This window comes from Psychrobacillus sp. FSL K6-2836 (genome assembly GCF_038003085.1).
Taxonomy (GTDB): domain Bacteria; phylum Bacillota; class Bacilli; order Bacillales_A; family Planococcaceae; genus Psychrobacillus.
The window spans coordinates 980,413-1,038,083 of sequence record NZ_JBBOOM010000001.1 but is presented as its reverse complement, the minus strand read 5'-3'; the positions used below and the strand labels follow the sequence as shown (position 1 = coordinate 1,038,083).

Genomic DNA, 57,671 nt, shown 5'->3' with positions numbered 1-57,671 from the left:
TCACGAGTGATCATCCTGCTTATAAGGATATAGCCACACTAACAAAAGCAGGAATTTTTAATGATGGACTGAATTTCAACCCCAATGATACGTTAACAAGAGCACAACTATCCAAAATTATTGTTTTAATGAATGATTTTCAAGTTGAAAAAAAAGTCAAAGTCCCTTTCACAGATGTACGAGAAGGCCATTGGGCAGCACCTTACATAGCATTTTTAGCTAAAACTGGAATTACAACGGGTAAAACAAAAACTTCCTTTGCACCTAGTAGTGCAGTGACCCGAATTCAAGCTCTAGTTATATTAGACAGAAGTATGGAATATAAGAAAAACCCAGAAAAAAATGAAACTATCTATGATCCTTATGAAAAGGAATATAAAAGTATCGAACAAGCAAATGTGAGTTTTGTCTCAGAAACTATTAAACTAGTAAATGCAGAGCGCAAAAAACAAGGGTTGACTGCTTTAGTTGAAGACAAAACGCTATCCCAAATAGCATTTATAAAAGCAGAGGATATGGTTGAACATAATTATTTTGAACATACTTCGCCAATATATGGAGCTCCTTGGGATATGGCAGATGGATTCGGATACTTCTATAAAACCTTTGGGGAAAATATTGCACATGGCTACGAAGGATCTGATGAGGTAGTCACCGCTTGGATGAATTCTCCTGGTCATCGAGCTAATATACTAAACAATAAGTATACGAAAATTGGCGTAGGAATAGCTTTAAACGATAATAACCAATATTATTACGTCCATATGTTCTCCAGTAAATAATTTGTAAGCTGAATCAAGTCAAATTGGACATTGATTCAGCTTTTTTCAAAAGAAGATTAGAAAGTATATTAAAATGTCCCCGTGAACACTGGATTCTTGGGACTTTAATGAAGGGGAAATACTGCTGATTTCCGTTTCAGATGGACGCGTTCCGCAGGGTGAGCGATGAACCATCACCGACGCTTGCGCGTTCGCCTGTGATGTTTCATCTGTCTCACTCATCCTGCCGGAGTCGCCACCTTCCACTACAATCAATATACTGTGTAGTACTAAGGATATAGGTTATAGTAAAACCTATAGCTAAGACGATAAGATTAGTTAAATTTTAGATAGTGAATAAATAATCTGTAATCGCAGTTGAATTAGAAATGCTATTATCCAATAATAGATGGAGAAAGTAGATTTTCTTTTATTCTAGTGGAAATAAAAAGAGGTAGTAAGTGTTTGACCCATAAAGAAGCGAAATAGCGAACGAAATTGCATCTTCGAGAGCTTCCTAAATGAATAGGATAGTATCTTTTCTCTAGTTACCAAAAAATGCACTAACCTGTTTCTAAGAGTTGTAGAGGGGCGACGGACAGCCAAATTCCATAAGATTACCAAGAAAAGAGATGCTGGTCGTGACGTCAGTCACGACCAGCATCTCCCCCAAAAAAATGGTTATAGTACAGCACCAAGTCTGTTCATAGCCCCTTCAGAAACGATAGAAACAGGTTTTGAACTTAAAGGACCGGGCGGCTGTACCTGGTTTTTCTTATAGAAAAGTAAGTGAATTCTCCCTATTTTATCAATAAAGCGATTAATTTGTAGGAAAATTTAAAAATTGAGTAAAAATGAGGATATTAATGGAAGTAGTTTTTTGATATTATCGTATAAGGATAAGGAGAGGAGCTCAAAAGTGTTAGGTAAAATTAAACAAATTGTTACTATCAGTCTTATGCTAGTTTTAGCTTTTTCGCTATCAATCCAAGCGAATGCTGCCAATACCTTTTCAGATGTATCGAATTCGGATGAAGGTTATCAGGAAATTGAATATATATATAATAAAGGAATTATAAAAGGCTATGAAAGTGGTGGAGTTCAGAAATTCAAACCTACTGATGTATTAACTCGCTATCAAGCAGCTAAGATGCTAGTTCTTGCAGGTGGACATGGACCGTTAAAGGTTAGTAAATCGAGTTTTAAAGACGTAAAATTAAAAGAATCTGAGTATATTGAACAAGCTGTAAAACTTGGGTACATGAAAGGTACAGGAAACGGAAACTTTAGTCCTTTCAAACCATTTACTAGAGACGATATGAGTATTGCTCTAGTTAAGACGTTTAATCTGAGTTTAACTGAAAATGCAAACAAGCCTATTGTCTTTTCCGATATAAATAATAACGATGAACTAGCTAAGTATGTAAAGGCTATTTATTATAATGGTATTACACAGGGCTCCAATAATAAATATATGCCAAATAGTGGTGTGACTCGTAGACAATTTAGTCTTTTTGTAGCTCGTGGAATGGAAGACGAATTTAAAGTATATAAAGAAGTTGATGGAGCAACACTACCTGATCCAAGTAAATCGATTGGACAAGTCATTATTCAAGTTAGTAATGATACGCTAAATGTTCGAACAGAGCCAAATAATTCTGGAACAGTTGTCGGTAAATTAGTCGATAAAGAAAAGGTATTTGTTTATGAAGTCACAGGTGATTGGTTAAAGATAGATTATAAAGGTGAATTACAATACATTAGCAGTGCTTATACAAGTTTCTTAGATATTAATGGCAAGGAAATTGGTGCTTCCACTGGAAAAGTATTAACAACCTCTCCTGATTTAAATATTAGAAGTAAACCAACAACAAGCGGGGCTATTATTAGTACTGTAAGTAAAAATACAGAATTACAAACGTACGGATTATATGATGGCTGGTATTTAGTAAAAGTGGATAATATCCCAGGTTACATCAGTGCAAGCTATACAAAGGATGCTACAATACCTGAAGACACTGGATCAGATAATTTAGGAGACGTTATTGGTAAAGTAACAGCAACCTCACTAAATGTTCGTAGTGGTCCAGGAGCAACTTATGCGAGTGTAGGTAGCTTAACAAAAGGTAAAATAGTAACAGTAGAAAGTCTTAATGGCTCTTGGGCTAAAGTTAAATACAGTGGTGGACAAGGTTACGTAAGTAAAACTTATTTGAAACTGTTGAATCAAACCGGAAGTGTACTAAAAAATAGGATTATATTAATGGACGCTGGTCATGGTGGAAAAGATCCAGGTGCCTCTAGTCAAGGTGTTACAGAAAAGAGTATCGTCATTAAAGTGGCGAAACTTGTGGAACAAAAGCTTAAAAGTGCTGGAGCAACGGTTATTATGTCAAGAACTGGCGATACATATCCATCGCTTCAAGACCGAGTGGCATTATCCAAGTCTACAAACACAGAACTTTTTGTTAGTATACATGTAAATGCTGCAGCGAATAAAAGTGTTACCGGAACAGAAACATTCTATAATTTATCAGCGAATGATAATGGCGCAGAAAGTAAAGTTCTTGCCACGAAAATTCAACAAGAAATTATAAAAAATGCAAGTATGAATAATCGTGGGACAAAAGAAGGAGAATTTTACGTCATTAAACAAATGGAGATTCCATCTGTTTTGGTAGAACTAGGTTTTATTACTAATCAGCAAGATTTAAACAAACTTGTGAATGATAAATATATAGAGATTTATGCTCAATCCATATTTAATGGAATAAGAGATTACTATTCAATTCAATAATATTCAGAGGCAGTGCCTAGTCAAATAATGACTATGTGCTGTCTTTTTTTGTTTGTAATCTTTTTGTTATATTTTTGTTATTTATATGAGACGAAACTGTAATGTTTAACACCGATAAATGATGTTATGCTTACTACAGATTTTGCTATAGAGAGAGGTTTTACAACATAATGTTTAAGAAAGTTATTAAAGTATGTCTACTTAGTTCAGCATTACTAATGATGAATGTCTCAGCAGCGAATGCTGCATCGCCAAGTGAAATTAAAACGAAAGCTTATAATTATATAGGAACACCATATGCATACGGTGGCACTACATCTAGAGGCTTTGACTGTTCAGGATTTATCCAACAAGTATTTCAGGATGTAAATATAGCTTTACCAAGAACGACTTCAGAACAATATAAAGATGGTACAAGCGTAAGTAAAAGCAATTTAGAAGTTGGAGATTTAGTATTCTTTAATACTTCAGGCAAGGGAGTTTCTCATGCTGGAATATATATTGGATCAAACCAGTTCATTCATTCATCTACCTCCAATGGAGTTAGTGTTTCATCTATCAATGACCCGTACTATTGGGGCGACAAATACATAGGTGCAAAAAGAGTTTTGGATCAATCACAAACGACAGAAAAAGTTGAAGTAAAATCCGCAAGTATTGATATGAGTATTTTTGCTAGTAGAGCGGAAGTAGCAAAAAGTGTTGCTAGTAAGTTGAATCTTCCATTAGCTGATAACAAAGCAGATTACTCAGATGTTAAAACAACTTCGGAATATTATGAAGCGATAAATTCAGTTACAGCAGCTGGAATATTTAGCGGTAATGAAGAAGGTAAATTTAACCCTTCGAAACCTATTACCAGAGCACATGTTGCAAAGGTTTTAGTTGAAGCATTTAATCTGCAGCCAGCAGCTGGTACTCATAACTTTACTGATGTAAATACTACTCATTGGGCAAGTGAATATGTTCAAATTTTAGCTCAAAATGGAGTCACAATAGGAAAGCCTGATGGAACTTTTGGGATAAACGATAATGTAACATATACACAAATGGACACATTTATAGATAGACTTAAATAAGATTAGTAAATATATACCCTTTAAGCAGTGAGTGTAAACCATGAACAATCATGGAAATTATACTACTTCTTAAAGGGTTTCTATTTTGTAGTTAAGTTAAAATTAGTCGTTATAACGTCTTGTAGAAAAAGGACATAAACTTTTCTGTGCGAAAATGTATTTCATAAGTAAATATGATATAATAAAAAAATGCAATCTAGGGACTAGTAAGTTCCAAATGAAAGGAAGAACAAGATGAAGAGTGTTTTTGTCCTTAGGCTCTGCAACAATATAACATCATTGAGAATTATTTCACTCTTGCAGATTATGCTTAGAAGAAGCGTAAAACTTGTATATAAAGTAGCCTCATTTATTTATCAACAATTGCATTCGAAAATAAATTATGACGTTCTAATACTTCCTCGCAATATGGGTGGGATTAGTTATGAATAAATTAAAGTTCGCATCTATATTTTTACTATTATCTACAATTATTTTAAAATTCTCAAGTATGATTCGTGATCTTGTTATTGCAGCTTATTTTGCCGACTCCTTTGAAGCTGATGTATATTTTGCCGCTATGACGATTCCAAATGCAATCATTTTGTTCTTATTAACTGGTATGAAGGATGCTTTTTTACCAAGTTATTATAAGTTTGAAGGGATAGGTAGAGGAGATTCTCATTTAACCAATATTATTAAAGGAACATTTTGGATAGCATTAGGAATAGCCATAATTGGAATGTTACTTAGCTCTCCGATTATACATATATTTTATCCGAGCTTTTCCGCATTTGAAGGCGGAATGGAAATTGCTATTTGGGTAAGTGTCATTTATTTTGGTTCAGTTGTATTGGTTGGAGTAAATGCTGTTTATGAAGGTTACTTTGATGCACAAAAGAAATTTTCATTTTCAGTCTTTTCTCAGACAAGTGTAGTTTTAGTTACAATTATCTTTACACTCCTATTTCACGATTTAATAGGAATACTATCTGTACCAGTTGGTTATTTAGTTGGAACTATATTGAGTTTACTTATTAAATTTGTTTATCGTACGCCGAAGAAATTTGTTAACTGGAAACAGAAAATGGATAAAAAAGAAGTATTCGATTTTTATGGAATTTTCCTTCCTGTTGGCTTAACTATAGCAGTCGGTCAAATAAACTTAACGGTAAATTCTTTTTTTGCAGCTAGAATAGGTGTAGAGGGTACAGTCTCCAATCTAAACTATGCATTTAGACTAGTTAATATTCCACAAGCAATCTTTGCTGTAACAATAGCAACAATTGTATTTCCTATTATCGCCAGTGCAAGGTCAGAGAATAATATGTTAAAATTCCGTAATGGTATAGAAAAAGGAATACTATATTTACTTGTTTTCCTAACACCTGCTTTAACTGGAATGGTCTTTCTAATGCAAGAATTAGTAAGTGTTGTATACGAACGTGGTGCATTTACTTCTGCTTCCACTGAAGTAACAGCATCCTATGCAGTTTTATACATAGGCTCTACGTTCTTTTATTCGATCCAGGCGATCATTGCAAAAGGGTTCTATACATTGGAAAAAGGTCATTATATGATGAGAATCGGTATAATTTCAATTTTCCTTAACATTGCATCGAACTGGATATTTTCGAATTATTTCGGTGCCGAGGGTATAGCGTTTTCTACCTCAATCGTTGCAGTTCTATATTCGACAATAACGTTTGTAACATTATGGAAATTAATCGGTGGTATGAACAAAGTCTTCTTGTTGAAAAATACTTTACAAGTAGTGATAGCAACAGCTACAATGTTTGTGACTATAAACATGGTAGATAAATTTACCGAAATAGCTGATTTACCGCCACTATTACACATTCTAACAATTGCTTTACCTGGTGCAGTAGTTTACTTTTTAGTTCTCATGTTATTCAACAACGAATTCGTGAAAACTATTTTATCTAAGGGAGGAAATTCATCATCTATCTAATGATGGTTACTAAATTATGAAAAATAACATAAAAAAGCAAATTAAGAATTTAAATAAAATCGATACATTTTCACCTTATTTCTTTTTACCATTTATATTAGTTTTGTATTTCTTTATAAGTCTTTTTGATTTTCATCGATTTGAGTTATTTAATGTAAATACATCTATCTGGCCATCCGTAATCTTAGCGTTAATCTGTTACTATATAGGAGTTTACTTTGTAGATAAAAAAGAATGGACATTCCCTACACTTGGACTTTCGTTTCTTCGAGGTTACGTAATTTGGATGATTTGGGCACTTGTAATAATAGGCGGACTTGCGTATTTTACAATGATGACAGGTGGAGATGTTGGGATTTCGGATGAATCCGTGCGTCGTAATCTGGATCCTAAGTTAAACTTTTTAAGTCAGTTACTTTGGTTCGGTGCTATTCTCATCTTATCTTTAAAAATTATTAAAGAAAAAAATATGACTAAAGGCAAATTGCTTCTATACGCTGTTATCTATGGTGTAATAATGGTAATGTTCCTAATGATGGGATATAGAACACCAATAATATTGATGCTATTTACAGGTCTTATTATTTTCCACTATGCTGTTAAACGTATCAAATTAACTTGGTTTTTAACTACTTTGTTAGTAATAGGGGTCTTCTTCTCGCTATTCGGTTTCTTTAGAGTACTGTCTGAAGATACATCTAAGGATTTTAACTCAAGAGAGCAACCAGATGTTGAACTAACGGAGACTGAGGCAGAAAAGTTAATAACGGTTGAAAGAAAAGTTAACCTTGTTCCGAAATGGATACGTTCACTGAACGGAGAAGCTGTTACGGGACATATCGTATTAAGTAAAATTATTGAGTATACAAAAGAAGAAGAATATCTAAATGGCGAAATTCACGGTGGAATCTTCTCTACAATTCTACCTGGTGAGCAAATTTCACCTCGTATGAAGGTCACAGAAATCGTTAACTCATTGAGTGTTGAAGAAGGAAAATATATAACTCGACCAACTAGAACTACGACTCCAACCTATATTGGACAGCTCTTCTTAGATGGAGGATACTTGTTAGTTGCAATTGGTTTCCTTCTATATGGTGTTATTATTTCTATGCTATATAATCAGGTGAAACAAAATGGATATGATAGTTATCAAGCAGTCGCATTCGCTTTTGTTTTAACTATTTTTACAGTTTCCATGCATACCGGATTGCTGGATTTAATATTCCTGCTAATGATCGGATTTGTTGTATTAACCGCAGCACTGAGTAAGGCTAAAAATTCTAAGGTAAATACAAATATATAATAAAAAGTCTCACACTAGAAAGTTGGTGTGAGACTTTTTTATGGAAAATGATATGCGCCATCAAACAGAATGAGAGTTCGTAAAGGATGAAGGTCGCTTTTGCTGCGACGAACGCACGGCGGTGTAGAAATTCCCTCTATAGATTGATGCTTTGTCCCGGCAACCATTTACTTAATCTGTTAGGCCATTTACTTGCGCTCATCGGGCTGGTACTTGCTCTACTAGTTGAGTAACTTTCTCATGATTATCGTTTACTTGCTCTTGATGACTATTTACTTGCGGAACGGGAAATTTATCCATTTAGATAGCATGCGGCCAGTGCTACATGAATGTAGAAATTCTCTCCACGAACTGATGCTTTGGGCTGGAAGCCATTTACTTGCTCTGTTACGCCATTTACTTGCGCTCATCGGGCTGTTACTTGCTCTACTAGTTGAGTAACTTGCTCATGAATATCGTTTACTTGCTATTGAGGACCATTTACTTGCGAAACGGCATTTTTATCCATATTTAGGGTGGTGCAGCGCGCCTAAGTGTAGAAATTCTCTACATGGATCGAGGAAACCATCTACTTGCTCTAGTAAGTCATTTACTGCGCTCATCGGGCTGTTACTTGCTCTACTAGTTGAGTAACTTGCTCATGATTATCGTTTACTTGCTATTGATGACTATTTACTTGCGAATAGGAATTTTTATCCACGGTTTTGAATTAGAAATACTATAAATTATCCAAAGAAGGATCAACAGAGTAGATTTTCTTTTATACTAGTGGATATATATATAAATAATAAGTATTTACTAAATAAAGTAGCGAAATAGCTCACGAAATTGCATCTTCGTGAGCTTGCTATATGAATAGGATAGTATCTTTTCTCTAGTTACCAAAAAATGCACTAATCTGTTTCTAAGAGTTGTAGAATGGCGACGGACAGTCAAACGCCATAAGATTACCGAAAAAAGGTTGCTGGTTGGTTGTGACATCCGTCACAACCAACCAGCAACCCTAAAAATTCACTCGGTAATCATATAGCAAAACGTCTGTCCAAAGCACTTCGAAAACGATAGAAACAGGTTTTGACCTTAAAGTACTGGGCATCTTTTATATCCCGGTTTTCTGTTTGAAAAAAAGAAAGAGCAGAATTCTGCTCTTTCAATACAAATTATTTTATAATATTAAGCTCGCGAACTAAGTCTTTATGAATATATAGGTTTTGGTAGCTAGGTGAATCTGAAAGAACTTCAACAAAACCATTAATGTCTGGATTCATAATAATGACTGGCATATTAGAAAGCTTATAGGTGAATGCTGCTGCGAAATTTAGTGATGCATCCTTACGAACATTGACACCAGAAGTTGTTGTCATTCCAATTTTATACGTTCCAGCATCTTTAAATCCTAGGAATTTATCTATTTTATAGTATTGTCCAGCAGCTTTTGCACCCCAGTATGGATCTGATGCATATCGAACATTAAAGCCGATTGTTTTGTTTCCAAACACTGCACCATTTGCATACCCTGCAGTAGGTGGAATATAATTTAAATTCCAAAATTTTTCCATTAACTCTGTAATGTTAGATTCAACTGATGTGAACTTTTTGTTTAATGGATTTGTATCTGTCACATATAATCCGAATAGATTATTGTTCGTTAAAGCTTGATTACTCAATCCGTAAGCACTTTCGTTTTGAGCAAGCGCTAGAATCATGAGAGCGTTAACCTGATACTTTTCTTCTGTTAGTTTTAAAACTTCTCCTAATCCTACTAGCTTACTATTTACCGTTGCATCTTTGTAATTTGGATAGCTTGTCGGATAAAGAGTATAAAGATTTTCAAGTCGTGTTAATTCACTCATAATATACGAGTCTATTTCCTCGACAGTATAATTTGTTTTAGAACGGGCAGGGAGGAATTGATAGTAGTTAAAGTATTCCCCAGTTATTGCTGTATTATTTTCATTATAAAAAGTATATCCATTCCAGCTATAATACTTTTTTCCTTCCTGTAGTACGGATGGTGCTTTTCCGATAATATAAGATGCTTCTCTATTGGTTGAGTTGTAGTAAATAGTATGTTTTAGTTCTCCGTTTGAGACGCTGTAATAAGATCTATTTGTTAATAATACATACGGTTTCAACGTCGCTTTATCTAGTTTTACATACCCGATACGATCAGCATATTGTACCTTTGCCCAGAATATTTTCTTTCCTGAATAATCCTCTTCAACTTCAGTCCCAAGGTATTCCATTTCGGTGTCAATAGTTGCTGAAGTTGTGACATATCTCGTTTCTTCTTTAGGGTGGCTATACACTACTGTGTATCCGTTTGTAATTACAAGACCAGAAGGCATCTTAATAATCTTTCCATTGCGTTCAATGACTTGATTGTTTTTGGTAACACCCTTTTGTGCATCTTCAAATGTCTTATATTGCTTACTATTAACTAATTGCTTGTTTACTATTTCTTTGACTTCGAAGGAGAAGAAATCTGGAAAGTCTGTATATCCATATTCTTTAGCAACTTCAACTAATCTGTATATAAAGGTTGCAGATTGAGCTATCGTTGTACTTTTTTGTGGATAAAAGAATACTTTATTTCCTTCGGTGCTACCTTTTATAATACCTAGGTTTGCCCCTATAGAAACGTCAGTTATGTACTCTTCCAAAATATCTTTAGAGTCTGTGAAGGTTAAAGTACCAGTATTTTTAGGTATTACTAAATAATCTAGAACCCGAGAGATCATAACTGCCATATGTTGGCGTGTAATAATATTATTCGGTTTAAAGCTTCCATCAGGATAGCCTGTTATGATGCCTACTTCTGCGGCACTTAGGATATCTTTTGCAAATGGATTCGTAGAATATACATCCGTAAATGTACTTTCGCTGCTTGCGGGTAACTGTAAAATTTTTGCTAGGTAACTAGCAAATTCTCCCCTAGTAACAGAACGATATGGATAGTACTTTCCATCCTTATCGGGAAGTAAAATGTTATTCTCCGCCAAATATGTTAGTGACTTTTCATGTGAGTTGCCTGTAAAAGCACTAGCTGACGCATTTGGACTAGTAAATATACTAAAAGAGAGAAGTAACGAAACAGCTAAAATGATTATTTTTTTCATAATATAGCACCTTTCTAATTATAGCTTGTCTCATATTTTAACAGAATAGATGGATTTCTTTAAGAGTAAAAGGTCTCTAGTTTTATTAAAAGTAAGAAAGTTTATGTTTTTTACCCAGTATCTGTCAAGCTCTAGCGCGTATCCTGCCTAAGTCTTCCAGCGCTTTTAAGGCTAACATAGGCACTTGCGCTTTTCTAAATATGGTAAAAAGACTATATAAATGAAACAAATGGAACATAGAATTCAACCCTTTACTTTGTTATGATTCTATTAGAATGAAAGGATGGTGTAAGCTCTTAATAAAATTGGAGCGTGTTAATTATGAAAATAAAAGGTTTTAAGATTATTTTAATGTTACTAGTACTTATGATTATGGTGCCTCTACAAGGATTAGCAGCTCAAACAGTAGACAAAGATATGAAGTTATCCTCTGGAGTTCAGTACAAACAATATACAAATACGGGGGCTAGAGTAAACTCTATTAACCATTTAGCTATTAATCTAAATGATGCTTATACAAAGGTCAACATTGGATTGCCAATAGATTTTAATAGTAAGGAAACGACAACTAGTATCGCAACAGGAGACTCCGTCGAAGGTAATCGAGTTGTTGGTGCAGTAAATGCTGCATTTTTCGACATGAGTGAGGGGTACCCTCTGTTTTTAATCTCTCAGGAAAATGAAATATTAAATGGAGGAGTTCTATTAGACTCAACTACAGAATATTTCAACCAACCGATTGCTTTTGGTGTAACCGCTGATGGGAATGCTGAAATAGATCTTTATGATTTCGATATTAAGATGAGTTATGATAATTTGACCTATGATTTATCTGGATTGAATAGAGAAAGACGTGCAGATGAGGCAATTATTTTTACTCCACAAAATGTAAAAACAACGACAGATTCAAATCAATATGGTATAGAAGTAGTTTTTGAATCGGATACACCTATCACTTCTACATATTATGGACAGACAATAACTGGGAAAGTAATAAGTACTCATATGGGCTCTACCGCAAAAGTGACCATACCAAAGAATGGCTTTGTTCTATCTTTCCATGGCTCAGAATGGCGTGCAATTGGGGATAAGATGAAGATAGGAGAAGAAGTATCAGTTGAATTTGATATTGACTCCAAGTGGAAAGATTCTCAGTTTATGCTAGCAAGTGGACCGATGCTAGTGAAGGATGGAAAGAAACATGTTACGATGAATCTATCCAGTGCTAGAGCAACACAGGTCACTTCTCGTAGTGCAATTGCAATTAGTAAAGACAAAAAGACAGTTCATCTTGTAACAGTAGATGGAGCAAATAAGAAGGGGATGAATATGTCCCAATTTGCAGATTATCTAGTTAGTCTTGGAGTTGACCGTGCGCTTAATCTTGATGGTGGTGGTTCGACAACTATGGGTATAAGAAACTATGGAAGTAATGCAGTCGTTCTAGCAAATAAACCTTCCGCAGGATCTCAACGAAAAGTATCCGCAATCCTAGAGGCAATCAGTACGGCTCCGACAAGTAATCCAAGTAATATCAATTTGACTCGTTCTAATGTTGGAACTATGTTAGTAGGTGCGACTTCATCCTACAAAATTAACTATATATTAGATGAATTTTACAATCCTATTACAGTTAGTTCTAGCAAGATAGTAAATACTTCAGATAATAACTTAGTGTCATTTAATGGTACAAGCTTTACTGCATTAAAAGAAGGTTCGGATAGAGTTCGTGTAAATTATGATACTGCGTTCCAATCATTTCCACTAACAATCGTTTCAGCACCAACTAATTTGACGATTAATGCTAGTGCGAAATCGGCACATATTAATAGCAAGCTGACATTTAAAGCGAATGCTACGGATGCAGATAAGAAGTCATTGATCTATTCGCCGGAACAGCTGAAATGGTCAGTTGAAGGTGGTATTGGGACTATAACATCAGCCGGAGTATTCACCGCTGGCAACAAAGTTGGAAAAGGTAGAGTAGTTGCGCAGTTAGGTACAAAAAAAGCATCGGTCGAGATAGAAGTTACATCAAACGTAACTTCAAAGTTTAGTGATATCCTAAATACAAATCCGTATATTACAGAGATTAACTATTTAACTAGTAAAGGCATTATTACTGGATATAAGGATGGAACATTCAAACCAAATAATGATATCTCTAGAAAAAATGCAGCTGTAATAATTAGTAGAATAAAAGATTTGGATTTAGACAAAATTACTGATCCGAATTTCAAAGATGTGCCAAAAACACATCCTTATTATAAAGAAATAGCTGCAGTAGCAAATTTAGGTATTGTAAATGGGAAAGAAAATGGATATTTTGACCCGAATGGTAAACTAACAAGAGCTCAAATGGCGAAAATTTTAGTTAATGCATATAATCTTTCGGGAACAACAGATAAAAAATTTACAGATGTACCTAGTCAACACTGGGCAGCTAATGATATAAATACATTAACTGCAACCGGGGTGACCACTGGTTTCAATGATGGAACGTATAAGCCAGAAAACCCTATTTCAAGAATGCATTTCAGTGTATTTTTATATAGAATAACTCAATAGTTAATAAAAGCCTCTCCATCGTATGTGGCGAGGCTTTTATTATGTTATAATCAGATATTATAAAGACAAAAGGATGTTAAATAGATGAGAATAGGGATTGTGGGGAACTATGGAAATAATAATAATGGGGATGAAGCAATTCTTTCAGGTATTCTCCAACAATTATTACATACTTTCCCTATACAAATAGAAGATATTACGGTTTTCAGTAACAATCCTCAACAAACTGTAAACCGATATGGCGTTAAAAGTTATCCTCTATATTATAAAAAAGGGAAGAATTTTAATACTTTTATACATACGTACAAAAAAAATAGGAAATATATTCAATCGCTAGACTTGTTAGTCATTGGCGGTGGTGGAATCCTTATGGACTTTTATAAAAGAGAGGCACAATTGTTCGGAACTTATGCATTGATGGCCAAAAATATGAATGTACCATACGTTATTTATGGCTGTGGTGCCGGTCCTATTCATACCTCTATGGGAAAATGGAGCTTAAGATTTCTGTGTAGGTTTGCGGATAGTATATCTGTCAGAGATCCACAATCGAAGCAACTTTTAGAAAGTATTGGTGTCAAAAGACCGATCACTATTATAGGAGATCCAGCTTTTACATTAAAAACTTCTTCGAAAGTTTATAATTCAACTCCAACTAGAATAGGAGTTTCTGCAGTGCCATTTTTCAATTCGAATTATTGGCCACAGGGCAGTGAATCTAAATACAGGACCTATATAAACGGCATGGCAAAAAATTTAGATAAACTAGCAGAACAACATGATGTTAAGTTTACTTTTTTTGCAACTAAGTTTCCTCAAGATGTAGATGCGACAAAACATATTATGAACTCTATGAAACACAAAGACCAAGTGGAGATTATCGATAAAAATTTAATGCCGCATGAAATACTTGAAATAACGAATGTACAAGATATTGTAATTGGAACTAGATTACATTCACTTATACTTGCAACAGCAACAGCTACACCGATTATTGCAGTTTCCTACCATAACAAAGTAAATGATTTTATGCATTTAGCAGGCTTAGAGGAATTCTGTTTTAGTATGGATAGTATTGAACAGGATGAGTCTCTATTCAATAATGCTTATAGTAAGATGAAGAACGACTGGGATGAAACTGTAGAAAACACAAAAAAACTTTCAGCGCATTTTAATGAAGAAGCTCATAATGGGGTTTCACAATTTACGAAGGCAGTGATGAAATAGTATGAAGAAAATTTTTGTCATTAGTAATATGTATCCTACCTCCAATCATCTATCTTATGGAATCTTCGTGAAAAACCAGGTCGAAGCTTTAAGAAAAGCTGGTATGAACGTCGAAATTGGGGTAAATACGAACCCATCAACGGGGATGAAAAACGCACTGAAGAAGTACATTTTATGGGCCATGAAGGTAATGAAAAAAGGATTATTCCAAAGAGGTATTTCTATTACACATGCACATTATGTATTTCCGTCTGGAGTCTTCTCCTTATTATTAAAAAAAATCTTTAAAATTCCTTATATTGTAACTGCCCACGGCGGCGATATTGAAAAAATGGCAAAGAAAAACGCTAATATCCGAAAATGGACGACTCGGATTTTGAAAGAAAGCTCGCATGTCATTGCAGTTGGACCGATACTTGCAAAACAAATAGAAGCAGACTTTCACGTGCCTAAAGAAAAAATTACTATTATGAGCATGGGTGTTAACCGAGAAGTATTCAAAGAAGGCGATAAAGAGGACGCTAGAAAGCTTTTAAATTTATCACCAGATGATTTCATATTTTCTTTTGTAGGAAATGTTATTAAACAAAAAGGCGTGGAAGAATTACTTCAGGCTTTTGAACAGGTTAAATTGAGTACAAATAAGCGAGTAAAGCTAGCGATAATTGGCTCTCGTCGAGATGAGTCCTTTATGGAAAAAATTGCACCGCTGTTAAATGATGATGTGCTATTAATTGATCCTGTTAAACAACAAGACCTTGTAACATGGTTTCAAGCAAGTGATGTGTTTGTCCTTCCATCGCATATCGAAGGCTTTGGTTTAGTAGCATTAGAGGCTATTGCTTGTGGTACACCAGTGATCGCTTCGGATGTAGGCGGACTGTCTTCCTTACTGTCAAATGATGCAGGTCATTTAGTGGAATCGCAAAATGTAAGTTCCTTGAAAGAGGAAATGTTAAGATCGCTGGAAGCTGAAAACTATTATAATCATGATGCAACCAGGAAGGTATTATATACGCATGATGAAAAAAATATTATTAAAAATCTTATTTTAATCTATGAGTCTGCTGTACAAAATGGTATTAAACAGTGAATACATTTTTAAAAATTGTAGGAGCAGTAGCTGTTATTAATATAATTGCTAGATTGTTTGGCTTCCTAAGAGAAATGATTATCGGGTATCAGTACGGTACAAGCTATATAGCAGATAGTATTTTCACTGCATATACAATACCGAATTTCCTCTATTTAGTTATTGGTGGTGCCTTTACAACTGCGTTTATATCCATTTACAATCAAAACAAAACAAATCAAGGACTATTTGTAAAGCAAGCATTTACTACAGTTGTTATGACAATCCTGTTTATCACAATACTCATGTTAATAGCAACGGAACCTTTATTGAATTTATTCGGAGAAATGTCTGATGAGGAACATAGACTTGCCAAGAGCTTGTTTTATTGGATGATGCCATCGACTATTTTCTTAGTCTTATCTACTTGGTTTAGTGGAATGTTAAATGTAAACGGTAAGTTTCATTTATCTAGTTTCTCTATTCTTCTATATAATGCAGCATTTTTAATCATTTCAGTTGTCTGTTCTTACTGGATTGGACCAATCGCATATGGAATTGGTGCTTTAGTTAGTGCAATTATGATGGTTGGATTCCTTATAAAAGGGTATAAAAAGCTAGAGAAGTTCCCAATCGGCATATCATTTCAACAAACCTGGACGACAAAACAACTTTGGCAGCTTGCACTTCCAATTATGCTTGGCGGGGCAACCATTCAATTTTATGCACTCATACAACGTATATTTTCAGCAACACTCTCGGACGGGTTTGTTTCGGCAGTAAATTATGCGACGAAGCTTACTCAATTTCCACAAGCTATATTAATGACAGCAGTCACTACAGTCATATATCCAATGCTTAGTAAAAAAGTTGCGGAAAAAGATGATAATGCTATAAAAAGCATATATACAAATGGGCTTAGATATTTAGTTATGCTTTTAATCCCTGTGACGATCTTTTCATTTTTCTATGCTGAAAACCTGATTCAGGTCATCTTTGAATACGGAAAGTTCGGTGAAGCATCTACTAGTATTACAACGCCGATTTTAGAAATATTTTTATTAACGATGTTTTTCTTAGCGGCAAATACGTATGTAACGAGATTCTATTATGCAAAAGGGAACTCAGTTGGACCAGTTGTTTTTAGTATTATAAATGTTTTTGTCATTAACATTAGTGTGATTTATTTATTTATCGATTCTATTGGGGCAATGGCAATTGCATGGGGTACATTTATTTCCTCCGTTATTAATTTCATGATGTTATCTGTATATGCTAAAAGAAAATATGAATTATCATTTTTTAATAAATGGAATAGTGGTATAGGAAAGATATTCATAGCTATCTTCTTAATGGGAGTAGTAACATATTTATCAAGTGAATTTATTCTATTATCTTCTAAGTGGTTAACATTTTTGGCAGGATTGAGTATATTTGGAGTCAGTTATGTGTGTTTCTTCCTATTGCTTAAAGTTAATGAAGCAAATATAATTTGGATGAAACTAAATAGCAGTATAAAACGTTTAATAAATAGAAAAAATAAATGATACGAAGTTAATATCCATGATATAATGTATTGGATTTGATTTGAATATAACTATTACAGATTTAGATGAGGAGGAGAGACATGCTTGCCTTTACACTTGTGTTGGCGTTTGTCGCATCCGTACTATTTACACCACTTGTAAAAAAATTAGCGTTTCGAGTTGGCGCAGTAGATAAACCAAATTATAGAAAAGTCCATGCTAAAATTATGCCAAGACTTGGTGGGTTAGCTATCTTTTTATCCTTTGTCGTCGCTTTTGTCGTATATAGACCAGATGGTCAACATGACAAAGCAATGTTACTTGGAGCGTTAATCATTATCATTACAGGTGCTTTAGATGATATGTTTGAGATTACTGCAAAAGCAAAATTACTTGGGCAGCTTCTAGCAGCCTCAAGTGTTGCCATTTATGGTGGCCTTCAAATTGAGTTTATAAACATACCATTTATAGACTATCAATTACAATTTGGTTATTTTGCAATCCCACTTACTATTTTGTGGATTATTGCTATTACAAATGCAATAAATTTAATCGATGGGTTAGATGGTTTAGCAGCAGGTGTTTCTACGATAGCTCTTTTAACATTATCAGGAATGGCTATTATAATGGGAACTCCATTCGTTGCAGCAATGGCGGCTATATTAGCTGCTAGCACGTTAGGTTTCTTAGTATTTAACTTTTACCCAGCGAAGATATTCATGGGAGACACGGGCGCATTATTCCTTGGATACATGATATCAGTGCTTGCATTACTTGGATTTAAAGGGATAACAATGTTTGCCTTGATCATTCCTATTATCATGCTTGGTGTGCCTATTTCAGATACATTCTTTGCGATTGTTCGAAGATATCGTTCAAAACAGCCATTAATGGCTCCAGATAAATCTCATTTACATCATTGTTTATTGAATGCAGGATTTACGCATCGTCAAACAGTGCTAATTATTTATTCGATAGCAGCGATGTTTGGAATCGCAGCGTTGATATTCTCACAAGCAACGATGTGGGGGGCAATCCTACTACTAGTCATCATGCTTGTAGCAATAGAATTGTTTGTAGAAGCAATTGGTTTAGCAGGGAAGAATTATAGACCACTCATTAATTTAGTGAAAACAATAGGTAAATCATGAAAAAATAGCCTTTCATTCTAGTATATAGAATGAAAGGCTATTTTTGATTTTACCCCGTATTAATCTTCAAAAATTGGTCAAAGCAACAAAGCATAAGAAGTGGGAGTCAACTGCCCGTAAACGCCCGTTATAGAACATAGACGAAAAGCACCACATTGTGTGGCTTCGTCTATGTGACTCGCTTCTTGCGAGCCACGGGCCAACAGGATGATGGTCACTCAGGTATTGAACCAGGATGCGGCGTTATTTATCTGTGTTCATCTTTTCAATCAGTGGAGTTTCACTTTACCCCCACAATATAATAAAAGGAGCTAGGAAGAAAATTCTTCCTAGCTCCTTTGAAGTTAATTACGATCATCAGCTGCGTAATTACTATTTGTATCCGAGGCGTTGTCTGAAATATTGCTTGTTTCTGGTTGAAGTCCTAGGTGGCTTTTTAGAATATCTCTCGTTTCATCTAAGCTTTCTTCTTTTAGCTTCCAATAATAAGTCCCGGTAGACATATCATCATAACCGTCCAGTGTTAAGGTATCGATTTGTGGAATACCTCCTTTTATATATTCAAAGAAGGATTTCATTTCATCGAAAGTTAAATCTGTCTTCATATTATCTCCTACAGCTTCAATCACATCACCGTATTTAGTGAAGGAAGAAGCTGAACTCGCTTTTTTGATAATCGAAGAAAGTATCATTTGTTGACGTTTACCACGTTCGATATCATTATCAAGTTTTCGAGTTCTTGCTAAAGCTAATGCTTCTCGACCGTTAAGTTCTTGTAGCCCTGGCTGTAACTGTACAGTTCGTTGATCGTTCTCATCTTTTTCTAATAACTTATATGGAACTTCAGCTTCGATTCCACCTAACGCATCTATTACATCTATAAATGCATCAAAATTCATCTTCACATAATAATCTACTGGCACTTCAAGTAAATCTTCTACTGTTTCAATGGAAGCTCTAGTTCCACCATATGCATGAGCATGGGTGATTTTATCTTTATACCCAACCTCATCAATATAAACATATGAGTCACGTGGGATACTTACTAATTTTACAGTTTTGGATGTATTGTTTAATGTCGCAAGCATCAATGCATCTGAACGACTGTTTGTGTCACCTTGCCCACGCTGTTCACTATCGTCAATTCCTACAAAGAGTACAGAAATATTATCATTTACAGGTTCGACTTTCTCTTCACGCAATGGAGGTTTTACACGATCTACAACTTCGAAAGCATTGTCCGCAGCTGTCTCAGCCTTTTTGGTTAAGTATGCTGCATAGGTAGTTAAAGAGATAAGTAATGACGCAACTATTATCAACGAAACAGTTAATATTTTGCGCTTTTTACTACTTTTCTTTTTCTCCTTTTTATATGATCTTCTATTCATTTTTATAATCTCCCTTTATTCTAGATAACGCTAATAAGACGAAGAATCGACAAAATAGTTTCATTAAATTTGTCATGTCCTTTATTATACTATGGATTTGATAATAGGTAAATTTAATTCACCATAAATTCAAGAAACTCTTTTTCAACAAGCTCGATTTTCGCTTGCCCATTAGTGATCTCAGCCATCCAGTTAATGAAGTCTGCCTCTTCAATTGTTTTCGTATACACTAGCACTTCGACAAGATCTGCATAGTTTATCTCTTTTAAGGGATATATAGAGTTACGTACTTCATTTTCTACTTTTCCTAACCACGTATAGTCGATAGAAACCTTCAGGAGATGATGTAGCTTACGTTCCACTACTTTTGCCGCATCTATTCCTTCCGTAGTAGCTTTCCCGTAAGCACGGATAAGTCCACCACCGCCGAGTTTAATACCACCGAAATAACGAGTGACGACAACCACTGTATCCTGAAGTCCTTGTTTTTTGAGCACCTCAAGCATTGGTACTCCCGCAGTTCCACTTGGTTCACCGTCATCATTTGCCTTTTGTATGTTGTTATGCTCCCCAATAATGTATGCGGAGCAGTTATGATTAGCACTTTTATGCTTTTCTTTGATATTATTGATAAAATCTTGTGCTTGTTCTTCGGTTTCGGCTCGATTCACGTAAGTTATGAAACGTGATTTCTGAATGATGATTTCACTCTCTCCAAAGCCTTGTACAGTATGGTAATCTTTTCTCATGGATATATTTCCCCTCCTGATTCTATTGAAACATAGTTGTAAAGTAATTTTAATTTATTTTTAGTCACTTAGTGCTATAATAGGATTTGTCATCATTATTGAATGAGGACTCATTTGGACGCATAAAGGAGAAAAAACAGATGACGAATAAGAATTTTGAAAAACAATCGTTAGATGTTATTTTCGATCGGATGGTCGAAGTGATGGATCATTCGAAAAAGGATATATTCATTATAAGCGAACAAAGTCGACAAAGCTTTGAAGAAATGAAAGTGGAGTTAGAAATTATTCGTGGAGATATCGAGACGGTTATAATAGAAGGAGATATGCTTGAATCGAAATCGAAGCTTGCCAGAAATCGGTTAGCGGAAGTCTCCAAAAATTTTGACTCATACGATGAACCACAAGTTCGCCAGGCCTACGAAACTGCAAATGAAATTCAAATAAATCTTCTAATCAAACGCAGTGAGGAACGACAGCTAAGACATCGAAGAGACGATTTAGAACGCAGATTACAGGGCTTGTTGGAAATGATTGAACGTGCCGATCATTTGGTCAACCAGGTGAATATCGTCATGAATTACTTAACATCCGATTTGAAAAATGTAGGAGCAGCACTTGAAAATGCAAAAATTAAACAAGATTTCACTTTGAAAATTATTGAAGCACAAGAGGAAGAACGCAAAAGACTTTCAAGGGAAATTCATGATGGCCCCGCGCAAATGCTAGCAAATGTACTACTAAGAACAGATTTAATCAATCTTACATATCAGCAGCGTGGTGGAGAAGAAGCGATGAAAGAAATTATTGACCTTAAAAAAATGGTTCGTAATGCCTTATCAGAAGTACGTCGTATTATTTACGACCTTCGACCAATGGCATTAGACGATTTAGGGTTAATACCAACGCTTCGAAAATATATAACGACAATCGAAGAATACAATCCAACAGGTAAGATTAATTTCCAAACTTTTGGAGAAGAGAAAAGGCTAGAAACCAATTTTGAAGTAGCCATTTTCCGTATAGTCCAAGAGTGTTTAACAAATGGAACGAAACATGGAAAATTTACAGAAGCATGGGTGAAAGTAGAATGGGTGAAACAAAAGATAAATATTATCGTCAAAGATAATGGAGCTGGTTTTGATCCAGAGGTTGCAAAAGAAAAATCCTTTGGGTTAATCGGTATGAAAGAAAGAGTAGATTTATTAGAGGGAACGATGAAAATTATTTCATCCCCTGGCAAAGGTACTACTATTTTGTTTAGTATCCCATTAAATGAGGAATAGTAAATACGGCTTTTTAATTATAGGAGGAAATGAACATGACAAAAATAATAATCATAGATGATCACCAACTATTTCGCGAAGGTGTAAAACGTATTCTAGATTTTGAAGACTCTTTCGAAGTAATAGCAGAAGGTGACGACGGCAATGACGTACTAAGCCTTTATGAAAAGCATCTACCAGACGTAGTGTTAATGGATATTAATATGCCTACAAAAAATGGTGTAGAAGCAACAGGAGAATTGCTAGAAAAATTCCCTGAAGCAAAAGTAATCATCCTATCTATCCATGACGATGAGTCATACGTATCACACGCACTAAAAACAGGTGCACTTGGATACATGCTAAAAGAAATGGATGCCAATGCCATTGTCTCAGCTATCAAAGTAGTAGCAAAAGGCGGATCATACCTGCATCCAAAAGTAACACGTAACCTAGTAGCTGAATTCCGTCGCTTAAGCGAGCGCGAAAACAAAGGAAACTTCCATCAAACAGAAATTCGTCGTCCATTCCATTTACTAACAAAACGTGAATGCGAAGTACTACAATTACTAACAGATGGCCAAAGCAATCGCACTATCGGAGAAACACTATTCATCTCCGAAAAAACCGTAAAAAATCACGTATCCAGCATCCTTCAAAAAATGAACGTAAACGACCGCACCCAAGCCGTAGTAACCGGCATCAAAAACGGCTGGGTTGAAGTTCGATAATTACATTAAAACCCTTTCTTGCATGTGCAAGAAAGGGTTTTTTGTTCTGTAGAAATACTTAATAAAGTTGCGCATCTTCCCCCGTACGTTGCGTATCCGAGAAACATTGCGCATACCGCAGTGAATGTTGCGCAAAAGTTCCCAAATGTTACGAGAAACCCGCCCAAAGTTGCGCAAACCCTCCCGAACGTTGCGTATCCGAGAAACGTTGCGCATACCGCAGTGAATGTTGCGCAAAAGTTCCCAAATGTTGCGAGAAACTCCCTCAAAGTTAGGCAACTCCCCTGAACGTTTCGCATTCGAGAAACATTGCGCATACCGCATTGAATGTTGCGCAAAAGTTCCCAAATGTTGCGAGAAATTACCCCAAAGTTGCGCAAACTCCCCCGAACGTTGCGCATCCGAGAAACATTGCGCATACCGCATTGAATGTTGCGCAAAAGTTCCAAAATGTTGCGAGAAACTCCCTCAAAGTTGCGCAAACTCCCCCGAACGTTGCGCATTCGAGAAACATTGCGCATACCGCATTGAATGTTGCGCAAAAGTTCCCAAATGTTGCGAAAAACTCCCTCAAAGTTGTGCAAACCCTCCCGAACGTTGCGCATCCGAGAAACATTGCGCATACCGCAGCGAATGTTGCGTAAAAGTTCCCAAATGTTGCGAGAACCCCCCTCAAAGTTGCGCAACTCCCCCGAACGTTGTGTATCCCAAGAACGTCACTCACCAATTCATCACTTCTTCCTATTCTCCACAAAGTAGCGACTAGGACCAGAACCGTAGGCTATCAAATCCATACTATTCAACATACGTGAGGCAGCATATTTCGAATCTATCATGCAAAACCTACGAAACTCTTTATTGGTAATTTTTTTATCAATTATAGAAAAGTAATCTCTTACAGCTGATATATGTGCATAACGGTCACTTTTCTTACAAACTATACAACGCCACGTTGTATGTACACGACGCATCCCCAATACTCCGCAACTCGGACACTCCACACCCAAACGTATTTCACTCGGAGGAATTCGGTAATGTTCGCAAAGTGGAGAATACACAAAAGGAGACTTGTACTCCTGCAAGAGTTTCTCAATAACTTCCAGCTCTCTATTAGAAAAACTAGTATTACCAAAACTATTGTACATCTGTGTTACTCTCTCAATCATGCTCTCTAACTTATAAATGGGATAATGGGTAGGCTTTTGCATAATGCGGTAGGACTTAGCCGTCATAATGACAGCACCAGTCACTTTGATTTGTGGAAGGGTCTTGCGTAGAAATTCTTTCATGAAGCGAATATGCCGCATCAATTGAAAATATGGATTAGAAAAGGGGGTCTCTACTCCATTTTCTTCCTTATAAAATTCATCTAGCTCTTCATTAAAATATAAGCGTCCACTTATGTTTTTCGACTCGAGGACGATACAACATCGGTCGGTCACTACAAGACAGTCGATTTGCACCTTCCAATCATCCATCTCTAAACAGACATCCGAAAAAATGCGAAACTCACCGTGCAAACGCAACTCCTTTAGTCTATCAACAAGCCGGTCCTCACCACGCACTCCAGCCTCCTGTTTTCGAATCTCATCACGAATAAAATCAACCATACCAGATCCATCACGCAGCCTATTCAACAAAGCAAAATGTCCACTCAACACTTCAGCTCCTTTCTACCTATATTTTACATTCCGATGCCGGAATATTCTACCTATTAATAATGGGAACTTAATAATTGAGTTTTCGTCCTAAATATGACAAAATAACCTTCAGCAGGAGGAGACATATACATGAAAATAATCCATACGATTACACTCGCGGCCTTCGCACTAACGCTGGCAGCTTGCAATAGCGACGAAGAAACAAACCAAAACACTAATTCCGCAGCCGACATTGCTCCAACGAACACACAAGCAACAACGGATCACGGTGCGGAAAACAAAAGTGAAACCAGTGTAGGCTTCGAAATATCAGGTGGTAATATTGAAGAAGCGACGAATGTACCAGAAGAAGAAAAAACGGCAATAATCGACTCCTTCACGGAATACATGGAATCATTCAACGACGAAGATACGAAGCGCTACATGAATACAATCTCCAAAAATCCAGAAGGCTTCAACTATGACGCTGAAAAAGTAAAAGTCGAGGAGACCTTCAACGACTTTGACACGATCCGTACGGCGGACAACATCACCATCATCAAATACGGCAAAACACAAGCTCAAGTATTCTCCAATATCCATACTTCACTAGAGCAAACCGACACAGGTGCTAAGCTAGACCAAAACGGTCGCCAAGTAACTGTATTCGTCAAAGAAGACGGTAAATGGCTAGTCTCCAGTGTCTACTATATCGGCGAAACAACTGAATAAAAACTCTTCCCCCAGACATATATGACAAATATCATGTTTGGGGCTTTTTTATGCTTTCATTTCTGCCAAAGTTTCAGTAAACTTACAAATAGGAGTGTGATTTATAAAATGAAGACAGCAATCGTTACCGACAGCACCGCATATATCCCGAAAGAAATTCGTGACCAACTAAATATTCATATGGTGCCGCTAAGCGTTGTTATCGGAAATAACACCTACCAAGAAGAACTAGATATCAACACTACAGAATTTTACGATAAAATCCGAAATGCCGGTGCTCTCCCAAAGACATCCCAGCCTGCTCTTGGAAAGTTTATCGAAACATATGAACAACTAGCGAAAGAATACGATGCAGTTATCTCTATCCACCTATCAAGTGGGATCAGTGGAACACTTGCTGGAGCAGATCAAGCAGGAGAAATGGTTGACGGCATCGATGTACGCACTTTCGACACAGAGCTATCCTGCATGGTCCAAGGATTCTACGTACTAAAAGCCGCTGAAATGGCCGAGGCGGGTGCTACCCCAGACGCTATCATTCAACAACTGAACAAGATGAAACAAACAATGCGAGCATACTTCATGGTCGACAATCTAGACCATCTCCATCGCGGTGGGCGACTAAATGGATTCGAGCGCGTAATTGGCTCAGTACTCCAAGTAAAACCAATTCTTCACTTCGAAAACAAAGTCATCGTTCCATTCGAAAAAGTCCGTACGCGCAAAAAAGCGATGAAACGTATTTCGGACATGCTACAGGAAGATGCTGACCAATTCAACAGCGTAAAAGCTACTATTATCCATGCAAACAACGAAAACGAAGCAATCGCATGGAAAAACGAACTCCAAGCAACAATGCCAAACGTAGATTTCACGATCAGCTACTTCGGTCCCGTCATCGGCACGCATCTTGGAGAAGGGTCAATGGGTCTCGGATGGTATAAAGTGGACCTTCAATAAGTGGGGGGCTTCATCCCCTACTTATTGAAAAATTGAACTCAGGCGAATAACGCCGCATCGTGCGGCAATGCCTGAATGACCAACGTCCTGTTGGCCTGAACCATTCGGGCTTTTATGGGCAATAATAACGAGTAAGGAGAATGCCTATGAACGAACAACTGCAGCAATTTCTCACTGGCCGAATTTGGCTTCGTGAACACACCTCATTCCCACGCGAAGTCATCGACGCCCACATCGACTCAGGACACATCCACCTAAAACCCGGCATCGCCACAATTGCACAATCCGTCCTTTTTTGGCAATCAAAGAAGAACGTCTGCAACCGATGTCACAACACGAACCAATCCTTTTTTCAATCATTCAACTGCGCACGCTGCAACAAAACCTGTACCTATTGCCGCCATTGTATACGAATGGGTCGGGTGAGCAGTTGTTCAGAATTACTCCTTTGGGACAAGCAGCATGCACGCGGCACGAACGTTCATGTGTTCGAATGGAGCGGGGAACTTACCTCACTTCAACAAAAGGCAAGTGAAGATCTACTTTCTAGTGTCGAACAGAACCAATCCCATCTTGTCCATGCAGTATGTGGAGCAGGGAAAACAGAGCTCTTATTTCCAGCCATATTTGCAAGCTTACAGGCAGGTAAAAGAGTTTGCGTTGCCGCCCCAAGAACAGATGTTATTTTAGAGCTATTCCCTCGCTTTCAAAAAGTCTTCCCAAACACAACTATTCATGCACTTTACGGAGGCGCACCTGACCAACAAGGATTTGCCGAATTAGTACTCGCCACAACCCATCAGCTTTACCGATTTGAACAAGCCTTCGAAGTCGTATTTGTCGATGAAGCAGATGCCTTTCCCTATTATGCGGACGAAACTCTCCAAAAAGCAGTCACCAAAGCCGCCAAACAAAATGCCGCCATTCATTATGTAACAGCCACTCCAACAAAATCACTAAAAACAGCCAACAAGTCTATTCTCACAAGAAGATATCATGGCCAAGATCTACCAGTTCCACGATTCGAGAGTCTATGGGGATACGCTAGGCAATTAAAGAAAGCGAAAATCCCTCTAAAACTACAAAAATGGATAAATGAAAAAATAGAAACAAAGACACCTTTTCTCATCTTTCTCCCTACTATTAAAATGCTTGAAAACTTCCCAGGGCAGTTACCAAGAGTCCATGCCGAGCACCCAGATAGAAAAGAACTAGTCATGCAATTACGCGAAAAGAAAATCCCTGGTCTACTAACAACGACCATTTTAGAACGAGGGGTAACGATTGAAAATGTCCATGTGGCGGTAGTCGGTGCAGAGCAACCGATTTTCAACTCCAGTGCTCTCATTCAAATAAGTGGAAGAGTCGGGCGGTCAGCGCACTATCCAGATGGAGACATTGTGTTCTTTCATCATGGGATTAGCAGAGAAATGGATAAAGCGCAGAATGCGATAGAAGTGTGGAATCGAACTTGAATTGTTTATTATGTGGTACTCCTTTCCAATCTACGCCAACCTGGTCGAAGCTTTTTTTATACGAGCTAGATTCTTCTACTTGCACGAAATGCTTCGGTAAATTTGAAATATCGGAGTCGACCATTGATTTTACTGATTTTCTCGGAACTCCTTATGAGGGAGCAGTCGACTCAGTATTTTGTTTATACACCTATAACGAAGCCATGAAAGAATATCTGCACCAATACAAATTCCTACAAGACTTTGCATTAGCGAAAGTATTTGCTGGGAAGCTGCAACACGCATTTCAAGCGAAAGAAGGTATTGTCGTCCCGATTCCCATGCATCCAGAAAAATTAGTATTTCGCACATTCTCACAAGTTGACGAGCTGCTAAACGTAGCACAAATTTCCTATCAACAATTTCTCATTAAAACGAAAGCTGAAGCTCAAGGAAAGAAAACAAAAAAGGAACGTTTAAAAACAACAAATCTGTTCGAAGCAATCCAAACAATCGAAGCAACAAATTATATTTTATTCGACGATATCTACACCACAGGGGCTACCATTCATCACGCAGCAAAGGTTTTAAAAGATGCTGGAGCAAAAAGAGTCGACGCAATTACTTTAATAAAAGGCTAACTTGCCGATATAAAGTAAGAGAATATTATCTGGAGGTAACAACATGGGTGAACTAAAAAATTGTCCGTCATGTGGCGACTTTTTTAACTATACGGGTTTGAGAGAAGTATGTAATAACTGCGCAATGAACGAAGAAAAACTATACGAAACGGTTTACCGCTTCCTTCGCAAACGAGAAAATCGCGCAGCAACTGTAGAAAGGATTGTAGAAGCAACTGGAGTTGACGAATCTTTACTACATAAATGGGTTCGCAAAAATCGTCTACAACCAGCCATGTTCCCAAACCTAGGCTACCCGTGCGACAACTGTGGGAAAATCACACAATCAGGGAAACTATGTAAAACTTGCGTAGATGACTTACAATCTGGACTTCGTCAATTTGACGCTGCGAAAGAATTCCGCGACAAGGTAGCCGAACAAGAAAATGGTACTTACTATTCAGATAGCAAGAAAAGATAACTCTCGCCTCGTGTGGGAGTTTTTATCTTATCTAAAACCGCCAAACAATCTAACTGCCACATAAATCCAGCTATTCACCACATAAACATGACTAACTACCACATAAACCTAGTCACCCACCACATAAACGCCAAAGATTGCCACATAACCTCGGCTATTCACAACATAACCTCCCATTAACTTCATCAAGCCACACCAAAAGACCCTCCAATTCCAATAGACCCTTTAATTCCCAAGACCTATTCCATACAAATCGTTCAAATTACTCTAAACACTTTATATTTCATGCCGAAATAATACATAGACACTTCGAAAAGAAGAGGGGAGGACGAAACTTTATGAAAATCACAAACGTTGGTTTAAACCAGATAAATCCATATAAACGCAATCAACAACAAGCTGAAAAAGTACAAAACACAACTAAAACAGCCGCAGATCAATTGGAAATTTCGTCTGCTGCGAAAAGCATGCAAACAAAATCATCCATTGAAGTGGAACAAGCAGAACGAGTTGCTGCTATCAAAGCAGATATTGATGCAGGAACATACAAAGTAGATGCAAAAAAACTAGCATCGAACATCCTAAATTATTACCGGCTATAAAGTGAAACTTCCATCAATGGAAATCACTATTCCATTGATTGTTAGTTGAACCAATCGGGGATTTACAGGCTGTTTATAAAAATATTACAGCCTGTGAAACCGGGATAAAAGGAGCATACAAACATGTCCATCAATAACATTTTGCAATCACTCACCAAACTAGATATGCTTCACAAAAGCTTGCTAGAGGTTGCATATAAAAAAACGGAAGCTATCAAAACGGGGGACATGGACAGTCTAAACCAACTGCTCAAGGACGAGCAGGCACATGTAGCAGGCATTTCACAGCTAGAACAACAGCGTCAATTAGAGGTAACGGATTACCTTCGAGCAAAAGGAATTGCTCCTACTGACAACCCAACTGTTGCACTTGTCTTAGAAAATACCAACACAGTCGAAGAAAAAGCTCAACTTACAAAAGCGCGTAATAATCTATTACTAACATTAGAAACATTAAAACACCAAAATAATCTAAACCAAAAATTGACTATGCAATCACTTCAATTTGTTAATTTAACATTAGATGCATTAAGACCAAAGCCAGACCAAATAAACTACTCGAGATCTGAAGTACAAAGTCCCTCAAAAGACAAAACCTACTTCGACTCACAAGCATAAGGAGGCGAACCCATGGGCTCCACATTTATGGGATTAGAAACAAGTAAACGAGGACTTTACACGCAACAATCCGCACTATATACAACAGGGCACAATATCTCTAACGCCAACACACTAGGATATTCACGCCAACGTGTTAACATGGAAGCAACATTAGGCTATCCTGGAACAGGTCTAAATGCTCCGAAAATCCCAGGTCATCTTGGTACGGGTGTGCAGGCACAGTCTGTTCAGCGTATTCGTGATTCTTTCGTTGACACTCAATATCGTCAAGAATCCAATAAACTAGGTTATTGGGATTCAAGATCCCAAGCTATAACACAAATGGAAGACGTGCTAAACGAACCTTCAGATTATGGTTTAGCCAAATCGATGAATGAGTTTTGGAAATCACTACAAGACTTAAGCGTCAACCCAGAGAATGGCGGGGCACGATCAGTAGTTGTCCAACGCGGAATAGCAGTAGCAGATTCCTTCAACTACTTATCCAAATCAATTTCCCAAATCCAAGAAAATGCTGGTAAAGAAATTGGAATATCATTAAAAGATGTAAACTCTATTCTAGAACAAATCGCTAGCATTAACGAACAGATACAGGCAATTGAACCAAACGGCTATATGCCAAATGATTTGTATGATGTTCGTGACACGCTGCTAGATGAGTTGTCCACATACTTCCCAATCGAAACTAGTAGCGTAAAATCAGGCGGTAATTCACTAGCTATTGCGGAAGGTTCTGTCACGGTATCATTGAAATTAAAAGATGGTACTTCCTTAAAATTGATTGATGGAAAAAACTTCGCTCAGCTTCGTAATTCTGGCGCAAGTGAATCAGATGGAGTGACACCAAAATCCGCAATTGAAGGTTTTCATATTGTCAGATTAGACTCTAACGGAAATGATGTTCCTCTTAATAACAATTGGACCGATGCTGGAACAGCAGTAACTCAAAATATCAATTCCTTTAGCGATTTAGGCAAGCTTAAATCACTTGTGAATTCATATGGTCAAGTCACTGGCGATCCAACAGCACCTGTAAAAGGATTATATCCGGATATGCTTGCAAAATTAGACAAAATGGCAGAAGCATTTGCAGAGGAATTCAATAAAGTTCATATGGGCGATCCAGCTGATTCTACAAAGTATCCACAAGGTTCAGACATTTATGGAAACCAAGGTGAAGCTTTCTTTATTAACAAAGATGATAATAGTGGAGCCGGAATAACCGCAAAAAATATCTATATTTCTTCAGACATTGTTAAAGATCCGGGGAAAGTTGTTGCTTCTGATTCTAAGCCTGGAGATATTGAACCGGGTAACGGAAAGTTTGCATTAGTTCTTGCAAACATGAAATTTGCAAGCCTTGGTGAATTAGGTAATGTTAGTGCTCAAACCTATTTCGAAGGGCTAATCGGCCAATTAGGTGTAGACGGTCAACAAGCTACACGATTGGCATTCAATTCAGCTACACTTCAACAAGCCGTAACTGAACGTCGTGCTTCTGTAAGCTCAGTATCACTAGATGAAGAAATGACTAACATGATCATATTCCAACAAGCATACAATGCATCGGCGCGTATGATTACAGTAGTAGACGAAACATTAGATAAAATTATCAATGGCATGGGCCGAGCAGGACTATAATATGGAAAATCGTAGACGCCTATTTCAGCTCTGACAAGCAAATGTACAAAATCTAGGATGGAGGTAATAGCTATCACAGATTTTATACATTTAACCTCGAGGAGCTAGGCGTTCAAGACTAGACAATAGGGGGAACTAAACATGCGTGTAACCCAATCAATGCTATCAAGCAATATGCTTCGTAACCTATCGAATAGCTATAACAAAATGGGAAAACTACAAAATCAAATTGAGACAGGTAAAAAAGTGACTCGTCCTTCTGATGACCCGGTTGTTGCGATGAAGGGAATTGGCTACCGAACAGCATTAGATAAAGTAGAGCAATTTCAACGTAACATTGGAGAAGTAAATAACTGGTTAGATAGTTCCGACGATGCTTTTGATAAAGTAGGTGCAGCATTGCAACGTGCTAATGAACTAGCGGTAAAAGCTGCAAGTGATACAACAACAGACGATGATCGGAAGAAGGTTCAGAGCGAGTTAGACCAACTAAGACAACATATTCAAAACATCGCTAACACAAAAGTTGGAGACAAATATATTTTTAGTGGAACTAAAACGACTACACCCTTATTTGATGAAAAAACGGGTGGATACCCAACAACGAACACAGATGGATTTAATAAAGATGTGGAAATAGAAGTGTTTGATGGGATAACACTTAAATCGAATACAAATGCAATCGATGTATTTAAAAATATCGATCAAATGTTTCAAGATATAAAAGATGGAAATATCGACTACAGTGAAGCTATCGGAAAAATCGACGAACAAATGAATGAAATATTAACAACACGTGCGGACATAGGAGCTCGTCAAAACCGTGTGGAACTAATGAATGATCGCTTGCAATCACAAGAGGTAATTGCAACAAAACAAATGTCTGAAAATGAAGACGTAGACATGGAAAAAGCAATTACTGAAATGATTACTCAAGAATCTATTCACCGCGCAGCCCTCTCAGTAGGTGCTCGCATCATTCAACCAAGCTTAGTAGACTTTTTACGATAATATGAAATGCGAAAGCGTCTATCCCAGCTCCGACAAGTAAATGGGGAGATTCGAAGTCCAAGCTGTTGGACGTAGAAGATTCCCATTTAACCTCGAGGAGCTAGGCGCTGAAGCTAGACAATAACAAAAGCGTTTGGACATATGCTCCAAACGCTTTCTTTAAAGGGTGAGAATAGATGAATATCCCAAAACTCCAAGTAAACTCAACAAAAGCACAGATCAGTTTAAATATACAAAAACCAGTTCAGCAAATTGAACAACCAAGTGCGAATCTAGATTTACAACAACCAAAAGCTATACAAACGATGAAAACAACGAAACCACAACTTTCCATAGACACGGAGCAAGCTCGTGCTGATGTCGATCTAAAAAGCGTCAGAAGAAGAATCGAAGACTTTGCTGCTGAAGGACGTCAAGGTGTATCAGAAGGTATTGCCAGACGTGCGCAGCAAGGCACCGAACTGATGAAAATCGAAAGCGGCGGAAATCCGATAAAATCACAAGCTCAACAAACAGGAAGACAACCATACTCTGGTTTAGCTATTAAATTTGTGCCCTCTTTCGGTAGCATAAAAGTGGACTTTCAACCAGGAACCGTTGATATCAAAGTAGAACCACAACAAGTGATTAATAATACAACAATTAATAAGCCAATTCACAACTATACACCTGGAAAAGTGACAGTGGAAATGCAACAGCACTCATCCATTCAAATAGATTGGCTTGTATAAACGGATAGGAGTAAATTATATGAATCTCAAAACAGCATATTCAGGAGAACTAGAGATTGATACTGCCGATATTCTTAAATTCGAACACGGAATTCCAGGATTCGAAGCTGAAAAAGAATTTGTGTTACTTCCCATTGAAGATAATGAGGAGTTTACTGTTTTACAATCTGTGCAAACAGAAGCATTGGCATTCATTGTTACAAATCCTTATAACATCACGGTAAACTATAATATTGAATTAGACGAAGCAACGGTACATGCTCTTCAAATAATGGAGCAAGAAGAGATCGCTGTCTTTGCAATTGTATCGTTGAAAGAAACAATTGCCGAATCGACTATAAACTTGAAAGCACCTATTGTTCTAAATACATCCAATAAAAAAGCAAAACAAGTGATTTTAAACAATGAAGATTACAATATTCGTCACCTCATATCATCAGAAAGTCAAAAGGGGTGATCATATGCTAGTATTATCCCGTAAAGCTGGGGAAACGATTTGGATAGGAGAAGACATTGAAATCGTAATCTCAGAAGTAAAAGGAGAACAAGTAAAAATAGGAATCAGAGCACCAAGAAGTATTGATGTAATTCGTGGCGAATTAAGACAAGACGTGTCCACTTCTAATACAGAAGCAGTACTAAAAAACATGGACATTTTTAAACCCAAAAAGTAACGATATCAATGAGTTGACAAATATATTCAAAAAAATTTATAAAACTATTAAACAATGGAAAAACATTCCGATACTATCTATGTAAGCAAGAAAAACGGGGTCCGGCCGGCTCGGTTCTCTTGTCTCATACAAAAACAAAACACTGCTCACAAGGACGTGAGCAACACATTCCAAGGAGGAACTAATAATGAGAATTAATCACAATATCGCAGCACTTAACACACACCGTCAGTTGAATACTGCTTCAACACAACAATCAAAATCAATGGAGAAACTATCTTCAGGTCTTCGTATCAACCGTGCTGGAGACGATGCAGCAGGTCTAGCAATTTCTGAAAAAATGCGTGCTCAAATCCGTGGTTTGGATCAAGCATCAAGTAATGCACAAGATGGTATTTCTCTAATTCAAACTGCTGAAGGTGCTTTGAATGAGACTCATGACATTCTTCAACGTATGCGTGAACTAGCTGACCAATCAGCAAATGGAACAAACACAAATGATGATCGTAAAGCGATTCAAGACGAAGTAAAACAATTAAAAGAAGAAATCGATCGTATTGGTAATACTACAGAATTTAATACTCAAAAATTATTGAATGGTAACTTGAAGGCATCTGCTGGTGCTTCTGTGGGGCAGGACTCAACAACAGGTACCAAAATTGGAAAACAAGAGAATGCTACTTTAACAGCTACTGCTGCTTTAGCAGGTCTTGCTGTTGCAGATGGTGATTTTGTTTCTGAAAAAATTACAATCGATGGAACTGAAGTTCAATTAAATTTCCAAAATTTAACAACAGATGAAAAAACAGCTATTAAAGCTGGATCTGCGACAGGTGCTTCTACTGATGCTCAAAATAAAGCAAAAGATTTAATCGTTGCTAAAATCAATGAGGCAATTGATGCTCAAGGTGCAAATGTTGATCATATATCTGGTTATATCTCGGGTGGTAATCTTGTACTTGAAAGTGGAAAAGATGGCACTACATCTGCTATCAAAACTGATGGTACAACTGGGGTAATGGATAAAGTTATGGGTGCTGCTGGTGCAACTGGTGCTACTGGTACAAGTAAATATAATGGTACGACAATTACTGATGATAGTACTCTATTAGTAAATTTAGGTGATAGACAATTAGAAGTAACACTTGCACATGGTGCTGATGTTGATAGTACAGTAGCAATGAAAGATTTGGCTAAGAGTCTTCAAGATTCAATAAATGCAGCCATTGGAACATATAACGGTGCATCTGGTGCAACTTCGAGTGATGCTGCTTACATTAATGATGTTAAAGTTAATGTAACTGATGACGGAAAACTGCAAGTAGTTAGTGAGGACGGTCCAATTTCCTTTACTGATAAAGTTGGAGCATCAGTTGTTGAGAATCTTGGTTTGTCACAAGCCCAAACAGACGCTTCTAGTAACGGTGGAATGACTTTCCAAATTGGCGCTAACAAAGGACAAACAATTACATTTGGCGTTAACGATATGCGTTCAGCTGCACTAGGTATTTCTAGTGTTGATGTCTCCTCTCAAGCTGGGGCTTCAAATGCACTTGAAAACTTAGATAAAGCAATTAAAACAGTTTCTTCAGAACGTTCAAAACTAGGTGCTGTTCAAAACCGTTTAGAACACACAATCAACAATTTAAACACTTCTTCTGAAAACCTAACTGCTGCGGAATCTCGTATCCGTGACGTAGACATGGCGAAAGAAATGATGAACCAAACTAAGAACTCAATTCTTTCTCAAGCAGCACAAGCAATGTTGGCACAAGCTAACCAACAACCGCAAGGAGTTCTACAACTTCTTCGTTAATTTTAAAATATTTGAAAGGAACTCTAGCTTTTTTAGGGTTCCTTTTTCATTTTTAGTTCAGGCTTTTATTCACTATTATATGTCAGGTACTAAAATCTTTATAAAATTAAACAATGAAAATGTTTTATATCGTTGGATATTAAATAATTTGATGATTATAGTTTTTTATCCATTTAGGCTTTTTGAGTCAACGCAAATGCTTCAAAATTTACTTCAACTTTCGGGTTCAATCTTTTAATAATAATACTGTGTCAAAGAGTATAATAGAGGTCATTTTAGTAGGATGTATACTCAGCTGACCAGAAAGGAACTCGATGAATAAAGATAGAGAAGAGCAAAGAAGGTTTCTCAATGAACAAATTCAATGGTGTAAAGAACAAGACCAAATCTTAAAAGAAATAGAAGCCCGTCTATATATAATGACAGATCTAGTAGAATATGCTCTCATTTATGATTTGAATCCAAATGAGATTACTAGGGTGAATTTTCAGTTAAATGAGCTTAAAAAGGAAGTTCGATCCTTTAATAAACAATTGTACACTATATTAAATTAAACAATAATGCGATTAGAATCTTCTTAAGGTAGGATAAAATTTCTCGAGGATTTTGAGACTTTGTTCCAAAGAGAACGTATTATTGGCAATCGATTTATGCTTCTTGCTTCAATAGTTTTTCTAAGATCATTCTTAGCTTTATCAAATTTAATCACATTAAAACCATCCTATGTAATTTTATTGTCTATCCCTCTCTTTTGAAATGCCTCAGTCGTAAAATCCTTTAGTAGTTATAATTTAGTTTCCGATTGAATTTTCAATATTTAATTCTATGTGAACTGTAGCAAGGACCTTGTATATTTTTAAATTTTCAAGCTATTCTTGGACTAACTGAATATACTTTTTAAACATAGTTTTCAGTAATATCTTCATTGTTATTAAAAACATTTACTTACAACCGATATAAACAGTAATATATATTTTAACAAGGGGGCAAGGCATGTATGGTCAATCGAATATCTGATTCAGTTGTAAATGTTCCAATCAATGCTGTAAAAACAGTTGATGTCGAATCAGTTGTATCCACTTCTTCTCAATCTGAATATATTCCATTATCAAAGGAAAGTGTTGAACAAACTCATTTACCTGCTGAAAAAGCAAAGAAAATGACAGATAGTATGAATCGGTTTATGGAATCGACTAATACAAACTTGCGATTTCAATATCATGAAGAACTAAAAGAGTACTATGTTACGATTGTAGATTCGAAGACTGATGAAGTGGTGAAAGAAATTCCTTCAAAAAAACTAATGGATATATATGCAGCTATGCGTGACTTCCTTGGTGTTTTAGTCGATCACAAAATTTAGAAAGCAGGTGGACATATGCGTATTACCGGATTAGCAAGTGGTATGGATACAGAAACAATGATTAAAGATATGATGAAAGCCCAGCGTATTCCTTTAGATAAGATAATGCAAAAGAAGCAATATATGGAATGGCAACGGGATGATTATCGATCAGCTAATAAAAAACTTTTTGATTTTCGGAATTTAACAAACGATACAATATTACGTCAATCTACTTATATACAAAAAACAGTGACTAGTTCAGCTCCGGACGATATTAGTGTTCGAAATGTAACTTCTACAAGTGACTTTACCGGTAAAATTAAAGTTGAACAGTTAGCTGAAGCTGCTACAATGCAAAGTTCGGGGCGTGTGCTCAATTCGGAAGCAGATCTGAAAAAAACTTTAAAAGAAATAAAGCCAACGATTAATATACCAACCACCTTCAATATAAAAGCAATAAAAGCAGATGGAACACTTGATACAAAAGGCTATGATGTAAAAATAGATGAAAACTCTACTATGCAAAGTATTTTGGATGATATCAATAAGAATTCTGGTGTAACAGCTATATTTGATAGCTTTACTGGAAAGATAGCTATTACTGCAAAAAATAGTGGTAATTCTCAAAACAGTACTAATGAAATAGAATTTACTGGTGACTTTGCAAAGTATTTTATGCAAATGGACACCAACAATGTTGCAGCGGCAACTGCTTCTAGAGGAACGGATGGTAAAAATGCCAAATTTATTTTTAACGGTTTAGAAACTCAGCGTCAATCAAATACTTTTCAAATCAATGGATTCGAAGTAACATTAAAAAAAGCTAATAACACAGATATTACTTTTAGTTCGGCACCTGACACTGATAAGATTCTTGAATCGGTCACTAAGTTTGTAGATGAATACAACAAGTTAATTGAGAACTTGAACAGTGAAATTCGTGAGAAAAAATATAGAGATTTCCAACCACTTTCTACTGAGCAGAAGGCGGATATGAAAGAAAAAGAAATCGAACTTTGGGAAGAAAAAGCAAAAAGTGGGACATTACGTAATGATAGTGTTATTTCCAGTGCGTTAAGTCAATTGCGTACAGCGTTAAATTCAGCTGTAAGTGGAATTAATGGTGCAGATAGATTAAGTGAAATAGGTATTACAACTTCTAGTAACTATATGGATAATGGAAAATTAGTAATTGATGAAGCGAAGTTGCGTAAAGCAATTTCAGATGATCCTAACCAAGTGTATGAACTTTTTGCAGCAGATGGTGCTACGAATTCGGAAAAAGGGCTAGGGAGAAGATTAGTAGCAACTCTAGATGATACGCGTAAGAAAGTAATTGAAAAAGCTGGATCGGATTCTGCAGTCAATAATACATTCTCACTTGGGCGTACATTAAATGGTTTTGAAGATCAAATTACTCGTTTTGAAGATCGTCTTTTAATGGTAGAAGATCGCTATTACCGCCAATTTGCAGCAATGGAATCTGCAATTCAACGAGCAAATCAACAATCTGCCTATTTAATGAATGCTTTTGGTGGCGGACAATAATAAAATTGTTACAAGTGTTACAAAAAGAGGAGTGTTATCATGGCGGTAAATAACCCATATCAAGCCTATCAACAAAATAGTGTTACTCAATCTACTCCGGGTGAGCTAACACTTATGCTATATAATGGCTGTTTGAAGTTTTTGAACCAAGCGAAAAAAGGAATAGAAACAAAAGATATTGAGTTGAAAAATACGAATATCCAAAAGGCTCAAAATATTTTACGTGAGTTAATGATTACTCTTGATCCATCACAAACTATCTCACAATCAATGTCTAGTTTATATGAATACATGATTAATCGCTTAGTAGAAGCAAATATAAACAATGATGCTGCTCTTGTGGATGAAGTATATGGACTGACAACCGAATTTCGTGATACATGGAAACAAGTAATTCAAATAAATCGTCAAAAACAATATGGCTCCGCAGGTGAAGTATGATTCGTGAGAGTCTAATCTCCTGGAGAAAAGCTACTGAAAAGTTAATACTTATTCTAGATGTTCAGGATGACGAAAAGCGCGATGAAGTGATTGAACAAGTAGAGAGTCTTTTGGTTGAACGTGAGAATTTACAGGCTTCTATTCAAGCTCCGTTTACAGACGAAGAATTTACTTTTGGACAAGAGCTACTCCCCCTGGAAAAAATACTTCAAGCAAAGCTAAAAGTCTATTTGAAGGATATTCGAGTGGATATAGCTGACCAACAAAAAAAGAAAGTGTCTGTCAACGCCTACATGGACCCTTACAACCAAGTCTTCCGAGATGGCACTTTTTACGATAAGAAAAAATAAACAAACCGGCATTAGCTCATGCTTGTGCCGGTTTTACATATGAATTGGAGTTATTAAAATGACAACATTAACAGAAGATCAAGTACAATTAGTTCGAGAATATACAACAATGCTTCAAAATATAAATGAAGCATTTGAATACGTTGTTGCTAGTTTTTCAGATTACTCGAAAACAGAAGGTGATCTTGTGTTGAGTGATATTCTTTCTTCCTTTGTTCAGCTTATTCAAGTGAACGATGATTTAACTTCTATTTATCATGAGAATATGGAAGTGAAAAACACTATTCTTGGCTTTAAAGAAGTTATTGCTGAAGCTGAGAAGTTAGATGGTATATTTGAAAAATCTCAAGAAAAACAAGAAGTGGTTCAGCAATTACTTTATCCAGCATACAAAAAATGGTTTGACTCTATTTATCCACAATTAGTTGTTTATACACAAGTATAAATTCTAACCCAATGAGAAAATATCATTGGGTTATTTTTATCCTCAAAACCGATACTCCTTTAACAGCCCCTCTAATTTCAACGCTAGTCCTATACTCCCCTCAACTTTCAACTTCCCAAACATAAATGCGGTAGTGCTATTTAACTCGCCCGCTAATAGTTTCATAAAATCTTTAGAACTCAAGGTTAGCTTGCAATCTGCTTTTGTTGTCGTATCTTCTGTTACCTCTGCGGTTCCATTTGTTAAGATTAGCTGTTTCACACATGCATTATCTCCAGTTAAGTTAAACTCATAACGTACATTTTCGTTTTGAATTGGTGCAGGATTTTCATTCATTGTTGTTTCAATTAGTTGCCATGTTTCATTCATATATGTTCATCCTTTCTTCATTTGAATGAATATTCATTCATATATTTATTTTCTCATATTTTTAACTTGTTGACGAGCTAATATTCCCCGGGAAATTAATTGAAAATTATAATGTGATTGGTTAATAGAAATGGTATGATTAGGTTAAACATTAAGTAGTTAAATAGAAGGAGGGTCTATATGTTCAAGAAAGTGCTAATAGTAACAGTTTTACTTACTTCATTTGCATCAACTGCTAGTGCTAATGCCTTGTATGAAGTTAAAAAAGGGGATACGTTAACGAAAATAGCTAAGCTAAATAAAGTAGCTATCAACGACCTCCGTTCATGGAACAAGCTAACAAAAGATAGTATTTATATTAAACAGAAATTGATCGTTAAAAAAGCGGCCGTTACGACGAAAGCACCAGCAAAAGTGATTGCTGCTAAACCGAAACCTGTGATAGTTACAAATACTCCTAAACAGGAAACCGTAGTTGAACCAGTTCAATCACTTGACGCTCAGCCAACCACTGCACCAATTGCAGAGCAAGCAAAGAATTTATCAATCGAAGGACAAGCTATATATTCTTTAATGATAGACTTTTCAAAGCATCTAGAAGGTATTCCATACTTATATGCTGGTAATACGATGGCTGGATTCGATTGTAGTGGATTTATTTATTTCCTTCATGCACAGGCAGGGCTAGATATTACGAGACAAAGCAGCGAAAGTTATTTTGCGCAGACAGCTAATGTGGCACTCCCGGTTGTAGGGGATCTAGTGTTTTTCGAAAATACATATAAGCAAGGAATCTCTCATATGGGAGTTTACTTGGGAGATAATAAGTTTATCCATGCTGGGTCAAAAGGGGTGGAAGTGGCTAGTTTAGAATCCTCTTATTGGAAAGATCATTTTGTTTCATTTAATCGATTCAATTCATTAACTGTTAATTAGAGCAGAAGCAAAAGGGGGATATTGCATGAAATGGACTATTGCTAAGAAAATGTGGCTTGGGTTTGTTGTTATTCTAGTACTATTAATGGCTGTCTCAATATTATCGATTATGACATTAGTCAATAATAGTGAGAAATATCAATTTTTGTTAGATGATCGAGTGGGTAAAGTGAATCTTGTAAAGGAAATTGAGATGTCTCAAAAAGACACAGCTAGAGCATTAATGGATTTTTTACTATTTAATACTGATGCAGCTAGGAAACATGTAGAGGAAAATCAGCAAATTACAAATGAGTTAACTGCTGAATTGCGCAATAAATTGTTTTCACCAGAGACAATAGATATGATTACTGAATTTGAAAAGAAAAATGATATGTTTGCTGCTATTAATGCAAACGCAATTAAGGCGAAAATAGAGAAAGATACTTCAGCGGTCAATAAATTCACAGCAAATGCGAAAGAAACAAATACAGCTGCACTTACAGTTTTAGAGGAAATTGAACAGTACTTACAAGCCGATATGGATACAACTAGAGATGAGCTTTCAAGCTATGAGGAGGGAGCAAGACTTTTCGTTAGTGCTTTAGCTATATTGGGAATTATACTAGGTATTCTTTTAGCATATTTCATCAGTAGAAGTATATCAAAACCTGTAAAACTTGTTACCGCAGGACTAACAGAAATTGCTACCGGAAATTTAACTGTAGAGCCAATAGTGATTAAAAATAAAGATGAAGTAGGAGAGATGGCTTCCGCTTTTAACACAATGTCTAAAGACCTCCGCGAAATAGTTTCTGGTGTTCGTGATTCTTCCATGCAGCTTGCAGCGAATGCAGAAGAGCTTTCAGCTAGCTCTGAAGAAAGTTTGGCTTCCTCTCAGATGGTTTCAAAATCTGCTGAAGCTCAAATGGTATCGAGTGAGCAGCAAGTGAACCACATGGATTCATCGGTCCAGTCATTGAACGAGCTATCGCAAGGTATCGGACAAATTTCTGTCAGCAATGAAGAAATGTTACAAGCTGCAAATGATGTACAAAAACTAATCCATACAGGATCTAATGTTGTATCGGATGTTGCTAAACAAATGGATACAATTCACACAACTTTTAATGACACGACTATTATTATGCAAAATATGGCGAAGCACTCCAATGATATTCAAACAGTTACTGCTTTAATAACGGATATATCCGAACAGACTAATTTATTAGCTTTGAATGCAGCCATCGAAGCAGCAAGGGCTGGTGAATACGGCAAGGGCTTTGCAGTTGTAGCAGATGAGGTTCGTAAACTTGCAGAGCAATCTAAGAATTCTGCAACAGAGATAGCCTCCATGGTTCAACTAATTCAAAGTGCTTCTGGAAATGCCGTTCATGCTATTACAGATGGAGGTGCGAAGGTGGAAGCCGGCATCGCTAAAACGACGGAATCCTTAAGAGTATTCCAAGGAATTGAAGAGGCTGTCGGAGAGGTTGGTCTTAAAGTGGAATCGGTTTCGGCAGCTATTGAACAAATCCAGGCAATGGCGGAGTCAGTTTCCCAGGGCGCGTTAGAAGTACAACGACTCGCAACGCTAGCAGCGGATGGTGCTAATGACACAAGTGCTGCAACGGAGCAGCAAATCGCTGCAAATGAAGAAATTTCGTCCAATGCGCAGTCGCTAGCAGATCTTGCTGAAGCTTTACAAAATAATGTTAGTCACTTTAAATTATAATAAAATTCTGTCTATCCTATGTCGTTTTCTACGGCATAGGATATTTTTCTGAAATAATACAAATTTTATATGTCCAAATACCCTCATGTTATGTATAATAAAAAGGTTACATTAGAATTATATGAAAATTATGGGTATAGGAAAAAAGGGGATATATATGAAATTAACGATTTCAAGGAAAATGTGGTTTGGTTTTAGTGCAATTCTACTACTACTAGTAATAACTAGTGTTCTTACTCAAAGTGGAACAAATAAATTAACGGACAGATACAAGGATTTACTGGATGATGATATAACTAAAATTAATCTAGTAGAGCAAATTATAGTTATACAAAAAGACATGGCAACTGCCGTATTAGAGTTTGTTATGTTTGGTAAGAAAGATGCTGTGGATAAGTTTGATGCTGAAATAGAGAAAGGCTCAGTTGCTGCAAGAGCTTTAATCGAAAAAGCTACAGATGCAGAATCTGCTAAGTTGATGAAAGATCTTCAAACAGAAACAGTGAAGTTGTTTGAAAACAACAATAAGATTATTGAGTTAAAATCGGCAAATAAACCATTTGAACAATATGCAGCAAATTCTTCAGAGATTAATGCTAATGTACTTGGTATTTTAGCAGATGTAAAAAAAATTCAAGAAGATAATATGGCAGATACAAGAGCAGAGTTAGAAGGATTTGAAGATAAAACAGCGATAGCACTAATTATTCTAACAATAGTAGCAATTATTTTTGGTATTTTGATTTCTTATTTTATTGGGAAATCTATTTCCAAACCAATTCAAAAGGTTACAAATGGTCTGGAGGAAATTGCAAAAGGTAACCTAGCAGTTGAGCCAATCATTATTAAAAACAGAGATGAAGTCGGTGTAATGGCGACGACGTTTAACAAAATGTCGAATGATTTACAGCAAATTGTATCCAGTGTTCGAGATTCCTCAATGCTATTAGCAGCAAATGCGGAAGAACTTTCTGCGAGCTCAGAAGAAAGTCTCGCTTCCTCTCAAATGGTAGCTAAGTCTGCGGAAGAGCAAATGGCCGCTAGTGAACAACAGGTAAAACATCTGGATTCATCCATGAACTCAATGGGAAGCCTACAACAAGGTGTATTTGAAATTGCATCTAGTAATGATGAAATGCTACAAGCGACGGCTGACGTGAAAACACTCGTAACAAAAGGTTCCTCTGTCGTTTCTGAAGTGGCTAACCAAATGGAAACGATTCATACTACCTTCACAGAAACAACTGAAATTATGAAAAACATGGCTAAACACTCGGACGAAATTCAAAACATTACTTCTCTTATTACGGATATTTCTGAGCAAACGAATTTACTTGCATTAAATGCAGCAATTGAAGCTGCTCGTGCAGGGGAATATGGTAAAGGATTTGCAGTAGTGGCGGAGGAAGTACGTAAACTGGCAGAGCAATCGAAGAATTCTGCATCCGAAATCGAGTCAATGGTTCAGCTAATCCAATCTGCCTCGGGTTCCGCAGTTAAAGCTATATCAACTGGTGGGGATAAGGTAGAGCAGGGTCTTGCGAAAACAACAGAATCTCTTAATGTATTCCATGAAATTGAAACTAGTGTAGAAGATGTGGTTCAAAAAGTAGAATTAGTATCATCTGAAATTGGACAAATTCAAGAAATGGCTCAATCTGTTACAGAGAGTGCCGAGAAAGTACAAACAATTGCCGCGCATGCAGCGGATAGTGCAAGTGATACAAGTGCTGCGACTGAACAACAATTAGCAGCAAACGAAGAAATTTCAGCCAATGCACAATCTCTAGCAGATTTAGCAGAGAAACTACAAAATAAAGTAAGTCATTTTAACTTATAATTTTCAGTGACTCTAAATCGCAAGCTGGATTTAGGGTCTTTTATTGGTAAACTTTCAGCTTGAATAATTATATTTACGTAGCAACTAGAGGAAAAGGGGATAATAATGAAACTATCAATTTCTAAGAAATTATGGGGTGGCTTTTCAGCAGTACTTATTTTATTAATAATTGCGAGTGTCATGTCTATGTGGACAACATATGATGTGTCGGATAGATATGATTCATTAATCGACGAGGAAATAGAACGCGTGACTCTTGTCGAGAAGTTGGAAGTAATTCAAAAACAAATGTCGACTTCCGTGCTAGAGTTTTTAATGTTCAATTAACTATCGTCAGTAGAGAAACTAGAAGCTAATTACAATCAAGTAATGGAGATTACAACAACTCTGGCTAGTAGTCTTAACGATTCTCCTTCAGAAGAGTTAATAGAAAAATTACAGGAGCAATCCAAACAACTTTTTGAAGCAAACAATCAAATGATTGAATTAAAAAAGGTAGACGGTATGTACTCAAAGTTCGCAGCTCAGTCCACTCAGCTTAATCTGGGAATTAGTGATATATTAGTAGAATTAAAAACTGCTGAACAAAATGAAGTTGATCAAACAAGAGACGAATTAATTACATATGTAAAAACTGCTAATATCGTCACATTAATATTAACGATTCTTAGTGTTATTGTAGGAATCCTTGTATCCCACTTCATAAGTAGAAGTATAGCTAGACCTATTAAGAAAGTGACAAATGGTCTTGCAGAAATTGCAGGTGGTAATTTAACGATAGAGCCGATTGTTATTAAGAATAAGGATGAAGTTGGGGATATGGCATTAACGTTCAACAAAATGTCGAATGATTTACAACGCATCGTGTCTGGTGTCCGCGATTCATCGATGCAGCTAGCAGCAAATGCGGAGGAACTTTCTGCAAGCTCGGAAGAAAGCCTTGCTTCCTCCCAGATGGTCGCAAAATCTGCGGAAGCTCAAATGGTAGCGAGTGAAGAACAAGTTGGGCAGATGAATGCTTCTATGCACTCTATGACAAGTTTACAAAAAGGCGTCTCACAAATTGCTTCTAGTAATGGTGAAATGTTAAAAGCTACGGATGGTGTACGATCCCTCGTTACACAAGGATCCTCCGTCGTAACGAATGTAGCTAGTCAAATGGATACCATTCATGCAACTTTCAATGAAACAACAGAAATCATGAAAAACATGGCGAAGCATTCCAATGAAATTCAAAATATCACATCGCTGATTACAGACATTTCCGATCAAACGAATCTGCTAGCATTAAATGCAGCAATTGAAGCAGCTCGTGCTGGGGAATACGGAAAAGGCTTTGCAGTAGTAGCAGAAGAAGTGCGAAAACTAGCAGAGCAATCCAAAAACTCAGCTTCCGAAATCGCATCAATGGTACAGCTAATCCAAGCAGCATCCAATTCCGCTGTTAAAGCTATTACAACAGGTGGAGATAAAGTAGAAGAAGGCCTATCAAAAACGACAGAATCCTTAAATGTCTTCCAACAAATCGAAACAAGCGTAGATGATGTCGTACAAAAAGTAGGATCTGTCACAACCGCAATTAGCCAAATCCAAGAAATGGCTAGTTCCGTAACAGAAAGTGTCCAACAAGTCCAAACACTGGCAACACACGCTGCAGACGGCGCAAGCGACACAAGCGCCGCAACCGAACAGCAACTAGCAGCCAACGAAGAAATCTCATCCAGTGCCCAATCTCTAGCTGATTTAGCCGAGAAACTACAGAACGAAGTAAGTCATTTTAAACTATAAGAGAGACGACTCCTATTTGTACTAGCAAATAGGAGTCGTTTTTTGTGAATGGGAAGCGGAGTTGGGTGAATCTAGTTGTATGTTGCGTAAACAGGCTATGATGTTGCGAGAACTGATCGTAATGTTGCGCATAAGCGAAAAACATTGCGCAAATCGCATTAAACGTTGCGAGAAGTGAGTAATTTGCGCAAACAGTTCCCGATGTTGTGAGATGAGGTAATAATGTTGCGCATAAACGAAAAACATCGCGTAAACCGCATTAAACGTTGCGAGAAACAAGAAAGTTGCGCAAACGGGTCACGATGTTGCGAGTAGAGTCAATAATGTTGCGTAAACACGAAAAACATTGCGTAAACCGCATTAAACGTTGCGAGAAACTAGAATGTTGCGTAAACAGTTCCGGATGTTGCGAGAAGAGGTCGTAATGTTGCGCATATGAGAAAAACATTGCGCAAATCGCATTAAACGTTGCGAGAAGTGAGTAAGTTGCGCAAACAGTTCCCGATGTTGTGAGATGAGGTAATAATGTTGCGCATAAACGAAAAACATCGCGTAAACCGCATTAAACGTTGCGAGAAACAAGAAAGTTGCGCAAACGGTTCACGATGTTGCGAGAAGAGGCAATAATGTTGCGTAAACACGAAAAACATTGCGTAAACCGCAATAAACGTTGCGAGAAACTAGAATGTTGCGTAAACAGTTCCGGATGTTGCGAGAAGAGGTCGTAATGTTGCGCATATGAGAAAAACATTGCGCAAACCGTATTAAACGTTGCGAGAAAGTTTTTCCTCAAATCCTTTAGGGGGAACACCTTACTGATTATAAAATGAAACTAGGGAGTGCCCTTATTTTTGCCTAAAATTATCTTTTATTATTCTAGAACTCGTCACAAAGTTTTCGATGAAAATCAAGTATACTAGCAGTAGGGAGTTGTTTCGAAATGTATACATTCATTATTTTCATACATGTAATTAGTGCAGTATTATCGATTGGACCATTTTTTGTTCTATTTCCTTTATTAAATAGGATGAAAGGCAAAAATAAAGAGATGTTAGATACATCGCTAGAAGTGTTTCAAGCGGCAATTCGACTTGTTAAACACGCCGGTCATGTACTTGTTGGTTCGGGGATTCTTCTTGTATGGCAGGGAAATTGGCCATGGACAACCTCGTGGGTGATTATGACGATTGTAGTGATGGCGAGTTCTATTGTGTTTCTAGCAAGAGCATTTAAACCAAATATACGGGAATTCCAAGCAGGAACGATTGATCTAGATACACTCATAAAAAAATTAAAGTCTGCTGTATGGAAATATATTTTATTATTACTAATCATGCTATGGTTCATGGTTGCAAAACCTAATTTGTGGTAATAGATACCCCTTTCTCTTTGTTGAGAAAGGGGTATACTTGTTTTCTTTCTTTTAAATTTCTCAAATTAAACTATATCACCAAAAGATTTTGATCTACGCTGTAACTTCGTTTCGTATAAAAGTAAGCAGACTTGCGATTCCCGACAATTAACTTGCGATTCGAGTATGTATTATTGCGATTCACGCGACTGACCTTGCGATTCAGAGCACATAACTTGCGATTCGCAAAAAGTAAGCTGAGACCTTGCGATTCCCGACTAATAACTTGCGATTTAACTATATGATATTGTGATTCTCACAAGAGAACTTGCGATTTAAAGTGCGATCAACTTTTATTAACTATATAATCTCTATCCACACTTCATCTCACTATTAACTCCCTGCACTTAATCCAACAATTTCTTTTCATAATAGCAACATCAAACAAGAATTCCTTTTCCCCTCCTCAACGACTCAATCATCTTACATACTCACGTCATTTTAACAAAAAGTTCACAATTATTTTTATTTCCTGCAAAATGCGATATATCGCAGATGTAAGCGATTACAAACAAAAAGAATATTCAAAAATAACTGACAATTATAAAAAAGGGTGTTGACGCAGCATTTTAAAGGCGTTATGATATCAACAATATATTAAATATTGTGAGAAAATTCACAATGACTTAATATTCAGAGCTGCAAAGCTAAACGCTACATAAGCGGTAAGTATAGGAGCGATTGAATTGAGAAGTGACATGATTAAAAAAGGCGTCGATCGTGCCCCACATAGAAGCTTGCTTTACGCAACTGGGGTCAAAACGAAAGATTTAGACAAACCGTTTATCGGTGTTTGTAACTCCTATATTGATATTATTCCTGGCCATATGCATTTAAACAAATTTGCTGAGGTCGTGAAAGATGCAATTCGTGAAGCAGGAGGAATTCCATTTGAGTTCAACACTATTGGTGTAGACGATGGAATTGCAATGGGTCACATCGGGATGAGATATTCACTTCCGAGCCGTGAGCTTATTGCGGATTCAGCTGAAACAGTGATTAATGCGCACTGGTTCGACGGAGTGTTCTACATTCCAAACTGTGACAAAATCACACCTGGAATGCTAATGGCAGCAGTAAGAACAAATGTCCCATCTGTGTTTGTTTCAGGTGGTCCAATGGAAGCTGGTACTTCAGCTGATGGTAAACAACTTTCACTCACATCTGTGTTTGAAGGAGTTGGATCTTATAAATCTGGCGGCATGACAGCGGAGCAGCTACTTGATATTGAACAAAATGCATGTCCAACATGTGGTTCATGTTCAGGAATGTTCACAGCTAACTCCATGAACTCATTAATGGAAATGCTGGGAATGACGCCTCCGGGTAATGGAACGATTATTGCAACATCTGACGAACGTCATCGCCTTATTAAAGAAGCAGCACATCATTTAGTACGTATGGTTAAAGAAGATGTGAAGCCAAGAGATTTAATAACAAAAGAAACAATCGATGATGCATTTGCACTTGATATGGCAATGGGTGGCTCAACAAACACTGTTCTCCACACATTAGCAATTGCACACGAAGCTGAAATTGAATACGACGTGAGAGAGATCAATGAAGTCGCTAAGCGTATTCCTTACTTATCCAAAATTATGCCAGCATCTGATTACTCCATGCATGATGTACATCTAGCAGGAGGAGTTAGTGCCATTATAAAAGAACTTTGTGAGATTCCGGGAGCTGTTCATCCAGATCGTCTAACGATTACAGGTAAATCACTCTATGAGAATGTCAAAGAAGCAGAAATTACGAATGATCAAGTCATACGCCGAAAAGAAAATCCATATAGTCCTGTAGGAGGCTTATCCGTGTTATTCGGAAATATTGCACCTGAAGGCGGGGTTATTAAAGTAGGTGCGGTGGATCCTTCTATTAAAGAGTTCACTGGTAAAGCAATTGTGTTCGATTCACAAGAGGCTGCACAAGAAGCAATTGATGAAGGCACTGTTCAAGCAGGTCATGTAGTGGTTATCCGCTATGAAGGTCCAAAAGGTGGACCAGGGATGCCAGAAATGCTTGCTCCAACATCCGCAATTCAAGGACGCGGATTAGGAACTCAGGTAGCACTAATTACAGACGGTCGTTTCTCCGGAGCATCTCGAGGAATTTCTATTGGACATATTTCTCCAGAAGCGGCAGATGGTGGCCCGATCGCTTTAGTACAAAATGATGATGTGATCGCTATTGATTTAACAAATAGAACGATAGATTTACAAGTTAGCGATGAGGAATTAGCTTCCAGACAAGCAAACTTAAAACCATTTGAACCAAAGATTAAAAAAGGCTATTTAGCAAGATATTCAAAACTTGTAACATCAGCAAGTACTGGTGGAGTTATGAAAATCTAAAAGAAATCTCTATATATCAATTTGATTAAAAACCAAATATATAAATCATTGATGAGGCAAAAGTTAAAGGAAACTTGTATTTACAGAGAGTCGGTGTGGTGGGAACCGGCAATACAACCTTTAGCGACATCCCCTCGGAGTGAAGTGTTGAACGGGAAACCTTTTAGATACTTCCGGGTGTAGTTTAGCTACTCTCGTTATAAATGGATGGTGGGCGTTTGCCTGTTGTCTGCGAGGTAGCGGTTGCGCTACGAACTAGGGTGGTACCATGAAAAGAATTTCATCCCTATACAAAAGAACGAAGGTTTCTTTGTGTGGGGTGAAATTCTTTTCTTTTTTATAAATTATACTTCAGTAATTTAAAGCACCAAGTCAAACGAAGCTTTTCAAGAAAACTGGACGATTTGATTAAAAGGAGGAATTTATGATGAAGTTGACCGTTGAGGAAACTGATCAAGTTTATGAAGAGCCAATCACCACGGAGGCTCCTATGCAGTTGAATGGTGCAGATGTTTTTATCGAAACGTTAAAGCAGCATCAGGTAGAAGTAATATTTGGTTATCCAGGTGGAGCGGTTTTACCTATTTATGACGCATTGTACAAAAATCCGATTAAACATATTCTTGCAAGACATGAGCAGGGTGCTATTCACGCAGCTGAAGGGTATGCACGTGTTTCTGGGAAGGTTGGGGTAGTAATTGCCACTTCAGGACCAGGTGCAACAAATTTAGTTACTGGCATTGCTGACGCGATGATGGATTCAATTCCACTTGTCGTGTTTACCGGGCAGGTTGCTACAACTGTGATTGGTACAGATGCATTCCAAGAGGCAGATATTATCGGCATTACCCAGCCTATTACAAAACATAATTACCAAGTTAAAGATGTTGCAGATTTCCCAAGAATCATTAACGAAGCTTTTCATATTGCTTCTACAGGTCGTCCAGGACCAGTTGTCGTAGATATTCCTAAAAATATGGCTACTAGTTTGTTCTCAAAGTCGATTGAAGACACACAGGAAGTAAATCTTCCAGGATATCAGCCAACGACAACGCCAAACTTTTTACAAATTCAAAAAGCAGCGCAAGCTATTTCTACTGCAAAGCAGCCGTTAATCCTTGCTGGAGCAGGAGTATTATTCGCAAAAGCATCAGACGAACTAGCTGCATTTGCTGAAAAATATCAAATTCCTATAACAAACACGCTTCTGGGATTAGGGACTATCGAAGGAAATCATCCACTTTTCCTTGGAATGGCAGGCATGCATGGAACGTATACGGCCAATATGGCAATCCAAACATGTGATTTACTCATAAATGTCGGAGCTAGATTTGATGATAGACTAACAGGAAATTTAAACTACTTTGCACCAAACGCTAAAGTAGTTCATATAGACATTGATCCAGCTGAGATTGGAAAAAATGTTCCTACAGAAATTCCCATCGTTGCGGATGCAAAAGAAGCTTTAGAAGCACTACTAGCACAAGGTTCACCAAATGGGAACACGGCAGCATGGCTGGAAAGCTTGAATATTTCAAAGGAGCAATATCCGTTCCATTATCAAGCTAGCGAGGAACGCGGATTGCTACCACAGCAAGTACTTGAGCTAGTACATGAGTATACGAACGGAGATGCCGTTGTAACGACAGACGTTGGACAGCATCAAATGTGGACAGCACAATATTATAAATTTAACCAGCCGCATAACTGGGTTACATCTGGTGGACTTGGAACGATGGGATTTGGTTTCCCAGCAGCAATCGGAGCACAGTTAGCAAAACCGACCGCGAAGGTAGTTTCAATTGTAGGAGATGCAGGCTTCCAAATGACTTTACAGGAGTTATCTCTATTACAAGAGCTAAGAATTCCCGTAAAAGTGATTATCTTAAACAACCAAGCGCTTGGAATGGTTCGCCAGTGGCAGGAGACATTCCACGGGGAAAGATTCTCGCAATCACTTATTCCGGTTCAACCAGATTTCGTGAAACTAGCAGCAGCTTACGATATTAAGGGCTATAAGATTGAAACGTTCGAAGATGCGAAGGCCCAATTAAAAGAAGCACTAGAATCCGATGAGCCAGTACTAATCGATTGCCGAGTTGTGCAAAAAGAAAGTGTCTATCCAATGGTTGCTCCAGGTAAAGGGCTACATGAAATGATTGGAGTGAAGCCAGAATGAAACGAATCATCACAGTAACCGTGTTAAATCAAAGCGGAGTTCTCAATCGTGTTACTGGCCTTCTCATGAAGCGTCAGTTCAACATAGAAAGCATCACAGTAGGGCATACAGTTCAACCGGACATATCCAAAATGACATTTGTCGTAAATGTGGAGGATGAACAGAAGCTTGAGCAGCTATTAAAGCAGCTACAAAAACAAGTAGATGTACTAAAAGTTAATGATATTACGGAAAAACAAATTGTCGTAAGAGAGCTGGCGCTCGTGAAAGTCGTGTCGCCACCAGCTGTAAGAGCAGAAATTAATAGCATCATCGAACCTTTCCGAGCTTCTATTATTGATACCGGGAAAAATGTTGTCACATTCCAAGTAACAGGTAGTCCAGAAAAAATCGATGCATTTATTGATTTGATTAAGCCTTATGGCATTAAAGAGCTTACTAGAACAGGCGTAACAGCCTTTGTTCGTGAGACACAAAAAGTAAATACACCACAGTTATCCATTTTAAAATAATATAAAAAACCTAAATTAGAGGAGGAAATAACAATGGCTAAAATGTATTATAACGGAGATATCAACGAAGGACTTTTACAGGACAAAAAAATCGCAATCATCGGGTACGGATCTCAAGGTCACGCACATGCACAAAACTTAAAGGATTCAGGATTTGACGTAATCGTAGGTATTCGTGCAGGTAAATCATTCGACCAAGCAAAAGAAGACGGTTTAGACGTATATTCTGTAAAAGAAGCGGCTGAAAAAGCAGACGTTATCATGATTCTATTACCAGATGAAAGACAAAAAGCAGTATATGAAGCTGAAATTCAACCTTCATTAAAAGCTGGTAAAACTTTAGTATTTGCACATGGCTTCAACGTACATTTTGGTCAAATCGTTCCTCCAGCAGATGTGGACGTATTCTTAGTAGCACCAAAAGGTCCTGGTCATTTAGTACGTAGAACATTCGAAGCGGGAGCAGGAGTACCTGGATTATTCGCAGTTTATCAAGATGCAACTGGGCAAGCGAAAGACCTAGCCCTTGCTTATGCTAAAGGTATCGGAGCTGCTCGTGCTGGCGTTTTAGAAACAACATTTAAAGAAGAAACAGAAACAGATCTATTCGGTGAGCAAGCGGTACTTTGTGGTAGTACAACGGCTATCGTAAAAGCTGGTTTCGAAACATTAGTAGAAGCTGGTTACCAACCAGAGCTTGCTTACTTTGAAACATTACACGAACTAAAACTAATCGTTGACCTAATGTACGAAGGAGGAATGGCTACAATGCGTTCTTCTATCTCGGATACAGCTGAGTGGGGAGATTTCGTGTCAGGTCCACGCATCATTGACTCATCTGTAAAAGATCGTATGAAGGACGTATTAACAGACATTCAAGACGGTACATTTGCAAGAGAATGGATTAAAGAAAACGAAACAGATCGTCCAAAATATAACGCCATCAAACAAGCAGAATCTGAGCACCAAATCGAAGTAGTTGGAGCGAAATTACGTGAAATGATGCCTTTCATCAATGAAGGGAAAAAAGTCAAGAAAGAAGTGGTGACTAGTGCGCAAAATTGAAATTTTTGACACAACGCTACGTGACGGTGAACAATCGGCCGGTATTAATCTAAATACGAAAGAAAAGCTAGAAATCGCTCGTCAGCTTGAAAAGTACGGTGTTTCCATTATTGAAGCAGGGTTTCCTGCTTCATCCCCTGGGGACTTCGAAGCAGTTAAGTTAATTGCAGATACAGTGAAAAATTCAGTCGTTACGGGTCTAGCTCGTTCTATTAAAAGTGATATTGAAACTTCATGGGAAGCGTTAAAAGGTGGAGTACAGCCTCATCTGCACACATTTATCGCAACTTCCCCAATTCATATGCAATATAAGCTAAATAAAACACCAGAGCAAGTAATTGAAATTGCTGTTGAGTCTGTCAAACTAGCGAAAAAATATTTTCCACTTGTACAGTGGTCAGCTGAGGATGCTACTCGCTCAGACAAGGATTTCCTTGTACGCATTATGAATGAAGTGATAAAAGCAGGCGCAACAACGATCAATATTCCAGATACAGTTGGCTATGCAACTCCTATTGAATATGGTGCTTTATTCAAATACTTAAGTGAAAACGTAACAGGCATCGAAAAAGTGAAATTATCTGCTCATTGTCATGATGACTTAGGGATGGCTGTTGCCAATACCTTAGCAGCAATTGAAAATGGAGCGTCGCAAGTTGAGGGTACGATTAATGGTATCGGTGAACGTGCAGGTAATGCAGCACTAGAGGAAGTGGCTGTTGCACTACATATTCGCAATGATTATTACCAAGCCGATTCAGGGATTATATTGAAAGAAACGAAGCGTACTAGCCAACTAGTAAGTCAACTTACAGGTGTTGTTATTCAGCCAAACAAAGCTGTTGTCGGAAAAAATGCATTTGCTCATGAATCTGGTATTCACCAGGATGGCATGCTAAAAAATCCAGAAACATATGAAATCATTACACCTGATTTAATCGGTGATGTAGCAACCGAGCTAGTTCTTGGAAAACACTCTGGTCGTCATGCATTCTTCTCTAGAGCAGCAGAAATGGGCTTCCAATTAACTGATGAGAAACTAAATGCAGCATTTGTAGCGTTTAAGAAATTAGCAGATCGTAAGAAAGAAATTAGTGAAGAGGATTTATTTGTTTTATTGACCGACCAACAGGTGAAAAGTGGAGAAGTGGAAGTGTATGAATTAGAGGAATTGATCATTCATTATGAAAACAATGTTCCGACCTCTACGATTACTGTAAAAGTGCCATCCGGTGAAAAAGTAGTGGAAACCTGCGCAGGTTCAGGTGCAGTAGAAGCCATTTTCAATACATTGGAAAAAATCGTAAAAGGTGAAGTTCGTATTTTAGACTATCGTGTTTCATCTGTATCCAAAGGTCGCGATGCACTTGGTGAAGCAGTTATCAACTTAACCTTCAACGGCAAAACATCATCTGGTCGCAATGCTTCTCAGGATGTATTGAAAGCATCTGCAAGAGCATACATCAACGCTATCAACCGTCAATTAGTAAACGTTCAAATAAAAGAACAAGCAGCAGTAGGACAATAAGTGTAAACAAAAAAATGGGAGTGAATGAGATGGAAAAAACGATAACGGTATTACCGGGAGATGGAATCGGGCCGGAAGTAACAGAAGCAGCGGTAAAGGTGCTTCAAGCTATTGCAAAACGTTATAACCATACGTTTAACTTGCAATACGGATTGATCGGTGGAGCGGCAATTGATGCTCGTGAGAACCCACTTCCTGAAGAAACTATTAATGCATGTAGTAAAAGTGATGCCATCCTTTTAGGTGCAGTAGGTGGGCCAAAATGGGATCAAAATCCATCTCATTTACGTCCGGAAAAAGGGTTGCTAGCTATTCGTAAGCACTTTGGATTGTATGCAAATATTCGTCCAGTAAAAGCGATTCCTGCTTTACTAGAAGCTTCTCCTCTTAAAAAGGAAATAGCAGAATCCGTAGATTTAGTTATTGTTCGTGAATTGACTGGTGGCTTATATTTTGCTGAGCCTCGTAAGAAAACAAATGATTATGCAGTGGATACTTTAGTTTATACACGGGGTGAAATTGAACGAATCGTGGATACTGCTTTCCAATTAGCAAGAAGTCGTCGTGGCAAGCTTGCTTCTGTGGATAAAGCGAACGTACTAGATTCTAGTAAATTATGGCGTCAAATCGTCGAAGAGAAAAAACAAGGCTATCCGGATGTAGAAGTAGAGCATATGCTTGTGGATTCAACTGCGATGAAGTTAATCACGAAACCAGATTCATTTGACGTAATTGTAACGGAAAATATGTTTGGGGACATTTTAAGTGATGAGGCATCCGTAATAACTGGTTCCTTAGGAATGCTTCCTTCGGCAAGTACACGTGAGGATGGCTTTGGTTTATACGAACCAGTCCATGGCTCTGCTCCGGATATTGCTGGTCAAAACAAAGCAAACCCAGCTGCAACTATTCTTTCAACAGCTATGATGCTGCGTGAAGCGTTCCAAATGGAAACGGAAGCGGCAGCTATTGAAGAAGCAGTATTTAATGTATTAAATGACGGTAATTTTACAAGTGACCTTCAAATAAAAGGGAAACGAGTTCTTTCTACTACGGAATGGACTGCAAAAGTGATCGAAGAATTAGACTCAGAATTTGTATCAGATAGTATTATGTTTTCTTATGTCTAACCAAAAGGAGAGGGACTAAATGGCAAAAACGATTATTGAGAAAATTTGGGATGAACATATTGTGTACGAGGAAGAAGGTAAACCAGACCTTCTCTATATCGATTTACACTTACTCCATGAGGTGACATCTCCGCAAGCTTTTGAAGGGTTACGACTAAATAATCGCAAGGTTCGCCGGCCGGATCTATGTTATGCAACGATGGATCATAACGTACCAACTCGTAATAGAGAACAGATTAAAGACGTTATCGCCCGTAAGCAAATCTCAACACTTCAACAAAACTGTGAAGAATTTGGTGTTCCACTTGCCAATATGGACCATCCTGACCAAGGAATTGTACACATTATCGGACCAGAGCTTGGCTTAACTCAGCCTGGTAAAACGATTGTTTGTGGAGACAGTCATACTTCTACACATGGTGCATTTGGTGCAATTGCTTTTGGTATCGGTACTAGTGAGGTAGAGCATGTTCTTTCTACACAAACACTTTGGCAGGCTAAACCGAAAACAATGCAGATTAAAGTGACAGGTGAGCTTGGATATGGTGTAGCTGCAAAAGATATTATTTTAGCGATTATTTCGAAGTTTGGTATCGATATGGGTACAGGTTACATCGTGGAATATACAGGCGAAGCGATTCGTAAACTATCAATGGAAGAGCGTATGACCATTTGTAATATGTCGATTGAAGCAGGGGCTCGTGCAGGTTTGATCAGTCCGGATGAGACGACTGTTGAATTCCTTCGAGGTCGTGAGCATGTACCTTCAGGGGTAGCTTTTGAAAAAGAAGCAGCACGTTGGTTAGCTTTAGCAACTGACGAAGGTGCTACCTACGATAAAACTGTAGAAATATCTACAGATGAAATCGAACCATTTGTAACATGGGGTACAAATCCTTCCATGGGCTCTGGTGTATCGCAAAATATCCCGTTCACATCCGATTTTGTGGAAACAAGCGATCAGCAAGCACATGAAAAAGCACTTGCTTACATGGGGCTAGACCAAGGGATGCCGTTAGAGGACATTGCGATATCAAATGTAT

General features: G+C 37.3%; 50 protein-coding genes (2 of these 50 only partly in view). 45 read left to right on the top strand and 5 right to left on the bottom strand.

Annotation, left to right across the window (positions count from 1 at the left end; translation table 11 throughout):
- The 6 genes from MKY37_RS05010 to MKY37_RS04985 all read left to right on the top strand — a co-directional run.
- Positions 1–782: the 3' portion of a CAP and S-layer homology domain-containing protein gene (locus tag MKY37_RS05010; protein WP_340774442.1), read on the top strand. It extends 271 nt beyond the left edge of the window; 782 of the gene's 1,053 nt are visible here — the last part of the coding sequence; its start codon lies beyond the left edge, outside the window; its stop codon occupies positions 780–782.
- Between the two features lie 898 nt (positions 783–1,680).
- The gene (locus MKY37_RS05005; RefSeq protein WP_340774440.1) at positions 1,681–3,558 is read left to right on the top strand and encodes an N-acetylmuramoyl-L-alanine amidase; all 1,878 of its coding nucleotides are present in this window, start codon (positions 1,681–1,683) and stop codon (positions 3,556–3,558) included.
- Positions 3,559–3,728: 170 nt separating this feature from the next.
- On the top strand, positions 3,729–4,637 hold the full coding sequence (locus MKY37_RS05000; RefSeq protein WP_340774439.1) for a C40 family peptidase: 909 nt from the start codon (positions 3,729–3,731) through the stop codon (positions 4,635–4,637).
- Between the two features lie 424 nt (positions 4,638–5,061).
- Positions 5,062–6,588, top strand: coding sequence for a murein biosynthesis integral membrane protein MurJ (gene murJ, locus MKY37_RS04995; protein ID WP_340774437.1), 1,527 nt, complete (start codon positions 5,062–5,064; stop codon positions 6,586–6,588).
- Positions 6,589–6,604: 16 nt separating this feature from the next.
- Positions 6,605–7,894 carry an oligosaccharide repeat unit polymerase gene (locus tag MKY37_RS04990; RefSeq protein ID WP_340774436.1) on the top strand — a complete coding sequence of 430 codons (1,290 nt, stop codon included), beginning with the start codon at positions 6,605–6,607 and terminating at the stop codon, positions 7,892–7,894.
- 264 nt (positions 7,895–8,158) lie between these two features.
- Positions 8,159–8,335 (top strand): hypothetical protein, encoded by a 177-nt coding sequence (locus tag MKY37_RS04985; protein ID WP_340774434.1) that lies wholly within the window; start codon positions 8,159–8,161, stop codon positions 8,333–8,335.
- A 719-nt stretch (positions 8,336–9,054) separates the two neighbouring features.
- Here MKY37_RS04985 and MKY37_RS04980 read toward each other — a convergent pair.
- Positions 9,055–11,013 carry an S-layer homology domain-containing protein gene (locus tag MKY37_RS04980; protein ID WP_340774432.1) on the bottom strand — a complete coding sequence of 653 codons (1,959 nt, stop codon included), beginning with the start codon at positions 11,011–11,013 and terminating at the stop codon, positions 9,055–9,057.
- Between the two features lie 321 nt (positions 11,014–11,334).
- Here MKY37_RS04980 and MKY37_RS04975 point away from each other — a divergent pair, with 321 nt between their 5' ends.
- From MKY37_RS04975 to MKY37_RS04955, 5 genes are all read left to right on the top strand, one after another.
- Entirely contained in the window at positions 11,335–13,581 is a 2,247-nt protein-coding gene (locus MKY37_RS04975) for an S-layer homology domain-containing protein (RefSeq protein WP_340774429.1), read from the top strand.
- Between the two features lie 84 nt (positions 13,582–13,665).
- Positions 13,666–14,808: a polysaccharide pyruvyl transferase family protein gene (locus tag MKY37_RS04970; RefSeq protein ID WP_340774427.1), complete on the top strand. Its 1,143-nt coding sequence runs from the start codon at positions 13,666–13,668 to the stop codon at positions 14,806–14,808.
- A 1-nt stretch (position 14,809) separates the two neighbouring features.
- Positions 14,810–15,901: a glycosyltransferase gene (locus MKY37_RS04965; RefSeq protein WP_340774426.1), complete on the top strand. Its 1,092-nt coding sequence runs from the start codon at positions 14,810–14,812 to the stop codon at positions 15,899–15,901.
- Positions 15,898–17,427, top strand: a complete 1,530-nt coding sequence (murJ, locus tag MKY37_RS04960; protein WP_340774424.1) for a murein biosynthesis integral membrane protein MurJ — start codon at positions 15,898–15,900, stop codon at positions 17,425–17,427. Before MKY37_RS04965 ends, murJ (MKY37_RS04960) begins: the two co-directional genes overlap by 4 nt.
- Before the next feature lie 80 nt (positions 17,428–17,507).
- The gene (locus tag MKY37_RS04955; protein WP_340774422.1) at positions 17,508–18,557 is read left to right on the top strand and encodes a glycosyltransferase family 4 protein; all 1,050 of its coding nucleotides are present in this window, start codon (positions 17,508–17,510) and stop codon (positions 18,555–18,557) included.
- Between the two features lie 344 nt (positions 18,558–18,901).
- On the opposite strand, the gene MKY37_RS04950 is transcribed toward MKY37_RS04955, so the two are convergent.
- Positions 18,902–19,945 carry an LCP family protein gene (locus tag MKY37_RS04950; RefSeq protein WP_340774418.1) on the bottom strand — a complete coding sequence of 348 codons (1,044 nt, stop codon included), beginning with the start codon at positions 19,943–19,945 and terminating at the stop codon, positions 18,902–18,904.
- 113 nt (positions 19,946–20,058) lie between these two features.
- Complete coding sequence (locus tag MKY37_RS04945; protein ID WP_340774417.1) at positions 20,059–20,694, bottom strand: YigZ family protein; 636 nt, start codon at positions 20,692–20,694, stop codon at positions 20,059–20,061.
- Positions 20,695–20,834: 140 nt separating this feature from the next.
- Between MKY37_RS04945 and MKY37_RS04940 the strand changes: the two genes are divergently transcribed.
- Both MKY37_RS04940 and MKY37_RS04935 read left to right on the top strand, forming a co-directional pair.
- The gene (locus MKY37_RS04940) at positions 20,835–21,980 is read left to right on the top strand and encodes a sensor histidine kinase (protein ID WP_340774414.1); all 1,146 of its coding nucleotides are present in this window, start codon (positions 20,835–20,837) and stop codon (positions 21,978–21,980) included.
- 35 nt (positions 21,981–22,015) lie between these two features.
- Positions 22,016–22,690 carry a response regulator transcription factor gene (locus tag MKY37_RS04935; protein ID WP_340774412.1) on the top strand — a complete coding sequence of 225 codons (675 nt, stop codon included), beginning with the start codon at positions 22,016–22,018 and terminating at the stop codon, positions 22,688–22,690.
- A 731-nt stretch (positions 22,691–23,421) separates the two neighbouring features.
- Here MKY37_RS04935 and MKY37_RS04930 read toward each other — a convergent pair.
- Positions 23,422–24,348, bottom strand: a complete 927-nt coding sequence (locus MKY37_RS04930) for a nuclease-related domain-containing protein (protein ID WP_340774411.1) — start codon at positions 24,346–24,348, stop codon at positions 23,422–23,424.
- 132 nt (positions 24,349–24,480) lie between these two features.
- Here MKY37_RS04930 and MKY37_RS04925 point away from each other — a divergent pair, with 132 nt between their 5' ends.
- The 19 genes from MKY37_RS04925 (at position 24,481) to MKY37_RS04835 (ending at position 39,802) form a co-directional block, all read left to right on the top strand.
- Positions 24,481–25,062 carry a nuclear transport factor 2 family protein gene (locus MKY37_RS04925; RefSeq protein ID WP_340774408.1) on the top strand — a complete coding sequence of 194 codons (582 nt, stop codon included), beginning with the start codon at positions 24,481–24,483 and terminating at the stop codon, positions 25,060–25,062.
- 108 nt (positions 25,063–25,170) lie between these two features.
- Entirely contained in the window at positions 25,171–26,022 is an 852-nt protein-coding gene (locus MKY37_RS04920) for a DegV family protein (protein WP_340774403.1), read from the top strand.
- Between the two features lie 422 nt (positions 26,023–26,444).
- The gene (locus tag MKY37_RS04915; protein WP_340774401.1) at positions 26,445–27,497 is read left to right on the top strand and encodes a DEAD/DEAH box helicase; all 1,053 of its coding nucleotides are present in this window, start codon (positions 26,445–26,447) and stop codon (positions 27,495–27,497) included.
- On the top strand, positions 27,494–28,117 hold the full coding sequence (locus MKY37_RS04910) for a ComF family protein (protein WP_340774400.1): 624 nt from the start codon (positions 27,494–27,496) through the stop codon (positions 28,115–28,117). The genes MKY37_RS04915 and MKY37_RS04910 overlap by 4 nt, the downstream gene beginning before the upstream one ends.
- A 43-nt stretch (positions 28,118–28,160) precedes the next feature.
- Entirely contained in the window at positions 28,161–28,577 is a 417-nt protein-coding gene (locus MKY37_RS04905; protein ID WP_340774395.1) for a TIGR03826 family flagellar region protein, read from the top strand.
- A 338-nt stretch (positions 28,578–28,915) separates the two neighbouring features.
- Positions 28,916–29,179: a flagellar biosynthesis anti-sigma factor FlgM gene (flgM, locus tag MKY37_RS04900; protein WP_340774393.1), complete on the top strand. Its 264-nt coding sequence runs from the start codon at positions 28,916–28,918 to the stop codon at positions 29,177–29,179.
- 123 nt (positions 29,180–29,302) lie between these two features.
- Positions 29,303–29,797, top strand: a complete 495-nt coding sequence (locus MKY37_RS04895; protein WP_340774391.1) for a flagellar protein FlgN — start codon at positions 29,303–29,305, stop codon at positions 29,795–29,797.
- A gap of 12 nt (positions 29,798–29,809) precedes the next feature.
- Positions 29,810–31,441, top strand: a complete 1,632-nt coding sequence (gene flgK, locus MKY37_RS04890; protein ID WP_340774388.1) for a flagellar hook-associated protein FlgK — start codon at positions 29,810–29,812, stop codon at positions 31,439–31,441.
- Positions 31,442–31,582: 141 nt separating this feature from the next.
- A complete protein-coding gene (gene flgL, locus MKY37_RS04885; RefSeq protein WP_340774384.1) occupies positions 31,583–32,452 on the top strand; it encodes a flagellar hook-associated protein FlgL in 870 nt (289 codons plus the stop codon).
- A 176-nt stretch (positions 32,453–32,628) separates the two neighbouring features.
- Positions 32,629–33,183, top strand: coding sequence for a DUF6470 family protein (locus MKY37_RS04880; RefSeq protein WP_340774382.1), 555 nt, complete (start codon positions 32,629–32,631; stop codon positions 33,181–33,183).
- A 19-nt stretch (positions 33,184–33,202) separates the two neighbouring features.
- Positions 33,203–33,640, top strand: a complete 438-nt coding sequence (gene fliW / locus MKY37_RS04875) for a flagellar assembly protein FliW (RefSeq protein WP_340774380.1) — start codon at positions 33,203–33,205, stop codon at positions 33,638–33,640.
- A gap of 4 nt (positions 33,641–33,644) precedes the next feature.
- Complete coding sequence (csrA, locus tag MKY37_RS04870) at positions 33,645–33,857, top strand: carbon storage regulator CsrA (RefSeq protein WP_340774378.1); 213 nt, start codon at positions 33,645–33,647, stop codon at positions 33,855–33,857.
- A 187-nt stretch (positions 33,858–34,044) separates the two neighbouring features.
- The gene (locus MKY37_RS04865) at positions 34,045–35,673 is read left to right on the top strand and encodes a flagellin N-terminal helical domain-containing protein (protein ID WP_340774376.1); all 1,629 of its coding nucleotides are present in this window, start codon (positions 34,045–34,047) and stop codon (positions 35,671–35,673) included.
- 314 nt (positions 35,674–35,987) lie between these two features.
- A complete protein-coding gene (locus tag MKY37_RS04860) occupies positions 35,988–36,227 on the top strand; it encodes a hypothetical protein (RefSeq protein ID WP_340774372.1) in 240 nt (79 codons plus the stop codon).
- 443 nt (positions 36,228–36,670) lie between these two features.
- Positions 36,671–37,036 (top strand): flagellar protein FlaG, encoded by a 366-nt coding sequence (gene flaG, locus MKY37_RS04855; RefSeq protein ID WP_340774370.1) that lies wholly within the window; start codon positions 36,671–36,673, stop codon positions 37,034–37,036.
- A 15-nt stretch (positions 37,037–37,051) separates the two neighbouring features.
- Positions 37,052–38,566 (top strand): flagellar hook-associated protein 2, encoded by a 1,515-nt coding sequence (locus tag MKY37_RS04850; RefSeq protein WP_340774368.1) that lies wholly within the window; start codon positions 37,052–37,054, stop codon positions 38,564–38,566.
- A gap of 39 nt (positions 38,567–38,605) precedes the next feature.
- Positions 38,606–39,007: a flagellar export chaperone FliS gene (gene fliS / locus MKY37_RS04845; RefSeq protein WP_340774365.1), complete on the top strand. Its 402-nt coding sequence runs from the start codon at positions 38,606–38,608 to the stop codon at positions 39,005–39,007.
- On the top strand, positions 39,004–39,357 hold the full coding sequence (locus MKY37_RS04840; RefSeq protein WP_340774363.1) for a hypothetical protein: 354 nt from the start codon (positions 39,004–39,006) through the stop codon (positions 39,355–39,357). Before fliS ends, MKY37_RS04840 begins: the two co-directional genes overlap by 4 nt.
- A 58-nt stretch (positions 39,358–39,415) precedes the next feature.
- Positions 39,416–39,802 carry a hypothetical protein gene (locus MKY37_RS04835; RefSeq protein ID WP_340774361.1) on the top strand — a complete coding sequence of 129 codons (387 nt, stop codon included), beginning with the start codon at positions 39,416–39,418 and terminating at the stop codon, positions 39,800–39,802.
- Positions 39,803–39,844: 42 nt separating this feature from the next.
- Here MKY37_RS04835 and MKY37_RS04830 read toward each other — a convergent pair whose 3' ends face one another.
- A complete protein-coding gene (locus MKY37_RS04830; protein WP_340774359.1) occupies positions 39,845–40,171 on the bottom strand; it encodes an SCP2 sterol-binding domain-containing protein in 327 nt (108 codons plus the stop codon).
- A 180-nt stretch (positions 40,172–40,351) separates the two neighbouring features.
- On the opposite strand from MKY37_RS04830, the gene MKY37_RS04825 reads away from it, so the two are divergent.
- The 13 genes from MKY37_RS04825 to leuC form a co-directional block, all read left to right on the top strand.
- Positions 40,352–41,107, top strand: coding sequence for a C40 family peptidase (locus MKY37_RS04825; RefSeq protein WP_340774357.1), 756 nt, complete (start codon positions 40,352–40,354; stop codon positions 41,105–41,107).
- 25 nt (positions 41,108–41,132) lie between these two features.
- On the top strand, positions 41,133–42,821 hold the full coding sequence (locus MKY37_RS04820; protein WP_340774355.1) for a methyl-accepting chemotaxis protein: 1,689 nt from the start codon (positions 41,133–41,135) through the stop codon (positions 42,819–42,821).
- A 157-nt stretch (positions 42,822–42,978) separates the two neighbouring features.
- Positions 42,979–44,661, top strand: a complete 1,683-nt coding sequence (locus MKY37_RS04815; protein ID WP_340774353.1) for a methyl-accepting chemotaxis protein — start codon at positions 42,979–42,981, stop codon at positions 44,659–44,661.
- A 105-nt stretch (positions 44,662–44,766) separates the two neighbouring features.
- A complete protein-coding gene (locus tag MKY37_RS04810) occupies positions 44,767–44,988 on the top strand; it encodes a CHASE3 domain-containing protein (protein WP_340774351.1) in 222 nt (73 codons plus the stop codon).
- 42 nt (positions 44,989–45,030) lie between these two features.
- Positions 45,031–46,449: a methyl-accepting chemotaxis protein gene (locus tag MKY37_RS04805; protein ID WP_340774350.1), complete on the top strand. Its 1,419-nt coding sequence runs from the start codon at positions 45,031–45,033 to the stop codon at positions 46,447–46,449.
- A gap of 940 nt (positions 46,450–47,389) precedes the next feature.
- A complete protein-coding gene (locus tag MKY37_RS04800) occupies positions 47,390–47,821 on the top strand; it encodes a hypothetical protein (protein ID WP_340774348.1) in 432 nt (143 codons plus the stop codon).
- A 725-nt stretch (positions 47,822–48,546) separates the two neighbouring features.
- A complete protein-coding gene (gene ilvD / locus MKY37_RS04795; RefSeq protein WP_340774345.1) occupies positions 48,547–50,214 on the top strand; it encodes a dihydroxy-acid dehydratase in 1,668 nt (555 codons plus the stop codon).
- 490 nt (positions 50,215–50,704) lie between these two features.
- Positions 50,705–52,393 carry an acetolactate synthase large subunit gene (gene ilvB / locus MKY37_RS04790; RefSeq protein ID WP_340779843.1) on the top strand — a complete coding sequence of 563 codons (1,689 nt, stop codon included), beginning with the start codon at positions 50,705–50,707 and terminating at the stop codon, positions 52,391–52,393.
- Positions 52,390–52,905 carry an acetolactate synthase small subunit gene (gene ilvN, locus MKY37_RS04785; RefSeq protein ID WP_340774343.1) on the top strand — a complete coding sequence of 172 codons (516 nt, stop codon included), beginning with the start codon at positions 52,390–52,392 and terminating at the stop codon, positions 52,903–52,905. Before ilvB ends, ilvN begins: the two co-directional genes overlap by 4 nt.
- Before the next feature lie 33 nt (positions 52,906–52,938).
- On the top strand, positions 52,939–53,970 hold the full coding sequence (gene ilvC, locus MKY37_RS04780; protein ID WP_340774340.1) for a ketol-acid reductoisomerase: 1,032 nt from the start codon (positions 52,939–52,941) through the stop codon (positions 53,968–53,970).
- Positions 53,957–55,498, top strand: a complete 1,542-nt coding sequence (locus tag MKY37_RS04775; protein WP_340774338.1) for a 2-isopropylmalate synthase — start codon at positions 53,957–53,959, stop codon at positions 55,496–55,498. Before ilvC ends, MKY37_RS04775 begins: the two co-directional genes overlap by 14 nt.
- Positions 55,499–55,527: 29 nt before the next feature.
- Positions 55,528–56,628, top strand: coding sequence for a 3-isopropylmalate dehydrogenase (gene leuB, locus MKY37_RS04770; RefSeq protein WP_340774336.1), 1,101 nt, complete (start codon positions 55,528–55,530; stop codon positions 56,626–56,628).
- 19 nt (positions 56,629–56,647) lie between these two features.
- Positions 56,648–57,671, top strand: the 5' portion of a protein-coding gene (gene leuC / locus MKY37_RS04765) for a 3-isopropylmalate dehydratase large subunit (RefSeq protein WP_340774334.1). The gene runs 386 nt beyond the window's last position; only the first 1,024 of its 1,410 coding nucleotides appear in the window; the start codon lies at positions 56,648–56,650; the stop codon falls past the right edge of the window.

Excerpts from the sequence above, each read along its gene's own strand:
- MKY37_RS05000 (WP_340774439.1), top strand. The coding sequence starts at position 3,729 with ATGTTTAAGAAAGTTATTAAAGTATGTCTACTTAGTTCAGCATTACTA.
- murJ (WP_340774437.1), top strand. The coding sequence starts at position 5,062 with ATGAATAAATTAAAGTTCGCATCTATATTTTTACTATTATCTACAATT.
- MKY37_RS04990 (WP_340774436.1), top strand. The coding sequence starts at position 6,605 with ATGAAAAATAACATAAAAAAGCAAATTAAGAATTTAAATAAAATCGAT.
- MKY37_RS04985 (WP_340774434.1), top strand. The coding sequence starts at position 8,159 with ATGACTATTTACTTGCGGAACGGGAAATTTATCCATTTAGATAGCATG.
- MKY37_RS04980 (WP_340774432.1), bottom strand. The coding sequence starts at position 11,013 with ATGAAAAAAATAATCATTTTAGCTGTTTCGTTACTTCTCTCTTTTAGT.
- MKY37_RS04975 (WP_340774429.1), top strand. The coding sequence starts at position 11,335 with ATGAAAATAAAAGGTTTTAAGATTATTTTAATGTTACTAGTACTTATG.
- MKY37_RS04970 (WP_340774427.1), top strand. The coding sequence starts at position 13,666 with ATGAGAATAGGGATTGTGGGGAACTATGGAAATAATAATAATGGGGAT.
- MKY37_RS04965 (WP_340774426.1), top strand. The coding sequence starts at position 14,810 with ATGAAGAAAATTTTTGTCATTAGTAATATGTATCCTACCTCCAATCAT.
- MKY37_RS04955 (WP_340774422.1), top strand. The coding sequence starts at position 17,508 with ATGCTTGCCTTTACACTTGTGTTGGCGTTTGTCGCATCCGTACTATTT.
- MKY37_RS04950 (WP_340774418.1), bottom strand. The coding sequence starts at position 19,945 with ATGAATAGAAGATCATATAAAAAGGAGAAAAAGAAAAGTAGTAAAAAG.
- MKY37_RS04945 (WP_340774417.1), bottom strand. The coding sequence starts at position 20,694 with ATGAGAAAAGATTACCATACTGTACAAGGCTTTGGAGAGAGTGAAATC.
- MKY37_RS04940 (WP_340774414.1), top strand. The coding sequence starts at position 20,835 with ATGACGAATAAGAATTTTGAAAAACAATCGTTAGATGTTATTTTCGAT.
- MKY37_RS04935 (WP_340774412.1), top strand. The coding sequence starts at position 22,016 with ATGACAAAAATAATAATCATAGATGATCACCAACTATTTCGCGAAGGT.
- MKY37_RS04925 (WP_340774408.1), top strand. The coding sequence starts at position 24,481 with ATGAAAATAATCCATACGATTACACTCGCGGCCTTCGCACTAACGCTG.
- MKY37_RS04920 (WP_340774403.1), top strand. The coding sequence starts at position 25,171 with ATGAAGACAGCAATCGTTACCGACAGCACCGCATATATCCCGAAAGAA.
- MKY37_RS04905 (WP_340774395.1), top strand. The coding sequence starts at position 28,161 with ATGGGTGAACTAAAAAATTGTCCGTCATGTGGCGACTTTTTTAACTAT.
- flgM (WP_340774393.1), top strand. The coding sequence starts at position 28,916 with ATGAAAATCACAAACGTTGGTTTAAACCAGATAAATCCATATAAACGC.
- MKY37_RS04895 (WP_340774391.1), top strand. The coding sequence starts at position 29,303 with ATGTCCATCAATAACATTTTGCAATCACTCACCAAACTAGATATGCTT.
- flgK (WP_340774388.1), top strand. The coding sequence starts at position 29,810 with ATGGGCTCCACATTTATGGGATTAGAAACAAGTAAACGAGGACTTTAC.
- flgL (WP_340774384.1), top strand. The coding sequence starts at position 31,583 with ATGCGTGTAACCCAATCAATGCTATCAAGCAATATGCTTCGTAACCTA.
- MKY37_RS04880 (WP_340774382.1), top strand. The coding sequence starts at position 32,629 with ATGAATATCCCAAAACTCCAAGTAAACTCAACAAAAGCACAGATCAGT.
- fliW (WP_340774380.1), top strand. The coding sequence starts at position 33,203 with ATGAATCTCAAAACAGCATATTCAGGAGAACTAGAGATTGATACTGCC.
- csrA (WP_340774378.1), top strand. The coding sequence starts at position 33,645 with ATGCTAGTATTATCCCGTAAAGCTGGGGAAACGATTTGGATAGGAGAA.
- MKY37_RS04865 (WP_340774376.1), top strand. The coding sequence starts at position 34,045 with ATGAGAATTAATCACAATATCGCAGCACTTAACACACACCGTCAGTTG.
- MKY37_RS04860 (WP_340774372.1), top strand. The coding sequence starts at position 35,988 with ATGAATAAAGATAGAGAAGAGCAAAGAAGGTTTCTCAATGAACAAATT.
- flaG (WP_340774370.1), top strand. The coding sequence starts at position 36,671 with ATGGTCAATCGAATATCTGATTCAGTTGTAAATGTTCCAATCAATGCT.
- MKY37_RS04850 (WP_340774368.1), top strand. The coding sequence starts at position 37,052 with ATGCGTATTACCGGATTAGCAAGTGGTATGGATACAGAAACAATGATT.
- fliS (WP_340774365.1), top strand. The coding sequence starts at position 38,606 with ATGGCGGTAAATAACCCATATCAAGCCTATCAACAAAATAGTGTTACT.
- MKY37_RS04840 (WP_340774363.1), top strand. The coding sequence starts at position 39,004 with ATGATTCGTGAGAGTCTAATCTCCTGGAGAAAAGCTACTGAAAAGTTA.
- MKY37_RS04835 (WP_340774361.1), top strand. The coding sequence starts at position 39,416 with ATGACAACATTAACAGAAGATCAAGTACAATTAGTTCGAGAATATACA.
- MKY37_RS04830 (WP_340774359.1), bottom strand. The coding sequence starts at position 40,171 with ATGAATGAAACATGGCAACTAATTGAAACAACAATGAATGAAAATCCT.
- MKY37_RS04825 (WP_340774357.1), top strand. The coding sequence starts at position 40,352 with ATGTTCAAGAAAGTGCTAATAGTAACAGTTTTACTTACTTCATTTGCA.
- MKY37_RS04820 (WP_340774355.1), top strand. The coding sequence starts at position 41,133 with ATGAAATGGACTATTGCTAAGAAAATGTGGCTTGGGTTTGTTGTTATT.
- MKY37_RS04815 (WP_340774353.1), top strand. The coding sequence starts at position 42,979 with ATGAAATTAACGATTTCAAGGAAAATGTGGTTTGGTTTTAGTGCAATT.
- MKY37_RS04810 (WP_340774351.1), top strand. The coding sequence starts at position 44,767 with ATGAAACTATCAATTTCTAAGAAATTATGGGGTGGCTTTTCAGCAGTA.
- MKY37_RS04805 (WP_340774350.1), top strand. The coding sequence starts at position 45,031 with ATGGAGATTACAACAACTCTGGCTAGTAGTCTTAACGATTCTCCTTCA.
- MKY37_RS04800 (WP_340774348.1), top strand. The coding sequence starts at position 47,390 with ATGTATACATTCATTATTTTCATACATGTAATTAGTGCAGTATTATCG.
- ilvB (WP_340779843.1), top strand. The coding sequence starts at position 50,705 with ATGCAGTTGAATGGTGCAGATGTTTTTATCGAAACGTTAAAGCAGCAT.
- ilvN (WP_340774343.1), top strand. The coding sequence starts at position 52,390 with ATGAAACGAATCATCACAGTAACCGTGTTAAATCAAAGCGGAGTTCTC.
- ilvC (WP_340774340.1), top strand. The coding sequence starts at position 52,939 with ATGGCTAAAATGTATTATAACGGAGATATCAACGAAGGACTTTTACAG.
- leuB (WP_340774336.1), top strand. The coding sequence starts at position 55,528 with ATGGAAAAAACGATAACGGTATTACCGGGAGATGGAATCGGGCCGGAA.